The organism is Prevotella intermedia ATCC 25611 = DSM 20706 (genome assembly GCF_001953955.1).
Lineage (GTDB): Bacteria > Bacteroidota > Bacteroidia > Bacteroidales > Bacteroidaceae > Prevotella > Prevotella intermedia.
On sequence record NZ_CP019300.1, the window covers coordinates 1,903,158 to 1,960,828 of the forward strand.

The following is a 57,671-nucleotide window of genomic DNA, read 5'->3' on the forward strand; positions in this document are numbered from 1 at the left end:
ACTGCCAACCTAAAAAACCTACGTGAGCAACGAAACTAACTTTCTTGCTGAGGTTTACTGAGACACCTGGCTTCAATCCTGCTGCCCATTCATCATATGAAGGAGTGTTACGTGGAGTATGAGCATTGTTAAAGTGAGCATAACCAACACCACCATCAATGAAAGCATCTACATACTTAGAGTGAACGAAAGTGTAACGAACATAAGGTTGGAAAGTAACATAGTTACGGCTTTCACTTTCTATTTTAACAGGAGTACCCTTACCCCAACCAACAATAGCACCAATTGCCCAATCTCTGTTAATTTTATAACCAATTTCTGGAAGAACCTGATAAGTTGTTACATCGTCGCCACCATCAATTTCAGAAGTAGCAACACCTACACTACCACCAAGATAAACCTGTGCATTAGCAGCAACTGCAATAAATGCTACTGCAAGCGTCATTAAAACTTTTTTCATCTTAAAAAATTAATTTGTTAATACTAAAATATAAATCTTCTAACCAAGCCCTTTACTGCTATGAAGCAGAGAAGATGTCATGGAATCGGATGCAAAGTAAATGCTTTTAGACCAAACCACCAAAAAAACTAAATAAGTTTTTCTAAACTGATTCAAACGTATGTTAATTCATTATCTGCATTATATACTGAACCCAGCGTATATTAAAACAAAAAAGCAGATACGTCCATAAGGACATATCTGCTTATAATATTATAAAGATAATATTTACAAAGTTTATTCAGCCTTTGCTTCTTCAGCAGCTGTTTCTGTTGCAGGTGCTTCACCTTCAACTTTCTTTGTAGAACGACGGCTACGACGTGTCTTCTTAGCTTCTGCCTTAGGAGTCTTAGCCATATTCTCGTTGTAATCAACCAACTCGATAAAAGCGATTGGAGCAGCGTCGCCCTTACGCAAACCAAGTTTGATAACACGAGTGTAACCACCTGGACGGTCGCCTACCTTTACTGAAATTTCCTTGAACAATTCGTTTACAGCTTCCTTATCCTGCAAATAACGGAAAACTACACGACGTGAGTTTGTTGTATCGTCCTTTGCACGTGTTATAAGAGGCTCAACGAACTTCTTCAAAGCCTTAGCCTTTGCGAGGGTCGTAGTGATTCTTTTGTGCTTAATCAAAGAGATTGCCATGTTAGAAAGCATAGCACTACGATGACTTGCAGTACGACCTAAATGGTTGAATTTTTTATTATGTCTCATTTTATTTTTCTTATTGTGAACTAAAATAGTTTTAATGATGTGAACTCGCTAACAGCAAGTTCACACATTAACTTATTCTCTGTCCAATTTATACTTTGTAATATCGGTTCCAAACGTTAGATTCAGACTCTCGAGCAAATCATCAAGCTCTGAAAGCGATTTCTTACCAAAGTTGCGGAACTTCAAGAGGTCGGTCTTGTTGTACTGCACAAGGTCACCAAGTGTTTCTACATCAGCTGCCTTCAAGCAATTGAGTGCACGAACACTGAGGTTGAGGGTTGAGTCAGTAAGCTTGGTCTTAAGCAACTGACGCATGTGCAATACCTCCTCATCGAACTCTTGGTTGCCTTCCTGGTCAGGATTTTCCAACATAATCTTTTCGTCAGAAAACAACATAAAGTGGTAGATAAGAATTTTCGCAGCCTCTTTAAGTGCGTCCTTTGGGTGAATAGAACCATCTGTTGCAACTTCAACAACAAGTTTGTCATAGTCGGTCTTCTGTTCAACTCGATATGGCTCAACTGAATATTTGACGTTGCGTATTGGGGTGTAGATTGAATCGATTGGGAGTACATTTACATCAGTGCAGAACTCACGATTCTCTTCAGCAGAAACGTAGCCACGTCCCTTGTTGATAGTCAAATCTATCTGCATTGAAGCTTTTGAGTCTAAATGACAAATCACCAAATCAGGATTTAACACTTCAAATCCAGTCAGATACTTACCAATATCACCTGCTTTGAATTCGGTTGAATTCTCTACGGTGATACTAACTTTCTCATTCTCGAATTCTTCTACTACTTGCTTGAATCGAACTTGCTTGAGATTCAAAATGATGTTGGTAACATCTTCCTTTACGCCAGGAACTGTAGAAAATTCATGCTCAACACCAGCTATACGGATAGTGTTGATAGCATAACCTTCTAATGACGAAAGAAGGATGCGTCGCAAAGAGTTACCAATGGTAATTCCAAAGCCAGGCTCAAGCGGACGAAATTCGAATTTTCCGAATTGGTCGTTGGCCTCCAGCATCACAACTTTATCAGGTTTTTGAAATGCTAATATCGCCATTAATTTAATGATTTTTATTGTTTAGAGTACAACTCAACGATTAACTGCTCTTTAATGTTCTCTGGAATATCCGCACGGTCTGGTTGGTGGAGGAACTTACCGCTCTTGCTGTTTTCGTCCCACTCTATCCAAGGATACTTGCTATGGTTGAAACCAGCCAAAGCTGCTTCAATTACTTCAAGAGACTTCGCTCTTTCGCGGACACCTACAATATCACCAGCCTTAACTGCGTAAGAAGCAATGTTTACAACATTACCATTTACAACAATGTGCTTGTGATTTACCAACTGACGAGCAGCTGCGCGGGTAGGCGCAAGACCAAGGCGATAAACTACGTTGTCGAGACGACTCTCAAGACTCTGCAAAAGCACCTCACCTGTAATACCACTTGCTTTAGCTGCGTGGTCGAACAGGTTACGGAACTGACGCTCCAAAACACCGTATGTATATTTAGCCTTTTGCTTTTCAGCCAACTGAGCACCATACTCAGAAACCTTACGACGACGATTATTACCGTGCTGACCTGGAGGGAAATTTCTCTTAGCTAACACTTTATCTGCGCCGAAGATTGGCTCACCAAAGCGGCGTGCGATTCTAGATTTTGGACCTATGTATCTTGCCATAATTAAATTTGATTCTTTAAATTGTTAAAAAGATGTGATTATACACGACGACGTTTTGGAGGACGGCAACCATTGTGTGGCAATGGAGTTACATCGATAATCTCTGTAACCTGAATACCAACAGTATTGACAGCACGAATTGCGCTCTCACGACCGTTACCTGGACCCTTAACATACGCCTTTACTTTACGCAAGCCGAGGTCAAAAGCCACTTTAGCACAATCCTCTGCCGCCATCTGTGCAGCATAAGGTGTGTTCTTCTTTGAACCACGGAATCCCATCTTACCAGCTGAAGACCATGAAATAACCTGACCTTCATTGTTTGCCAAAGATACAATAATATTATTAAATGAACTATGTACGTGAAGCTGACCAAGTGCATCAACTCTTACGTTTCTTTTCTTAGATGTTGCTGTTTTTTTTGCCATAATTTTCTTTTAGTCTAAAAGTTTTAAGTATTTAAGTTTATGAATCTATAACAGACTCGCAACTTTCAACTCTCAACTAAATTTTACTTAGTAGCCTTCTTCTTATTAGCAACAGTCTTCTTCTTTCCCTTACGGGTGCGAGCATTATTTTTAGTACTCTGACCGCGAACAGGAAGACCATTACGATGTCTAACTCCACGATAGCAACCTATATCCATGAGGCGCTTAATGTTCATTTGAATCTCCGAACGGAGATCACCTTCCACTTTGAATTCAGCGCCGATAATTTCACGGATTTTAGCAGCTTGATCATCAGACCACTCGCTAACCTTGAGGTCGCGGTCGATACCTGCCTTATCCAATATCTTTGCTGAACTACTTCGACCTATACCATAGATATAAGTCAATGCGATTTCGCCACGCTTTTCTTGGGGCAAATCTACTCCAACAATTCTTATTGCCATTGATTGTAATTAATTAAAAATTTTTGTTTGCGATAAACTTTGCAAAGTTACTCATTTATTATTAAGCAACATTAAGTTTACGCTTTTTTAACTTTTAACCCTGACGTAACTTGAACTTAGGGTTTTTCTTGTTAATAACGAACAGGCGACCTTTGCGACGAACAATCTTGCAGTCAGCTGTACGTTTCTTTAATGATGCTCTTGTCTTCATTTTTATATTTTTATTATTTGTATCTGAAAACTATTCTGCCTTTTGTCAAGTCGTATGGACTCATCTCAACTTTCACTTTATCTCCAGGAAGAATCTTAATGTAGTGCATTCTCATCTTACCAGAAATATGTGCTGTAATATCAACACCGTTTTCCAACTCTACACGGAACATTGCATTAGAAAGTGCTTCTAAAATTGTTCCATCTTGCTCAATAGCGGTTTGTTTTGCCATATCTTAAATGCTTGTCTTGTTAAATGTTATACTTCTTCAAATGAAGATAAAATATTTATCATCTTTGAGATTTGCAGGTAAATGCAAAATTGGGTGGTCAACCTTTAGCAGGATTACCCAACACTGAGATTGACCAACCACATTTGTATTTCATCTTCTTTCTAAAGAAATATCTTCCACTTTCTAAGAAAAAGATTTAATATGCTGCGACAGTACCATTGCCTCTTGTATGACCAGAGTTCAAAAGACCGTCATAGTGGCGCATCATCAGATGAGACTCTATTTGCTGGAGAGAATCAATAACCACACCAACAAGAATCAATAATGAAGTTCCACCAAAGAACTGACCAAATGAGTCTTGTACATTCAGTAAGCCTGCCAATGCCGGCATAACTGCAATGAAAGCAATGAAAACAGAACCAGGACCTGTCAATCGAGTCATCACAGAATCGATATATTCTGCAGTATTCTTGCCAGGCTTAACCCCAGGAATGAAACCATTGTTACGTTTCATATCCTCAGCCATCTGAGTAGGATTAAGAGTAATAGCCGTATAGAAGTAAGTAAATGCAACAATTAAGGCTACATATATTGCATTATACAACAAACTCTTTGTGTCCATCAAAGACTGAAGTACTGGACTTGCGCTATCAGTAGAGTACTGAACGATAGCCAATGGAATAAACATCAAAGCCTGAGCAAAGATGATAGGCATAACGTTGGCAGCAAACAACTTCAAAGGTATATACTGACGCGCACCACCATATTGCTTATTCCCAACAACTTTCTTAGCATACTGTACAGGAATCTTGCGAGTTCCCTGCGTAAGAAGAATAGCTGCACACACAACCAAGTAAAGAATGATAATCTCAGCGATAAACATCACAAGACCGCCACTAGTAATTGCCGTAAAACGACTGCTAACTTCTTGGAAGAAAGCCTGTGGAAGACGTGCAATGATACCCACCATAATGATGATTGAGACTCCATTTCCTACACCTTTATCAGTAATGCGTTCACCGAGCCATAAGATAAACATAGACCCAGCAGCCAAGATTATTGAGGCAGATATCATAAAGACTGTCCAGTTCACACCTGTTGCCAAAGCACCAGCTGCCTGTGTCTTCAAGTTAATCAAATACGCAGGAGCCTGGAACAATAAAATAAATATTGTCAGCACACGTGTGTACCAATTAATCTTCTTATGTCCACTCTCACCTTCACGCTGCATTTTTTGGAAATAAGGCACCGCTACAGCCAAAAGCTGCATTACGATAGAAGCTGAGATATAAGGCATAATTCCTAAAGCGAAAATAGATGCTTTAGAGAATGCACCACCAGAGAACATGTCCAACAATGACATTAAACCGCCAGCTGTTTGTGACTGGAGTTTTTCCAACAATCCTGGGTTAATTCCAGGAAGTACTATAAAAGAGCCAAAACGGTAAATGGCTGTGAACAAGATGGTCACGAGGAGTCGCTTGCGCAAATCCTCGATTTTCCAACAGTTCTTCAGTGTCTCAATAAACTTTTTCATTTACTTAGATTATAGTTGTGTTACCACCTACTGCCTTGATAGCTTCTTCGGCAGTCTTTGAGAAGGCATTTGCTTCAACATCTACCTTCGCCTTTAATTCTCCGTTACCGAGAATCTTAACAAGTACCTTACCATTTGTCAAACCAGCTTCAACCAATTCAGCCAATCCAATCTTAGTAAGATTCTTCTTCTCAGCAAGTTCTTGAAGAGTAGACAAGTTCACAGCAAAGTATTCCTTATGGTTGATATTCTTGAAACCACCCTTTGGAACACGGCGCTGAAGTGGCATCTGACCACCTTCAAAACCAATCTTTCTCTTATAACCAGAACGTGACTTTGCACCCTTATGACCACGGGTAGACGTACCGCCAAGTCCAGAACCTGTACCACGACCAATACGACGACGAGAGTGGGTTGAGCCCGCTGCTGGTTTCAAATTATTTAATTTCATACCTTAGTTTTCTTTAAAGGATTTATTAATCAATTACTGATACCAAATGATGTACTTTTCGAATCATTCCACGAATACTTGGAGTATCTTCTACTTCTACTATCTGTGAAATCTTACGAAGTCCAAGAGCCATCAATGTGGCTTTTTGGTCTTTAGGAGCGTTAATACGGCTCTTTATCTGCTTAACCTTTATTGTTGCCATTATTTATACCTCCTGTAATTAACCGTTAAAAACTTTGTTCATACTAATACCACGTTCACCTGCAACAGTATAAGCATCACGCATTTGAGCAAGAGCAGCAATAGTTGCCTTTACAAGGTTATGAGGGTTTGATGAACCTTTAGATTTTGCAATCACATCGGTAATACCAGCACTTTCCAATACAGCACGCATAGCACCACCAGCTTTCAAACCTGTACCAGCTGCAGCTGGTTTAAGAAGTACTTGTGCACCACTATAACGTGTTTCTACTTCGTGAGGAACTGTACCTTTCAGAACTGAAACCTTTACAAGGTTCTTCTTAGCAGCATCCGTACCCTTCTGGATAGCAGCCGTTACTTCACCAGCCTTGCCAAGTCCCCAACCGATTACACCTTTACCATCACCTACAACGACGATGGCCGCAAATGTGAAAGTACGTCCACCCTTAGTTACCTTGGTCACGCGGTTGATAGCAACCAAACGGTCCTTTAGTTCTACGTCACTATTTACTTTTACTTTATTCATTGCCATAATCGTTTAGAATTTAAGTCCTCCTTCACGAGCGCCATCAGCCAAAGCTTGTACGCGTCCATGATAAAGATAACCATTACGGTCAAACACTACCTGTTGAACTCCAGCAGCTGTAGCCTTCTGCGCAACAAGTTCACCAACTTTCTTAGCTTGCTCTATCTTAGCCATTTTCTCAAGACCAGCAGAAGAAGCTGCAGCAAGTGTAGTACCTGTCAAATCATTAATAACCTGTGCATAAATTTGCTTATTACTGCGGAATACGCTCAAACGGGGGCGTTCTGCAGTTCCGCTCACACTCTTGCGAATGTGGAACTTTATCTTTAGTCTTCTTTGTTCTTTCTTTGTTGTCATAATCGTAATGAATTATTAAAGTTACTTAGCTGCAGCTGATTTACCAGACTTTCTGCGAATAACCTCTCCCTTGAACAAGATACCCTTACCTTTATACGGTTCAGGCTTACGGAAAGAACGAATCTTAGCACAAATAAGACCTAACAGTTGCTTATCAGCTGTTTCAAGAGTAATAATTGGATTTTGGTTACGCTCACTCTTTGTTTCCACCTTAACTTCTTTTGGAAGTTGTAAGAAAATAGGGTGTGTATAACCAAGTGTAAATTCAACCAAGTTACCCTGATTAGATACACGATAACCAACACCTACCAACTCAAGTGTCTTTGTATAGCCTTCGCTAACTCCGACTACCATATTGTTCACAAGTGAACGATAAAGTCCATGGTAAGCTTGCTTCTGCTTGTAGTTTTCGATGTGCTGCTCATCAACTTCAAAAGTGATTTGAGCATCTTCGATATTTACCTTAATAGAAGGATGAACATACTGAGACAATTCGCCCTTTGGACCTTTTACTGTAACAACATCATCCTTTTGTGAGATTGTAACTCCAGCAGGAATACTAATTGGTAATTTTCCAATTCTTGACATTTCAAATCCTCCAATTAATAAATGTAGCAAAGAACCTCACCACCAATTTTCTCAGCAGCAGCTTCCTTGTTAGTCATTACACCTTTAGACGTAGAAATAATTGCAATTCCAAGTCCATTAATAACTCTCGGCATGTCTTTGTAGCCAGTATACTGGCGAAGACCTGGTGATGAAACGCGTTTCAAACTCTTGATAGCGTTCTGCTTTGTAACTGGGTCGTATTTTAATGCGACCTTAATAGTTCCTTGTGGTCCATCTTCTATGAACTTATAGTTCAAGATGTAACCCTTCTCGAAGAGAATCTTAGTAATAGACTTCTTCAAGTTAGACGCAGGAACTTCAACAACACGGTGATGAGCCATGATTGCGTTTCTGAGTCTTGTCAGATAATCTGCTATTGGATCTGTCATAAATATAAATGTTTAATTAATCGGGACTTCCCCGACAATATTAAAAAATCCTTAAATAATTCTATGTTATGAGCAATCTTATATGCTCATAACATAAACTGTGGTTTTACCAGCTAGCCTTCTTTACTCCTGGTATCAATCCTTGAGATGCCATCTCACGGAACTGAATACGAGAAATACCGAAGTGACGAATATATCCCTTTGGACGACCTGTTATCTTGCAACGGTTATGCAAGCGAATTGGATTTGCGTTCTTAGGAATAGCTTGCAACTTACGAGCTGCCTCATATGCTTCAGCAGGGTCTTCAGTTGTAGCGATAATCTTCTTCAAAGCTGCACGCTTCTCTGCATAACGAGCTACTAACTTCGCACGCTTAACTTCGCGAGCTTTCATTGATTCTTTTGCCATATCTCTTAATCGTTTTTAGCGTTCTTAAATGGAAGTCCGAATGCTTTAAGGATTGCGTAACCTTCCTCATCAGTCTGTGCTGATGTAACGAAAGTAATATTCAAACCTTGAATGCGGTCCACTTGATCAATGTTTATCTCTGGGAAGATAATCTGTTCGGTAATACCCAATGTGTAGTTACCGCGACCATCAAACTTACTCTCAATACCTTTGAAGTCACGGATACGAGGTAATGACACACGTACAAGCTTCTCTAAAAACTCATACATACGTTCACGACGCAATGTTACCATAACACCAATAGGCATCTTCTTACGAAGTTTAAAGTTAGCTATATCTTTCCTTGAATAGGTTGCTACTGCCTTCTGACCAGTGATAGCTGTAATCTCATTGATTGCAACTTCAATAATCTTCTTGTCCTGAGTTGCATCACCCAAACCTTGGTTGATAACAATCTTCTTCAAGACTGGGATCTGCATTGCAGAAGTGTAATTGAATTGCTTTTGTAGAGCTGGAGCTATTTGCTCTTTATACTCTTTCTTTAATTTTGCTGTATTCATTACTTAATTACCTCCCCTGACTTTTTAGCGATACGCTTCACAGTCTTTCCCTCACGCTCAATTTTGATACGTGTTGGTTTACCGCTTTTCGGATCGATAAGACTAACATTTGAGATGTGAATAGGTGCTTCTTGCTTCACAATACCACCTTGTGGATTTGCTGCAGACGGCTTTGTACTCTTTGAAACCATATTGATTCCTTCAACCAGTACGCGTTCTTTGTCAACGAGAACTTTGAGCACTTTACCACTTCTGCCCTTGTCAGAGCCAGCAAGTACGATAACTTGATCGTCTTTCTTAATATGGAATTTTGCCATTTTACTTTTCGTTTTAATCATTAAAGAACCTCAGGTGCCAAAGAAACGACTTTCATATTTACTGCACGAAGCTCACGAGCCACAGGGCCAAAAATACGGCTACCACGAAGTTCGCCAGCGTTGTTCAGCAATACACAAGCATTATCATCGAAACGAATGTATGAACCATCAGCACGACGGATTTCTTTCTTTGTGCGTACTATCAAAGCTTTTGACACTGCACCTTTTTTAATATCACTTGATGGGATGACGTTCTGCACTGCAACTACGATAACGTCACCAACACTTGCATAACGACGGCGTGTACCACCAAGTACACGAATACATTTTGCCTCACGTGCACCGCTGTTATCACATACTGTAAGTTTTGATTCTGACTGTATCATAATTACTTAGCTTTTTCTACTATTTGAACTAATCTCCATCTTTTTGTTCTACTCAAAGGACGAGTTTCCATTATCATTACTGTATCACCGATATTGGCCTCATTCTTTTCATCGTGAACATGGTATTTCTTTGTCTTTTGGACAAACTTACCATATATAGGGTGCTTCTCTTTAAATTTAGCAGCAATAACAATGGTTTTATCCATTTTATTACTCGTTACGACACCCTGTCTTACTTTTCTTAAATTTCTTGTTTCCATCTGAACCATTATTATTTATTAAGTTCTCTTTGACGAAGTTCAGTTTTCATACGTGCTATATCACGACGAGCAGCCTTAATCTGTGATGGATTCTCAAGAGGAGTGATCTGATGGTTCAGCTTCATTTTATCAAGAGCTGTTTCAGCATTCTCTATCTTTTCTACCAATTCCTTGGTATCAAGTTGTTTAACTTCTTTAATCTTCATCTTCTTTAAGCGTTTTTATCGTAATCACGTCTAACAATAAACTTAGTCTTTACAGGTAGCTTCTGTGCTGCAAGGCGAAGTGCCTCTTTAGCGATGTCAAAGCTTACACCTTCTACTTCAAAGAGGATACGACCTGGGGTAACTGGTGCCACCCAACCTGCAGGGTCACCTTTACCCTTACCCATACGCACGTCAGCAGGTTTGCGAGTGATAGGTTTATCAGGGAATATTCTAATCCAGACTTGACCTTGACGGTTCATATAGCGGTTTACGGCTATACGAGCAGCCTCAATCTGTCGGCTGTCAATCCACTTTGGCTCAAGAGTCTTGATACCAAAGGAACCAAAAGCTAACTGTGTACCTCTGTGAGCGTTTCCTTTATTACCACGCCCATCTTGAGGTCTTCTATATTTTACTCTTTTTGGCTGTAACATGATAGCTTTTACTTTTAACGGTTATTGTTTCTTCTACGATTACCACGTCCAGAGCGAGCACCACTATTATTCGAGCGTCCATTGCTCTTTTCCTGGGTAAAGTTTGGTGTCAAGTCTACCTTGTTGTACACTTCACCACGGCAAATCCATACCTTGATACCCAAGAGACCTACTTTTGTAAGAGCCTCTGTTTGACAATAATCGATGTCTGCACGGAATGTATGAAGAGGGGTACGACCTTCCTTAAACATTTCCTTACGTGCCATTTCGGCACCATTCAGACGACCTGTAATTTGAACTTTAATACCTTCTGCACCTGCACGCATTGTGTTAGCAACAGCCATCTTAATAGCACGACGATATGCTATCTTGCCTTCTACTTGGCGCGCAATATTAGTACCTACGATATTTGCATCGAGTTCAGGTTTCTTCACTTCGAAGATATTGATTTGAATTTCTTTCTTGAAAAGATTCTTCAATTCTTCTTTAAGCTTATCAACATCCTGACCACCTTTACCAATGACAATACCCGGACGGGCTGTACAAATAGTAATGGTAACGAGTTTCAATGTACGCTCGATGACGATGCGTGAAACGCTTGCCTTTTCGAGACGCTTGTTCAAGTATGTACGAATCTTCTTATCCTCCAAGAGGTTGTCTCCGAAGTCCTTACCACCGAACCAATTTGATTCCCAACCGCGGATAATACCTAAACGATTGCTTATTGGATTAACTTTCTGTCCCATTCTACTATTTATTTATCATTGTTAGCGTCAGCCTTTGAATCTACGAAAAGGGTGACGTGGTTAGAACGTTTACGAATTCTGTAGCCGCGACCCTGTGGTGCAGGGCGCATACGCTTCATTGTAACACCTTCATCAACGAAGATTCTAGAGATATAAAGTTCACCGTCTTCAGCTTTGCGGTCATTCTTTGTTTCCCAGTTAGCAATAGCTGAGCGCAAAAGTTTCTCAACATTCTGAGCAGCTGCCTTCTTTGAGAACCTTAGTACGCCTAAGGCGCGATTTACTTCCATCCCACGTACCATATCCACAACATAGCGCATTTTACGTGGAGAAGAAGGGCAGTCCTTGAGCTTTGCAAAATACTGGCTTTTGAGGGCTTGTTTACGTTCCTCAGCCTTTATATGTTTTCTTGCTCCCATTATATTTATCTTTTCTAAGGGTTATGACCTGTTACTTTCTATTACCAGAGTGTCCACCAAAACGGCGTGTAGGGCTGAACTCTCCGAGCTTGTGACCTACCATATTCTCAGTAATGTAAACAGGGATAAATTTATTTCCGTTATGAACTGCAACAGTGTGACCCACAAATTCTGGGGAAATCATTGATGCTCTGGCCCATGTTTTTACAACATTCTTCTTACCACTCTCATTCATAGCTAGAATTTTCTTCTCGAGCGATACGTTGATGTATGGACCTTTTTTTAATGAACGACTCATAATTTACTCTTAATTACTTTGTTTACTTCTTGTTAGCTCTCTCAATAATATACTTGTTTGAAAGCTTCTTAGGTGCACGAGTCTTAAGACCCTTAGCATACAAGCCCTTACGTGAACGTGGGTGTCCTCCAGACTGACGTCCTTCACCACCACCCATTGGGTGATCAACAGGGTTCATAACAACACCACGGTTGTGAGGACGACGTCCCAACCAACGTGAACGTCCAGCTTTACCAGACTGTTCGAGTGCGTGGTCAGAATTACCTACACTACCGATAGTAGCTTTACAAGCTGAAAGGATCTGGCGTGTTTCGCCAGAAGGGAGCTTAATAACACAATAACTGCCTTCACGAGAAGTAAGCTGAGCAAAGTTACCAGCCGAACGAACGAGCAATGCACCCTGCCCTGGACGTAATTCAATGTTGTGAATTACAGTACCTACAGGAATATTTGCAAGTGGTAGTGTATTACCTACTTCAGGCGCAGCCTCTGCACCTGACATCAGTTGTGCACCAACCTGCAGTCCGTTAGGAGCAATAATGTAACGTTTTTCACCATCAGCATAGTACAACAAGGCAATACGAGCCGATCTGTTTGGATCGTACTCAATTGTCTTTACTACAGCTGGAACACCATCTTTCTCTCGTTTGAAGTCGATAAAACGAAGCTTTCTTTTATGACCGCCGCCCATATAGCGAACTGTCATCTTACCAGTGTTGTTTCGACCACCAGTAGAACGCTTACCGTAAACGAGAGACTTCTCTGGCACGGATGCAGTAATATCCTCGAACGTGCCAATAACCTTGTGTCTTTGTCCCGGTGTAACCGGTTTTAATTTACGTACTGCCATTTTTTATTTAAATATTGCTGTAAAAATCAATTTCTTCGCCTGCCTTAATTGTTACGATTGCTTTCTTGAATGCATTCTTCTGGCCTTTCACAAGTCCAGCCTTGGTATAGCGTGATTGACGCTTTCCAGCATAGCGAATAGTGTTCACATCAAGAACAGTAACATTATACAAGCTTTCAATTTCTTTCTTAATCTCAAGCTTATTAGCCTCTGGCTTTACAATGAAGCCATATTTTGGCTGCGCAGGCTTAACATAAGAATAAACTGTCTTTTCCTTCTTTAAGCCTTCAGGATGACGTTTATTCTTAACGACATAGCTACGAGTTTCAGCTGTTGCGTTGTGTGCCTTAGCTGACTTCTCATTTGCTGCTTTAATTGTCTTGTCAACAGAAGATTTTTCTGTAACAGCGTTCATCTTTTCAGTGACCACTGGTTTAATGATAAATCCCATAATTCTTACCGTCTCCTACTTTTTACTTGGTTAAGATTTCGTCGATCGTCTTCAAAGAATTCTCTGTTACAACAAGTACGTCTGCATGCAAAATACCATAAGTATTTACCTGCGCTGCTGTTGTAACTTGAGTCTTCTGCAAATTACGAGCTGACAAATATACATTATTTTGAGCTTCTGGCAAAACCAAAAGAACTTTCTTGCCATCAACTTTGAGATTTTTAGCAATCTTTATAATTTCTTTTGTCTTTGGAGCGTCAAAATCGAAGTCTTCAACAACAATAATAGCAGATTCCTTTGCTTTGTAAGCCAATGCTGATTTACGTGCAAGAACCTTAACTTTCTTGTTAAGTTTGAAGCTATAGTCACGTGGAGTAGGACCGAATACACGACCACCACCTACGAGGACTGGTGAGTTAATATCACCACGGCGTGCACCGCCACCACCTTTTTGGCGACCTAATTTACGTGTTGAACCTGCGTGTTCACTTCTTTCCTTTGTTTTTGCAGTTCCTTGACGTTGGTCTGCAAGATATTGCTTTACATCAAGGTAAAGTACGTGATCGTTTGGCTCAATTCCGAAGATATTCTCGTTAAGAATAACCTTACGGCCAGTCTCTTGACCTTTAATATCTAATACGTTAATATCCATTACTTATTAATTATAAGGGTTGAACCATTGCATCCAGCTACACTACCTTTTACAAGAAGTATATTGTGTTCTGGAATTACCTTTAATACTTGGAGGTTTTGAGTTGTGACTCTGTCACCACCCATCTGTCCGCCCATTCGCATACCCTTGAATACTTTTGCTGGGTATGAACAAGCACCAATAGCTCCTGGTTTGCGAGCGCGGTCGTCCTGTCCGTGAGTAGTCTGACCTACACCACCGAATCCGTGACGCTTAACAACGCCTTGAAAACCTTTACCTTTTGATGTACCAACAACATCTACAAACTTAGTGTCGTTGAACAATTCAACCGTAATGGTATCACCGAGGTTGTATTCCTCATCAAACTTGAACTCGGCCAAGTGCTTCTTTGGTGTTGTGCCTGCTTTCTTGAAGTGTCCCTGCTGTGGCTTAGAAGTTCTTTTCTCCTTAGCTTCGCCGAAACCTAACTGAACAGCCTTGTAACCATCTTTTTCAATTGTCTTTACTTGGGTTACGACACAAGGACCAGCTTCGATAACAGTGCATGGTACATTTTTACCATCGGCACTGAAAACGGAAGTCATTCCGATTTTCTTTCCTAATAATCCTGGCATTTCAATTAAATTTTAAATAATTAAATTCTTTGTTTTTTCGTAACTTGTAATTACACCTTGATTTCCACTTCAACTCCTGAAGGCAACTCAAGCTTCATCAATGCATCAACAGTCTTTGGTGTTGAGCTATAAATGTCGATGAGACGCTTGAAATCTGAGAGCTGGAACTGCTCACGTGATTTCTTATTAACGAAAGTAGAGCGGTTTACGGTGTAAATACGCTTATGTGTTGGCAATGGAATAGGGCCGCTAACGATAGCACCTGTAGCCTTTACAGCCTTCACAATTTTCTCTGCAGACTTATCAACCAACTGGTGGTCGTAAGACTTTAGCTTAATACGAATTTTCTGACTCATATTTGTTTTGAATTTATTAATTTATTATTAAACTCAGGGTACACTCTCATAAGAGTCATTCGCTATGAGAGTATTTCCTAAGTATTCTTCTTATTTAAGTAGATCTGCGTTTCCGTTCAGCTCTTCAAGGATTTCCTTTGCGAGGCTGTTAGAAACTGGTGAGTGGTGATCGTACTCCATTGATGAAGTTGCACGACCTGAAGTAATAGTACGCAAAGCTGTTACATAACCGAACATTTCTGACAATGGTACCATAGCTTTAACAACACGTGCACCGCTACGAGCTTCTTCCATACCTTGAACAAGACCACGACGCTTATTCAAGTCGCCGATTACATCACCCATGTTTTCTTCCGGAGTAACAACTTCTACTCTCATAATAGGCTCCATCAATACAGGGCCTGCCTGTGGACAAAGCTTTTTGAAAGCCTGATGTGCTACAAGCTCGAATGACAACTGGTCAGAGTCTACTGGGTGGAAAGATCCATCGGTCAAAGTAACCTTCAAACCTGTAATTGGGAATCCACCAAGAACGCCGTTACCTAAGCAGTCTTTGAAGCCTTTTTCTACTGAAGGAATAAATTCCTTAGGCACATTACCACCTTTCACAACATTGATGAACTGCAAATCGCCTTCCTTGTAATCTTCGTCTTTTGGCTCGATTGTAACATCGATACAAGCAAACTTACCACGACCACCAGACTGCTTCTTATATGTCTCACGACTTTGAGCTGCCTTTGTGATTGCTTCCTTATAGTTCACCTGTGGCTTACCTTGGTTACATTCTACCTTAAACTCACGCTTCAAACGGTCGATAATAATATCAAGGTGAAGCTCGCCCATACCAGAGATAATGGTCTGACCGCTCTGCTCGTCTGTGCGTACAGTAAATGTTGGGTCTTCTTCCGCCAATTTCTGCAAACCAGTATCAAGCTTAGCAATATCAGCCTGGCTCTTAGGTTCAACTGCAATAGAAATCACAGTATCAGGGAATGTCATTGACTCAAGTACGATTGGGTGTGCTTCGTCGCAAAGAGTATCACCAGTGCGAATATCCTTGAAACCAACACCTGCGCCAATATCGCCTGCATCGATTGACTCCATTGCAATTTCCTTGTTAGAGTTCATCTGGAACAAGCGGCTGATACGTTCTTTCTTACCAGAACGTGGGTTGTAAACATACGAACCTGCTATAACCTTACCAGAGTAAACGCGGAAGAACACCAAACGTCCCATAAATGGGTCGGTAGCAATCTTAAATGCGAGTGCTGCAGTAGGTTCATTAACACCAGCCTTACGCTCTTCCTCAGCTTCTGTGTCTGGGTTTGTACCAACAGTAACGACAGTATCGAGTGGTGAAGGCAAGAATGCACAAACATAGTCGAGCAATGTCTGAACACCCTTATTCTTATATGAAGAACCGCACAACATTGGGCAGCAGTCCATAGAAATACAGCCTTTGCGAATTGCAGCCATAAGTTTATCTTCAGGTATATCTTGTCCTTCAAGATAAAGCTCCATAACATCATCGTCATAGTTAGCAGCACCTTCGATAAGCTTTTCACGCCATTCGTTAGCCTCATCTACCAACTCAGCAGGAATTTCCTCAATGTCGTATTGTGCACCCATTGTTTCATCGTTCCAAAGAATAGCCTTCATCTTAATAAGGTCTACTACACCTTTGAAGTTTTCTTCTGCACCGATTGGAATTTGGATAGCAATTGGGTTTGCGCCCAAAATATCTTTCATCTGACGTACTGTCTCGAAGAAGTCTGCACCAGAACGGTCCATCTTATTAACGTAACCAACACGTGGCACGTTGTACTTGTCAGCCTGACGCCATACAGTTTCAGACTGTGGCTGAACACCGTCGGCAGCAGAATAAGTTGCAACAGCACCATCAAGAACACGAAGCGAACGCTCTACTTCCGCAGTAAAGTCCACGTGTCCCGGAGTATCAATCAAGTTAATCTTGTATGATTTGCCATCGTAGTTCCAGTTACAAGTTGTAGCAGCTGAAGTAATGGTAATACCACGCTCCTGCTCCTGTGCCATCCAGTCCATTGTTGCAGCACCATCGTGCACTTCACCAATTTTGTGGGTTTTACCTGTATAGAACAAAATACGTTCTGATGTTGTTGTTTTACCGGCATCAATGTGAGCCATAATACCGATATTGCGTGTCAAATGTAAATCGTGACTTGCCATTTTTCTTTAATATCCTTATTAGTTATCGTTTAGAATCTGAAGTGAGCAAATGCACGGTTAGCTTCTGCCATGCGGTGCATGTCTTCCTTACGCTTGAAAGCACCACCCTGATTATTGAATGCGTCCATAATTTCAGCAGCAAGCTTATCTGCCATACTCTTGCCACCGCGCTTGCGAGCGAATGCAATCATATTCTTCATAGATACGCTTTCCTTACGGTCTGGGCGAATTTCTGTTGGAACCTGGAATGTTGCACCACCGATACGACGGCTCTTCACCTCTACCTGTGGAGTAATGTTATCAAGAGCTTGCTTCCAAACTTCCAATGCTGACTTTTCCTGGTCGCTGTTCTTCTCGTTTACGATATCGAGAGCTGCGTAGAAAATTTCGTATGATGTATTCTTCTTTCCATCATACATAAGGTGGTTTACAAACTTTGAGACCTTTTGGTCGTTAAACTTTGGATCTGGCAAGATCACACGTTTCTTTGGTTTTGCTTTTCTCATTTTTATTTAAAAATTTAGTAATTCTGCGGAGGCTGTCGTTTTCTCGTTCTTCAACGTCCACTCTTGAACATTTACTCAACCTGTTATTAACAAATCTCCAGCAAAACTTTTATTTCCTTTTTCTTTTGAGTCTTTTATTTATTTACCAACCATCACCGACTGTTAAACTAAAAGACTTTACCTTGCGAAGTTTCTTTCCCCTTATATCAGAGGAAAAGAAACCCGAAAGTTTTTACTTCTTAGCTGCCTTTGGACGCTTAGCACCGTACTTAGAGCGACGCTGTGTGCGGTTTGCTACACCAGCAGTATCAAGTGTACCACGAACGATGTGGTAGCGAACACCTGGTAAGTCCTTTACACGACCACCACGAACAAGTACGATACTGTGTTCCTGTAAGTTGTGTCCTTCTCCAGGGATATACGAGTTAACTTCCTTTTGATTCGTCAAACGAACACGGGCAACTTTACGCATTGCCGAATTAGGCTTCTTAGGTGTTGTTGTGTAGACACGTACGCAAACTCCACGACGCTGTGGACAGTTGTCCAAAGCAGGAGATTTACTTTTTTCTACAATCACCTTTCTGCCCTTTTTTACTAATTGTGAAATAGTAGGCATAATTGTACTTTTTTATTTTATATTTATTTTGTTTATTATCAATGTCTTAGACCTCTCACTGCCTATATAATAATGTATAAAGGGCACATAAAGGTATTTCGAGGTGCAAAGGTACAAACTTTCTAGAAATAATCACTCATATATATAGAAGTAATAAACCTTAAGATTTTTAATTTAACAAAATATAACTACTATAACGCTATATTAACTTAACAAAGCTCTCTACTTCTTTAAAAACAAGACCTAAGGAGATAATAAAACGGACAATATATAAAATATGCGATGCACCAAAGAAATTGATGCATCGCATATTTTTCAGTTATAAGCATTGACTACTTTGAGATTTCGATAAAACAATTTCCATTTGCTTTCAGGTAGATATGTGCCCTTACACCTGCTGCTTTATTCTCATAGACTGCACCAGGAGCATTAGACTTTTTCTGCTTTTTAACAAAAGTATATCCGTTGGCTGCAAACCACAGACTTATCTCTTTGCGGTCTAAATCTTCTACCTTTTTCACTGCAGGACAGCTGAGTGCAATAAACGAGATAACCTTTTCGCTTGCTTCATAGAAATACATACAAGCATTCAAGTTTGAGTAATTCTCATACCCTGGTTTCGTACGGAACTCCGCCTTGCCTTCATCGCTTCCTTCTTCATCGTAATAGCGAAGCCCCAAAGTGTTTTCCATTTCGATAAGCTGCTGTTTAGGCAGACTTTCATACTCTTCGTTCAACACTTTCACATCAGGAAAATCAGTAACGTCTGTAAGAATAACCGTTTCCTCAGGTTCACCACCTTGATTTGTCTGTGGCTCATTCTCATCGACTTTAAACTCTACAACCGCACGTATCGACTTTAGTTCCTTATGCTTGGCATCGTAAACAATTGCCTTTATCTTCAGCTTTCCATTCCAGTAAATACGACAAGGGGCAACATTGCCATTACCATCGGAAATAACAGTCGTACCATAATCAGCAAAACCTGCATCGGTCATCATCTTTGTAAACTCGGCATCAATCTTTACAACTGGTATTTCCAACATACCATATATTACATCAGCAGTGTACTTAACGCCTTTAAAGTATTTAGGAGTATCTCCCCAATATACTTCGCCTAACTTCGTGAAAGTTTGCTTTTGACGCTGCGCCAATTTCTTTTCAAATCCATCGGCACCTTTTGTATCGCCATGCTTCAAGTAAGGCAGTTCACCAAATGCATAAGCTTTATCAAATTCAAAGGTTTCAACAGGTTTTTCTTCTTCCTTGTTTGACTCGTCCTCTTTCTCCTCTGTCTTCTTCGAATCATTGCCATCATCTTTACTACACGAAGTTACCAACCCCAACATGGCTAAACACATTAGCACATAAAAGAAATTAAAAGCTTTTGTTTTCATAATTCAATTATTTAAAGTAATACAATATAAATGCTTCTCCAGGCTAACCATCAAGCTGCATTTTCATACTATTATAAACAAATATGTATGGACTTGCTCGTTATCTATCCATTTATTAGGTTATAACTGCAAATTTATATTATTTTTTCAGAATATGAAAATATCGTATAAATAAAATATCGCAATTACTCATACGAATATGAATAATTGCGATACTGAAACTGTATAATTTCTGCTTTCCTTCTTATGCGTCGTTCTTTATCGGACCAAAGGGTGTTGCTGTTTTTGGCTGTTGGTTAGGCATCTGAATTTTCCCAAACTCTTGTTCGTAACGAACAATATTCTCTTGCAAAGCTGCCAAAAGGCGTTTTGCGTGTTCGGGTGCAAGCACTACCCTACTTGCCACTGTCGGTTTTGGTACACCTGGCAGCATACTGATGAAATCGAGCACAAACTCTGAACTTGAGTGTGAGATGATTTGGAAGTTTGTATAAATTCCTTTTGCAATTTCAGGATTCAAGTCTATCTGAAGCTGCTGTCCTTGTTGATTTTGATTGTTGTCCATTTCGTATATTTGTTTTTAATATTCTCTGAGCGATATGCAAAGATAACACATTTCGGACAATTCACCAAGAAACGCACTTACTTTATCTTTCCACTACAAAACGTTGTGTTTCACCATTCACATTCAAGAAATAAACGCCAGCAGTGAAGTTCGCAACATCAACTTGGTTTTCAGCTGTATGCAAAACCACCGTGCGAAGCAACGCACCATTAGCTCCAAAAATACGAGCTGTTGCAGTTGCCATACCTAAAGGCAACTTCACAGCAAGCACATTGTTGTTTGCCACTGTGCTAACCTTTATCTTTGCTGCTGGCACACCCTCAATACCGTTTGGCATCTTCTCGCCTTCGTATAAGTTGCGACCATCATTTAATCCCTGCTGATAGTCGTAGGCTGTCCAATTCTTGGCATTAATAAGTTCGGTTACATCTACTTCGTAGCAAACATTCTTCTCGCCCTCATCTTTCGTATCTACAACCACTAATTCACCTTTATTATCGGCATTCGCCATATCGGGTAAGTCTGCCAACATTCGTTTCATGGCAGGGTTAGCTATTTGGTTGCTGTAACAAGATATGAAACCTAACTTTTGGTTGGCTGCAATATCAAGTTCGGCAAGTTGGTTATTATCACATTGCAAATCTGTAAGGTTTACCAACTTTCTTATATCAAGTGCTTTCAATTTGTTACCACTTACTGTCAGAGCTGTAAGTTCGATATTGTCGCCAATGGTTATGTTCGTCAACTTATTATTATAACAATGGAACTCCGCTAAAGCAGAATTTTTGCTAATGTCTACCGTCTCTATTTCGTTGTCGAACAAATATACCTTTTGCAATAACGGACTTTTAGATATATCTATCGTTTTTATCTTGTTATTGTTGCATGCTAACAGGGTCAACTGTGTATTCTTTGTTATATCGAGTTGTGTAAGATTGTTTTCGCCACAATAAAATTCTTGCAGCTTAGGCATCACACTTGGGTCTAACTCATTCAGGCTATTTCTAAAGCAATAGAATTCTACTACTTCCGATGTAGCAGGCAGTTTCAGTTCACTTAATTTATTGCTGTGGCAATACAGTTTCTGTAAGTTTGTATTCTTGCTAACGTCCAACTTCTCTATTTGGTTTTCCTCACAGTATAGCGAACCCAAGTCAGGACATTTCGATACATCAATAGATACCAATTCGTTCAGATTGCAACTAAAGAAAGTCATATCACCATATATAGTTATTGTGGGTTGTGTTCGCTTAAAGCGGGTTATGCCATACTTCTTTATACTTTCCTCACCAGCATCATATTTGCCGTTGTTGTTTCTGTCAATCCAAGGCTTTGTTTTGCTTTTGCCATTAAATAGCGCAGTGAGTTGCCATTGTTTCTTCAAATTGGTTGTGGTAATGGTAACAGAGGGTTGGTCAGTAGTGTATTCTTCTGCGTCTTTCTGCGCATTAGCACCAACACAAAACCCTAAAAGAACTGATAATAAAAATAGCTTTTTACTCATAACGTAACTGTTTAGATGTCGGAGAAACTATTAAAAAGCCCACCGAGAATTAGTAATTTAGTTTATTTTAAACATCAATTTATGATATAAAACATTTCCACCTTTACTTAGAGCAACCAATTCAATGTTTATTTTCCAGTCTACTTGTTTACATTGTAAATATAGTTTTTATTCTGAAATTTGCAAGAGAATAAAATAGAAAACACCAAATGACTGCCAAATGATGCTCTTTATGTACGACATAAACGTATCAAGACTTAATAGTACAATAATTAATGAAGACTAAAACTATATTAAGTTAGCCTTTATAAGAATAGCATAAGCTGGAGATTGAACACCATTAACATAAGGTTTTAACGTTTTCGTATCGACAACATCTAATTCTATGTATGCATTATATAAATTTTCAATATTAATTTTGAAAGACTTTGAGGTACTTTGTCTTACTCCTATAATAAATTTTCCATCTACTTTAATATCATCATAATGCCTACCCTTGATACTCTCTGCCGTTGTCACTTGACTTATCATAGAAATAAATTTATCTCTCTTCATATTTAAAATAATAAATATTAGTTAGTATTTCTTTTACTTAAAATAGATTTTAAAACTGAACTCTTTTATAATGCGCATCTACACATACCAATATCAGAGCTTCATTTACAAAGATAGATAAAAATTTTCTTATTAAATATTTTTCTTGCAGAAAGTTGATTTGATAAAATGTTTTCTATCTTAATCTAAACAAATTATTAGTGCTTATAGTTTATTTCTCTTATTTTTATTACTAACAATTGAAAATATTATTTCTTGAAGATTTATAAAGAGACTAAAAATGATAGGTTATTTTAAGACAGAATAGGAGTGGAAGAGATTCTGTGAAATGTCAATACGTTATTGATTGCCAAATGTTAATGTCAGAAAATTCTCCTCATCTTTGTAAATATATTTTCTATCAAAAAGTGGTAATTGCAATTTGGTTTTGCGAAAGCGGCTCTTTTGCGATGCAAAACCTACGCTTTTACCGTGCAAAACAGCTGCTTTTACAATGCAAAAACATAGGTTTTGCATTACACTGATTATCAATTGTTTAAACAAGAAATACATTTAAGAAAAATATTTACAAACCCTTTCCATTTCTTCCACCTTTTAATAAGAGATATTGCCGTTATTCTAAATTGTGCCAATAATAAATACAATGCAAACAAAAAGGGCTCGCAAGCGATGCTTGCGAGCCCTTTTAAGTTGTATAAAGTTCATTTGTTTTAAGCCTCTGCATTTTCTTTGTCAGCAAAGTCGATAATGCTCTTCTTGTTAGCTTCTAAGCGATTGTGCTCTTCTTTAGAACCTACTATGAGCTTCTGCCATTGACGAAGACCAGTACCTGCTGGGATAAGGTGTCCGCAGATTACGTTTTCCTTCATTCCTTCAAGGTCGTCGCTCTTGCCACGGATAGCAGCCTCGTTGAGCACCTTGGTTGTTTCCTGGAAGGAAGCAGCCGACATAAAGCTCTTTGTGCCGAGGGCAGCACGTGTAATACCTTGGAGCATCTGGGTAGCAGTAGCCTGAACGGCATCGCGTACCTGAACGAGCTTGAGGTCGCGGCGTTTGAGGTTTGAATTCTCGTCGCGCAGCTTGCGTACAGAAAGTATCTGTCCCTTGTAGCAATTCTCTGAATCGCCTGGGTCGGTAACAACTTTCTTGCCCCAAATACGGTCGTTTTCTTCCAAGAAGTCGAGTTTATCAACAAGTTCCTGCTCGAGGAATGCGGTATCGCCAGACTCTTCAATACGAACCTTACGCATCATTTGGCGAACGATAATCTCGAAGTGTTTGTCGTTAATCTTCACACCTTGGAGGCGATAAACGTCTTGTACTTCGTTCACGATATACTCTTGTACTGCCGTAGGACCCTTAATAGAAAGAATATCGGCAGGAGTTATGATACCATCAGAAAGTGGAGTACCCGCACGCACAGCATCGTGTTCCTGAACAAGGATTTGCTTTGACAAGCTAACAAGATACTTACGTTGGTCGCCTGTCTTCGATGTAACGATGATTTCGCGGTTACCACGCTTCACCTTACCCATTGTTACCTCACCATCGATTTCAGAAACCACAGCAGGGTTAGAAGGGTTACGAGCTTCAAACAGCTCGGTTACACGTGGGAGACCACCCGTAATATCACCCGCACCACCTACGGAACGTGGAATCTTAACGAGGGTTGTACCTGTCTTTATTTCCGCACCGTCTTGGACAATTTGCTCCAAGTGACCACCCACAGGGAGGTTGTAAGTTCCGAACACATCTTCTGCTGCATACTGTCCGTCGGCACCCTTCTTGGCACCTGGGCGTACAACATCGACTGTTGGAATGCGTGATTTGTCGCGCGACTCGGTAATAATACGCTCAGTAAGACCAGTAGCATCGTCGGTTTCAGCCTTGTAGGTAACACCTTCTACTACATCGTGCAGACGGAGCACACCTGCGTATTCGCTGACGATAACAGCGTTGAATGGGTCCCAACGACAAATGAGGTCGTCCTTTTTCACCTTATCGCCATTCTTGAAATAGAGCACGCTACCATAAGGAACGCCCTCGGTCAGGAGGACAATACCTGTATTGATGTCGATGAAGCGAATTTCTGCCAAACGGCTGACAACCTTCTGACACTCGCGGTCTTCGTCGTCAATAAATGGAACGGTACGGAGTTCGTCGAACTCTATCTTGCAATCGTTCTTGGCAACGATAGAGGCATTGGCTGCAGCGTTAGAAGCAATACCACCGGCGTGGAAAGTACGAAGGGTAAGCTGCGTACCAGGTTCACCAATAGCCTGTGCAGCAATGACACCTACTGCCTCGCCCATCTGTACCATACGAGCGGTGGCAAGGTTGCGGCCATAGCACTTCTTACATACACCGCGCTTGCTTTCGCACGTGAGCACAGAACGTATCTCCACCATTTCAAGTGGCGATTCGTCAATGATTTTAGCCTTTCCCTCTGTGATTTCTTCGCCTGCGGCTACTATGAGCTCGCCTGTAGAAGGATTGATGACATCGTGTACAGATACACGACCGAGAATGCGCTCGTAGAGAGAAGCAATGACTTCGTCGCCATTCTTCAACGCACGACATTCAAGACCACGGAGAGAGCCACAGTCCTCTTCGGTAATGATAACGTCGTGAGAAACGTCTACCAAACGACGAGTGAGGTATCCTGCATCGGCAGTCTTCATAGCAGTATCGGCAAGACCCTTACGGGCACCGTGTGAAGAAATAAAGTATTCGAGCACCGACATACCTTCCTTAAAGTTAGAAAGGATAGGATTCTCAATAATCTGTGCACCTTCAGCACCTGCCTTCTGAGGCTTAGCCATCAAACCACGCATACCTGCAAGCTGTGCAATCTGGTCGGCAGAACCACGGGCACCTGAATCGAGCATCATATAAACGGCGTTGAAACCTTGGTCGTCCTCAATCATATGTTTCATCACGCTTGCCTTCAAGTTGTTGTTTACGTGTGTCCACGCGTCAATTACTTGGTTGTAGCGTTCCTTATCGGTGATGAAACCCATTTCGTAGTTAGCCTTTACTTGGTCTACTTCCGCTTGACCCTTGCTCACAATATCGACTTTCTCTTCTGGTACGATAATATCGCCCAAGTTAAATGAAAGACCTGCGGTGTAAGCCATACGGTAACCCAAGTTCTTGATACCATCAAGGAAAGCACAAGCACGTGCCATACCTACGCATTTGATAACATCGGCAATGAGTCCGCGTAGCGATTTCTTAGAAATGATGCCATTGAAGAAGCCTACTTCGGTTGGGATAATCTGATTGACGATAACACGACCAACAGATGTTTCAACCATACGCTTCTGGAGTTTACCATCAACAAGGTCGTCAACGATAACCTTCACTTGTGCGTGGAGGTCGCAACGTCCTTCGTTGTGTGCAATAATGGCTTCTTCCGAACCGTAGAAGCATAAGCCTTCACCCTTAGCACCTGGACGGATTTTAGTTATATAGTAGAGACCCAACACCATATCCTGAGAAGGAACGGTAATAGGTGCACCGTTAGCTGGATTCAAGATGTTGTGGCTTTGGAGCATCAACACCTGTGCTTCGAGGATAGCCTCATTGCTCAATGGGAGGTGGACAGCCATCTGGTCGCCATCGAAGTCGGCGTTGAACGCTGTACAAGCCAATGGGTGAAGCTGGATTGCCTTACCTTCGATAAGCTTAGGTTGGAAAGCCTGTATACCAAGGCGGTGGAGCGTAGGAGCACGGTTGAGGAGCACAGGGTGTCCCTTCATTACGTTCTCCAAGATGTCCCAAATAACTGGTTCGCGACGGTCTACAATCTTCTTGGCACTCTTCACGGTCTTCACAATACCACGCTCGATGAGCTTACGAATAATGAATGGCTTGTAAAGTTCGGCTGCCATAAGCTTAGGAAGACCGCATTCGCCCATCTTCAATTCAGGACCTACAACGATAACAGAACGTGCTGAATAGTCTACACGCTTACCGAGAAGGTTCTGACGGAAACGACCTTGCTTACCTTTGAGTGAATCTGACAACGACTTCAAAGGACGGTTGCTTTCGCTCTTGACAGCTGATGACTTGCGGCTGTTGTCGAATAACGAGTCTACAGCCTCTTGCAACATACGCTTCTCGTTACGGAGAATAACGTCTGGTGCCTTGATTTCGATAAGTCGCTTCAAACGATTGTTACGAATGATTACGCGACGATAAAGGTCGTTCAAGTCGGAAGTAGCAAAGCGACCACCATCGAGCGGTACCAACGGACGAAGTTCTGGTGGCGTAACAGGCACTATCTTCATAATCATCCATTCAGGACGGTTGATGCCTTCCGACTGGCGGAATGCTTCTACCACCTGTAAACGCTTCAAGGATTCGGCTTTACGTTGCTGACTTGAATCAGTTGTGGCACGGTCGCGGAGTTCGCCTGCCAAACGGTCAAGGTCTATATTGGTAAGCAAATCGTAGATAGCCTCTGCACCCATCTTTGCAATGAACTTCTTTGGGTCAGAGTTTTCCAACTTCTCGTTGCCTTCTGGCAAGCGATTGTCGAGAATATCCAAGTATTCATCTTCAGAGAGAAGGTCTAACTTGTGAGAACCATTCAGGTCTTCACCCGTATCGGGGTGCTTCATACCTTCTACAACACCAGGCTGTACGACAACATACTTCTCGTAATATACAACGCTGTCGAGTTTCTTTGTTGGAAGTCCCAACAAATAACCAATCTTGTTTGGAAGACTGCGGAAATACCAAATATGTGCTACTGGTACAACGAGTTCGATATGTCCAGCACGTTCACGGCGCACTTTCTTCTCTGTAACTTCTACACCACAACGGTCGCAGACGATGCCTTTATAACGAATACGCTTGTACTTTCCACAGGCACATTCATAATCTTTTGTAGGACCGAAGATGCGCTCACAGAACAAGCCGTCGCGTTCGGGCTTATAGGTACGATAGTTAATCGTTTCTGGCTTGGTTACTTCTCCAAATGAATTTTCGAGAATTTCCTCTGGGGAAGCAAGTCCAATGGTGAGCTTGTTAAAATTACTCTTAACTTTATTATCTTTTTTAAAAGCCATGTTTCTTTAATTTTGGGGTGTGCAAATTAATCAAGTTTGATGCTTAATCCAAGACCGCGAAGCTCGTGGAGCAACACGTTCAACGACTCAGGAATGCCTGGTGTTGGCATTGGTTCGCCCTTTACAATAGACTCGTATGCCTTAGAACGACCTACAACATCGTCAGACTTAATTGTCAAAATCTCTTGGAGTACGTGTGAAGCACCGAATGCCTCGATAGCCCAAACTTCCATTTCTCCAAATCGCTGTCCACCAAATTGTGCCTTACCACCAAGTGGCTGCTGCGTAATGAGTGAGTATGGACCAATGCTACGTGCGTGCATCTTGTCTTCAACCATGTGTCCTAATTTCAAGAAGTAAGTAATACCCACCGTTGCTGGCTGGTCGAAGCGTTCTCCAGTCTCACCATCATAGATATAAGTAGAACACATTGGAGGCAAGCCTGCCTTGTCGGTCCATTCCTTCAAGTCCTCAAGTTTAGCACCATCGAAAATCGGAGTAGCAAATTTAACACCCAAATTGCGACCTGCTACACCAAGGATAGCTTCGAAAATCTGACCAAGGTTCATACGAGAAGGCACACCCATAGGGTTTAATACCAAATCGACAGGGCGACCATCTTCGAGGAACGGCATATCTTCTGCACGTACAACCTTTGATACAATACCCTTGTTACCGTGGCGACCAGCAAGTTTATCACCTACTTGAATCTTACGCTTCTTCGCAATGTAAACCTTCGCCATCTGGAGAACACCTGATGGGAGTTCGTCTCCGATGGTAATAGCAAACTTCTTACGCTTAAGTTCAGCGTCCATCTGCTTGTACTTACGAATGAAGTTCATTATAAGTTTCTGAATCAAAAGGTTGGTATGCTCATCGTCGGTCCAGCCGTTTGACTGAATACCCTCGTAGTCAAGGTTCTTCAAAGCAGCCATAGTGAATTTTGTTCCCTTGGTAATAATCTCTGCATTTGAATAATCCTTAATGCCTTGCGATACCTTGTCTTCTGTCAATTCGAGAAGCTTGTCAACCAACAAGTCCTTCAAATCGTTGATTTTTACCTCTTGTTCTTCATCGAGACGTGCCAAAGTAACTTTATCGTGACGCTTGCTTTCGCGTGTCTTGATAGCACGTGCAAACAATTTCTTGTCAATAACAACACCACTCAAAGATGGGTTGGCTTTCAAAGAAGAGTCTTTAACATCACCTGCCTTGTCTCCGAAGATGGCACGGAGCAACTTTTCTTCTGGTGATGGGTCGCTTTCTCCCTTTGGAGAAATCTTACCAATCATTATATCGCCTGGCTCAACACGTGCACCGATACGGATAATACCGTTTTCATCGAGGTCCTTTGTTGCTTCTTCGCTAACGTTAGGAATATCGGCTGTAAACTCTTCAACACCACGCTTTGTTTCGCGAACTTCGAGAGAATACTCGTCTACATGCACAGATGTAAGTACATCTTCACGAACCATTCGCTCTGAAATAACAACAGCATCTTCGTAGTTGTAGCCCTTCCAAGGCATATAAGCTACAAGGAGGTTGCGTCCAAGTGCTAATTCACCATTCTCGGTTGCATAACCTTCAGTAAGTATATCGCCTTTCTTAACACGCTGTCCCTTATTACAAATAGGACGAAGGTCTACCACCATATTTTGGTTGGTGCGACGGAACTTAGAAATACGATACTCTTTTAACGCTGGCTCGAAACTTACAAACTCTTCATCGTCCGTACGGTCGTAGAGAATACGAATTGTAGTTGCGTCCACATATTCGATAACACCGTCGCCTTCAGCAGTTACCATCGTACGAGAATCTTCGCACACCTGCTTCTCCAAGCCTGTTCCTACAATAGGAGCATCGTTATGAAGCAATGGCACAGCTTGGCGCATCATGTTACAACCCATCAGTGCACGGTGACCGTCATCGTGCTCCAAGAATGGAATTAAGCCAGCAGAAACTGAAGCAATCTGCTGTGGAGCAACGTCCATCAAAGCTACTTGACTTGGTTCTACTACTGGATAATCGGCATCTTGGCGACACTTTACATAGTCACGAATGAATGTACCATCTGGGTTCAATGGTGCATTACCCTGTCCTACTGGGAGATCTTCTTCCTCTTCCGCAGTCATATAAACAACGTGTTCGTTGTCTAAGTCTACCTTTGACTCTGTAACCTTTCTATAAGGAGTAACAATAAAGCCAAGGTCGTTAATCTTTGCATAGAGACACAATGAAGAAATTAAACCAATGTTTGGACCTTCAGGAGACTCAATAGGACACAAGCGACCATAGTGTGTATAGTGGACGTCGCGAACTTCAAAACCTGCACGTTCACGAGAAAGACCACCAGGACCTAAGGCTGAAAGACGACGTTTGTGCGTAACTTCTGCCAATGGGTTGGTTTGGTCCATAAATTGACTCAATGGGTTGGTACCAAAGAAGGAGTTGATAACGCTTGAAATAGTTTTTGCATTAATCAAATCAGTTGGTTGGAACACTTCATTGTCGCGAACATTCATACGTTCACGGATAGTACGGCTCATACGAGCCAAACCGATTGAGAACTGATTTGCTAATTGTTCTCCAACAGTACGAACACGACGGTTTGACAAGTGGTCAATATCATCAACTGTTGCATTCGAATTTACGAGGTTAATCAAATACTTGATAATCTCAATAATATCATCTTTCGTTAAGACACGAACGTCCATATCGGTGTCAAGTCCTAACTTTCTATTAATTCTGTATCTACCTACTTCACCGAGATCGTAGCGTTTATCAGAGAAAAACAGGTTTTGGAATACTTCTCTTGCACTCGCATCGTCAGCAGCATCAGCATTACGCAACTGACGGTAAATATAGTTTACTGCCTCGATTTCAGAGTGGCTGGGGTCTTTTGCAAGCGTATTGAAGATTATAGAGTACTTGTTTGCTACATCTTCATCTTTATGCAAAAGCACAGAAGACACACCGCTTTCGAGAATAACATCAAGATTCTCATCAGTGATTTCTGTTTCACGTTCTACGACAACTTCATTACGCTCAATAGATACTACTTCACCTGTATCTTCATCAACAAAGTCCTCATTCCAGCTTTTCATAACATTACCAGCCAACTTGCGTCCCAAGGCAGCTTTCATGTTTTTCTTGTTTACCTTAACCTCTTCGCAAAGGTCAAAAATTTGAAGAATATCCTTATCGCTTTCAAAACCTATTGCGCGAAGCATCGTTGTAACAGGCAACTTCTTCTTACGGTCAATGTAAGCATACATTACATTATTAATGTCCGTGGCAAACTCAATCCAAGAGCCCTTGAATGGAATAATACGAGCACTGTAAAGCACTGTACCATTTGCATGAACACCTTGACCAAAGAACACACCTGGAGAACGGTGCAATTGAGATACAACCACACGTTCAGCACCATTGATAACAAATGTACCATTACTTGTCATATAAGGAATTGTACCAAGGAACACATCTTGAATAAATGTTCCAAAATCCTCATGGTCTGGGTCAGTACAGTAGAGCTTCATCTTAGCCTTCAAAGGCACACTATATGTCAAGCCACGCTCCAAGCATTCTGAAATAGAATAGCGAGGTGGATCGATATAATAATCCAAGAACTCAAGAACGAAATTATTGCGTGTATCGGTGATAGGGAAATTCTCTACGAAGACCTTATATAAACCGTCATTCTTGCGTTCCTCAGGCGGAGTATCAAGCTGTAAAAAGTCGCGGAACGACTTCAACTGTAAATCCAGGAAGTCCGGATATGGGTACGGACTTTGCACACTGGCGAAGTTTACTCTGGGTTTATTCTCTGTTGCCATAAAATATTTTTAATAATGTTCGTGGCTAAGATGCCACAAATGCGTAAGAAAAGTGTCGAAAGACACAAAAAGGTTAGGACTCACCTACTTGGTAAATCCTAACCATATTTTTATAAAATGTGATTTTATGCTATTATAAAAGCATCAACCACTTTAGAAGAGTTCTTACTTCAACTCTACCTTAGCACCTTCAGCTTCGATGAGCTTCTTCAAGTTTTCAGCCTCGTCTTTAGCAACACCTTCCTTGATAGTAGAAGGAGCACCATCAACAAGATCCTTAGCGTCCTTCAAGCCAAGACCGCAAGCTTCCTTAACAGCCTTAACTACCTTAAGCTTGTTTGCACCAGCTTCAGCGAGAACTACATCGAACTCTGTCTTTTCTTCAGCTGCAGCAGCTGCGCCACCACCAGCAACAGGACCAGCAACTGCTACGGCTGCAGCAGCAGGCTCAATTCCATACTCGTCCTTGAGGACAGTTGCTAACTCGTTTACTTCCTTAACAGTAAGATTTACTAATTCTTCTGCAATAGCTTTAATATCTGCCATTTTATTCTAAATATTTAATTTTGTTCTGTTATTAATGTAATTTTCGACTTTATTAAGTTTTATTCAGGACGCTCGCCTAAAGTCTTAAGCACACCATGAATAGTGTTTGCGCCAGATTGAAGAGCAGAAACCACGTTCTTTGTTGGAGACTGCAGCAATGCCACAACGTCAGCAATAAGTTCGTTCTTGCTCTTGAGAGCTACAAGTTCTTCGAGTTTATCAGCACCAACGAACATAGACTCTTCAGCGTAAGCCGCTTTCAAAGCAGGAATACCTTCCTTTGTATATTCTTTAAGGAGCTTTGCAGGAACATTAGCTACCTGTGTAAACATAATAGCTGTATTACCTTTCAAAGAACCATAGAGAGGTTCATAATCTAATTCTGAAGCCTCAAAAGCTTTGTGGAGAAGATTGTTCTTAACAACAACCATTTTAATCTCGCTTTTGAAGCACTTACGACGGAGAGAGCTTGTAGCCTCTGCATTCAACCCCGTAACGTCTACAAGGTAAAAGTGAGGATATTCCTTAAGTTTCTCACCGAGTTCAGTGATAATCGTATCTTTAACTTCTTTCTTCATTTTACAAAACTTTTAGAGTTATTCAGCTGATTTAGGATCAATCTTGATACCCTTACTCATTGTGCTTGAAATAAAGATACTCTTGATATATGTACCTTTAGCAGCAGCAGGCTTCAATTTAACAACGGTAGAAATAAATTCCTTTGCATTGCCAAAAATCTGTTCAGCAGACATACTGATTTTACCAATAGAGGTATGGATAATACCAGCCTTATCAACCTTAAAGTCGATCTTACCTGACTTAACATCCTTAACTGCCTTCGCAACATCCATAGTTACAGTACCACTCTTAGGGTTTGGCATCAATCCACGAGGACCGAGTACACGACCTAAAGGACCAACCTTACCCATGCAAGATGGCATAGTAATGATTACATCAATATCTGTCCATCCACCGTTAATCTTTTGAATATATTCATCAAGACCAACGTAATCAGCTCCAGCTTCCTTAGCGGCAGCTTCCTGATCAGGAGTACAGAGACACAGCACACGTGTCTGTTTTCCTGTTCCGTTTGGCAATGTTACCACGCCACGAACCATTTGGTTTGCCTTACGTGGGTCTACACCCAAACGAATATCAACATCAACAGATGCATCGAATTTTGTTGTGGTAATTTCCTTAACAAGTTCAGATGCCTCTGCTAAAGTGTATGCCTTCCCTAATTCAACCTTCTCAGCTACTGATTTCTGATTTTTTGTCAGTTTACTCATTTTTACTTTTGAAGTTTAATATTATTTACCAGGGAAGTCCCCTTTTACAGTGATTCCCATACTACGTGCAGTACCAGCGATAAGTTTCATAGCACTCTCAACTGTAAAGCAGTTGAGGTCTGGCATCTTATCTTCTGCAATAGCTCTAACCTGTTCCCAAGTTACAGAAGCAACTTTTTTACGGTTTGGCTCGCCTGAACCGCCTTTTACCTTGGCAGCCTCGAGCAACTGGATAGCAGCAGGAGGTGTCTTGATAACAAAGCTGAAAGACTTATCGTTGTAGTATGTAATAACAACTGGAAGAACTTTTCCAGCCTTATCCTGGGTGCGGGCATTGAATTCCTTGCAGAAACCCATAATATTAATACCCTTAGAACCCAATGCAGGGCCTACGGGAGGGGAAGGATTCGCTGCGCCACCTTTAATCTGTAATTTGATTAATCCAGCAACTTCTTTAGCCATTTCTTTGTTAATATTTAAAATTGATTTATATAAAAGAGGTATGCTCGTAACAGCTTATTCCTCTTTTGCTACTTGCATAAAACTTAGCTCCAACGGGTTCTGTCGTCCGAAAATCATTACCATTACCTTCAGCTTGTGCTTCTCGGTATTCACCTCTTCGATGATACCATGGAAACCGCTGAATGGACCATCGGTAACTTTCACAGACTCTCCAACTGTATAAGGAATATCTTGTACTTCTTCAAGTACAGAGTCCTCTACATTTCCGAGTAAACGGTTCACCTCTGCCTGACGAACAGGTGTCGGTTCTGCCATTCCACCAAGGAAACCTAATACATTAGGCATAAAACGGAGTGTTGATGCAATCTCCGAATTCATATTGGCTTGTACAAGCACATAACCAGGAAGACTTAACTTCTCGGTAACAACACGCTTGCCATTACGCAAAGATGCGTGACTTTCGGTAGGTAACAAAACCTCGAAAACACGCTCTGCCAACTTCGCATTCTGTCGTAATTCTGCATCGATGTATTCTTTCACCTTTGCTTCCTTACCACTGATGGCACGAAGTACATACCATTTCTTTTCAGTATCAGCCATTCTTTCCTAATGCTTTAGCCTGGATAAACAAACTCCATCACATGCTGTGATATAAAATCAAAAGCAAACACAATAAGCGCAATGATTAGGGAAGCAGATAATACTACCATTGCACTGTGTGTAAGTTCGGCACGTGTAGGCCATGTCGTCTTATGCGCAAGTTCGTTATAACAATCCTTGCAGTATTCTAAGAATTTTGTAAATATTCTTTTCAACATATTATCTTCTTTTAGCACGGGTTGAAGGGCTCGAACCCTCGACACCTGGTTTTGGAGACCAGTGCTCTACCAACTGAGCTAAACCCGTAGATAGATTCCCGCTATACGGGAATCTATTTATTTTGGTATATCGAATTAATCTTCGTAAACCTCTGTAATCTGACCAGAACCTACTGTACGACCACCCTCACGGATAGCGAAACGTAGACCTGCGTTCAAAGCAACAGCGTAGATAAGTTCAACCTTGATTTCTACGTTATCACCAGGCATTACCATTTCAATTCCTTCTGGCAATGTGATTTCACCTGTACAGTCCATTGTACGGAGGTAGAACTGTGGACGATACTTGTTACCGAATGGAGTATGACGACCACCTTCTTCCTTCTTCAAGATATATACAGTAGCCTTGAAGTTCTTGTAAGGCTTAATCTGGCCTGGGTGGCAAAGTACCATACCACGCTTGATTTCATTCTTATCGATACCACGGAGAAGCAAACCTACGTTATCACCAGCTTGACCTTCATCGAGAAGCTTGCGGAACATTTCCACACCAGTTACAGTAGACTTCTTGTCTTCACCAAGACCGAGCAATTCAACTTCGTCACCTACGTGGATAACACCAGTCTCGATACGACCAGTAGCAACAGTACCACGACCTGTGATTGAGAATACGTCTTCGATAGGCATCAAGAATGGCTTATCTGTAGCACGAGGAGGCTCTTGTATCCACTCATCAACAGTGTCCATAAGCTCCATAACCTTGTCGGTCCACTTTTCAACACCGTTCAAAGCACCGAGTGCAGAACCGCGGATAATTGGAGTATCTTCCTCATATTCGTATTGTGTAAGAATTTCGCCGAGCTCCATTTCTACGAGTTCGAGCATTTCCTCATCTTCAACCATATCACACTTGTTCAAGAATACAACCAAGCGAGGTACGTTTACCTGACGAGCGAGCAATACGTGCTCACGTGTCTGAGGCATAGGACCGTCTGTAGCGGCACAAACCAAGATAGCACCGTCCATCTGAGCAGCACCAGTAACCATGTTCTTTACATAGTCGGCGTGACCAGGACAGTCTACGTGTGCGTAGTGACGCTTTGCGGTTTCATACTCAATGTGTGAAGAGTTGATGGTAATACCACGTTCTTTTTCTTCTGGAGCGTTGTCAATCTGATCAAAAGACTTAGCTTCCTCGCCGCCAAAGCCCTTATCATGGAGGGTTTTAGAAATGGCAGCTGTCAATGTAGTCTTACCGTGGTCTACGTGACCAATTGTACCAATGTTTACGTGCGGCTTGGTACGCTGAAATGTCTCTTTAGCCATAGCTTATTGTTTAATTTATAAATGAATAATCTTTGTTTTTCTTTCTTACTCTGTAATAAAAGAGAAAAGTAGAGCTGTAACTGAGAGTTGAACTCAGGACCTCTTCCTTACCAAGGAAGTGCTCTACCACTGAGCTATTACAGCAAGAGTGAGCGGAAAACGGGGCTCAAACCCGCGACCCCCAGCTTGGAAGGCTAGTGCTCTATCAACTGAGCTATTTCCGCATTTTTCCGTTTAGTCTCTGTTCTGAATTGAAAGTCGCCCAAAACGGCAAGTACCTCTCTACTTGTTGTGGGTAGTGATGGATTCGAACCACCGAAGCTAGAAGCAGCAGATTTACAGTCTGCCCCATTTGGCCACTCTGGAAACTACCCAAAGTTTTCCTTTTCAGGAGAGCCTCTTGTCGGATTCGAACCAACGACCCCGAGATTACAAATCACGTGCTCTGGCCAACTGAGCTAAAGAGGCGAATTGCAGCCGTTTGGCTACTCGTGTTTACAATTAGTCGTAAAACGGCTGCAAAGATACTGCTTTATTTTTTATCCTCCAAGAAATCGAGGATATTTTTTCTTATTTTCTTTGTTTTTCCTTTGCCTTGATGAGCTGAACCTTCATTGCGTCCAAGCATAAATCTACCCCTTCTTCGAAGGTGTCGCAGGTTTTCTCTGCGAACAGTTTGTTCCCTGGTATTGAGACCGTCAAACTTGTAGTCTTATTCATAGCCGCAGCAGGTTTCTCAACCTTTAATTGCACCTCAACTTTCTGAATGTCTTCGTAAGTTTTTTCAAGTTTTTCGACTTTCTTATTGATGAAAGCCTCTAATTTCTCGGTAGTGTCAAAGTGAATTGCTTGAATTTTAATGTCCATAATTACCTCCTTTTTTTATTTAAGGTTATGCCCGTGGGTGGGCTTCGTTATACGCTTTTTTCAATTGCTCGAAAGTTACGTGTGTGTATATTTCTGTCGTTGCGATATTCTCGTGTCCGAGCAGTTTCTTCACACTTCCCAATCCAGCTTTGTTGTTAAGCATTGCTGTCGCAAACGTATGCCGTAGCACGTGTGGCGATTTCTTCTTCAATGTCGAGACTTTTGCAAGGTTTGCTTTCACCATCGTCCTTACCTGACTTGCCGTTACACGCTCACCTTTTTCGGTTACGAACAGAGCATCATACACTCCTACTTCCGAATCTCGCTTCTGCAAATATGCTGTCAGCGTTGTTTCGAGTTCTTCACCAAAAGGGATAATACGTTGTTTATCGCGCTTTCCCGTTACCTTAAGCTCGTGGGTTACGAAGTTTACATCTTTCATATCCAACCCAACGAGTTCGGAAACTCTGACGCCTGTTGAATAGAACGTTATTATTATGGTACGCGCGAGTACATCTTTATATGTATCTGTCCACATCTTCGGGTCAATCAGCTTGTCCATTTCCGTTTCTTTCAGAAACTGTGGCAACACTTTCTTTCTTTTAGGCCCTTGAATGTTGTAAGTAGGGTCGGTTTCAACGACTCCTCTTTTCAGTGCGTAACGATAATAGGAACGTAGGGCACTCAGCCTTCGATTTACCGAGGCGGGAGCATTTCCCTTGTCCATCATTTGCTCTATCCAATCTCGGATAATGTCTGCATCAACATCTTTCCAAGACAAGTCGGCTTCCAACTTTCTGAAAAACAGTTCAAACTGTTCTAAGTCCGCTCTGTAATTGTCTATTGTTTTTTGCGAATAGTTCCGCTCCAAACGCAAGAATTTCAAAAAGTCTTCTATGCTCAACATCGTTGCAAATACTTAACTCTTGGCAACGAAGTTACGGAATTTTCTTTGAACTACCAAATTTTCACGCAAGAATTTTACTCCTCTGCGTTGCGAAGTCGCTGTACGTAAATGGCACGTTCCATCTTCAAGCGCTTCTTAACAGAAGGTTTGTCAAACTGTTGACGAGAACGAAGTTCTTTTACAACGCCTGTTTTTTCAAACTTTCTCTTAAATTTCTTGAGTGCTCTTTCGATGTTCTCACCATCCTTAACTGGTACAATAATCATGCTTGTTTGTTTTATTTATTAATTATGTGAAACATTTGCCAAGCGGCATTACACCACTTTAGCGGGTGCAAAATTACGGCTTATTTTCCTATCTACCAAATAATTGGCTGTTTTTTCTGCGTTTTAGGCATTTCGGAGGTGCTAAAATTCATTTTCTGCACCCTTTCCCTACCACCTAACAATTCACCACTTAACACCTTTCTTTGCAAGCAAATCTACTACATCTCGCACAAGCACATCGTATTGGCACCGTTTGTTTTCGCCTAAGCGCACGGCAACAACATTGTATTTGGGATAAACGAAGATGGTTTGACCGAAAAGTCCTATAGCACAAATGGCTTTACTCTTAGAGAAATTATACCAACCTAACGAGTATTTGTCTTTGTCTTCTTTCATTGCAGGCACGTACATCTGTGCTATCCAAGCAGAATCGACTATCTGCTTTCCGTTCCAATTGCCTTGATTCAGCACCAACCTGCCTATCTTTGCCAAGTCGCGAACATTGGTATTTATGCCTCCATAGCTTTTTGCATTGCGGTGTTTCTTGCTGTCGAGTGTTACGGTTGCCTGCGTCTCCATACCGAGTGGCTTCCAAAGCTTTTCGCTCAGATAATCTGCGTATTTCACACCTGTTGCACGTTCCAGCACATAGCTCAATATGGCAGTCGTCATACTGTTGTACTCGTATTTCGTTCCCGGCTCACATTTAAACTTCAATTTCTTTATCTGTTTAAAGGCATTATGCCCAAAATACAGCAATGCCATTGAACAAAACGGATTAGAATAGTTTTCGCTATACTTCAACCCAGCCTGCATATTCAGCAGATGGCGTATCGTCAGCCGCTGAAAATGCTCGTCAGCATTGCGCAGCTCCGGAACATAATCGGTAACACAGTCGTCTATGCTCCGTATTTTCCCCTCCTTCACAGCAACGCCACACATCAGCGCAGTTACCGATTTAGACACAGAAAAGATATTCGAATGACCCAATTTCTTCAACCAACCATTGTAATGTTCGTACTTTATCGTGTCGTTCTGAATGATGATAAACGCCGATGCCCCACCGTCCATACAGGTATATTCGGCAAAAGTCTTATCCTTTACAGGCTTCTTGTAATTAGCAAACGTAAGTTTCAAAGTATCTAACACACGCTGATGCAATGGCATTTCCGCAAAATGGAACACATTCTTGGCATTGTTGGCAATGGTATCGTGTGCAAACAACCGACCATCACGAATACTGGGTGCGTGCTTCACCAATGCGCGCATTTCACGAAAGACGATACACGATGTCAGCATCGCCATCAATACAAAACAAACCGCAAGCGTTAAATATCTCTTCATAAACTTGTTTTTAGTTCATTACGTTACATCAATTCAAAAGCAAAGATAGAAAAATAGGTTTTAACAACAAAATCCAACAACCCCTATTAGCCTTTTCATTTTGTTAATTATATATAAACAAAAATCGAATTTGTTAAAAATAAAGTGTGAAACAATGGCAAGAAGGTGGGTTTTACGAACTACAAAAATATTATTCGCAAATAAGCGCAAGATTGGTGTGCAAACGTAACCTTTTAGCAGTGAAACTTTTGCGCTCATTTATGGGATATTTGTGCAACGAAACACGTATAAAATGTTCGCAAAATAAACAATAAAGGTAACATATAGAACTAAGATAGCGTTGCAAAAGCTATTGTTTTGCAATGCGAAAGCGGCTCTTTTGCAATGCAAAAGCATAGGTTTGACCTGACGAAAGCGTAGGTTTTGGAAAACGGAAACGATTTTCTTGGAAAACAACAGCATTTTTATTGTTTCACGATTCTATTTCAACGATTCTGCCCAAGTTTCTGCATTAAACATTTATACACAGTTTTTAAGACTTTGAGAAAGAAAATACGAAGTTCACGAAACCAAACAAAGCCAAATCAAGGGATAAAATACGTGATAACCAAAACTTTAGAGGTTTATTCTTTTGCGTTTCTGTTATTTTTCTTAACTTTGTGGCACGTGTCGGAAAACGGCACACAGAACCTTTAAAAAATAAACGTTTTATGGCACGTTGTGTGGGCAAGGACTGCAGGAAAACAGCAGTTGTCCGACACGAAGACGCTACGAAATCGGAACAAAAACAACAAATTTATGGAGAACAAAATACAACAACGCTTGCAGAAATTGCGCAAGCTAATGAAGAAGAACAATCTTTCGGCATTCATTTTTCCAAGCACCGACCCGCATCAAGGCGAATACATACCCGACCATTGGAAAGGTCGCGAGTGGATTTCGGGCTTCGACGGTTCGGCAGGAACGGCAGTCGTAACCCTGAAAAGTGCTGCCCTTTGGACAGACTCACGCTACTTCATTGCTGCGGAAGAACAACTGAAAGGCACCGACTATGTGCTGATGAAGGAGCGTGTAGAGGGTACACCTACGGTTTCGGAGTGGCTTTCGAGCGAGTTTAAAGGCTGCGAAGACATTCATGTAGGCATTGATGGTTGGCTTTTCTCGGAAATTTATACTACCGAACTTATTTGGGACTTACGCGAAAGGGGCGATTTCTATGTTCATACCGACTTCGACCCATTGGAAGAGATATGGAACGACCGCCCTTCCATACCGAAAAACAAGATAGAAGTACAACCCTTGCAGTATGCAGGCGAAACAACCGAATCGAAACTGGCACGCATTCGCAAGGCGTTGGCAGAACAGCAAGCCGACGGCATATTGGTTTCGGCACTCGATGAAATAGCCTGGATACTTAATTTGCGCGGCAACGATGTGCATTGCAACCCTGTTTTCGTGTCTTACCTACTTATCGAGCCAACGAAAGCGACCCTCTTAATCGACCACGACAAGCTGACAACAGAAGTACAAAGCTATCTCGAAAAAGAGCAGATAGGAACAAGAGAGTACGACGAAATGCTATCGGCATTGCAAGAATACAACGGCAAAGCATTGCTTGTAAACAGCGACGAAATGACCCACAAGGTGTATAACGCACTCAATTGCCGCCGTGCCGTAGCTGGAACATCGCCCATTCCTGCGATGAAAGCCGTGAAGAACGAAACCGAAATAGAAGGTTTCAAGCATGCTATGCTGCGCGACGGCATAGCAATGGTGAAGTTCCTGAAGTGGCTGAAACCCGCCGTTGAAGCGGGAGGACAGACCGAAATATCGCTCGAAAAGAAACTAACATCGCTCCGTGCCGAACAAGATTTGTTCAGAGGCATATCGTTCGACACCATTGTGGGTTACGAGGCACACGGTGCTATCGTACATTACGAAGCCACACCGCAGACCGATATACCCGTAGAACCACGTGGTTTGGTGCTCATCGACAGCGGTGCACAATATCAAGACGGCACCACCGACATTACACGTACCATAGCATTGGGCGACATAACCGACGAACAACGCCGCATTTACACCCTTGTATTGAAAGGGCACATACAGCTCGACCTCTGCAAATTCCCAGACGGAGCGTGCGGTTCGCAAATAGACGCCTTTGCCCGACAAGCTATGTGGCGCGAAGGCTACAACTTTATGCACGGAACAGGGCACGGTGTGGGCAGCTATCTGAACGTGCACGAGGGGCCGCACCAAATTCGTATGGAATGGCGACCTGCACCGTTGCATGCTGGAATGACCGTTACCGACGAGCCGGGCATCTATCTTGCAGGCAAATTCGGGGTGCGCATAGAGAACACCTTATATATAAAGCCTTACAAGAAAACCGACTTTGGAACATTCCTTCAGTTTGAATCGCTCACGCTTGCACCCATCGACACTGCGCCTATCGACTTCGACTTGCTCACCGCAGAGGAAATCGAATGGCTCAACTGCTATCACGCAAGGGTGTACGAAACGCTCTCTCCACATCTGAACGAAGAAGAAAGAGCGTGGCTTGCTGAAAATACGGCAGCCGTAAAACTGTAAATCACAACCAAAATAATAATAACAAACAATACCAACGTAATGAAGAAAATTCTGACTGCGGCACTGTTGGGTCTTTCGCTCAACAGCTTTGCCGACGACGCTCCGTTGTGGTTGCGCTTCAGTGCCATTTCGCCCGACGGACAAACCATCGCTTTTTCGTATAAAGGCGACATCTTTTCGGTTCCTGTAAACGGTGGAACAGCAAAGCAACTGACCACCAATTCTGCCTACGATGCCTACCCGGTGTGGAGTCCTGACGGGCAGAAGATAGCCTTTGCCTCTACACGCGAAGGCAGTATGGACGTCTACTTGATGGACAAGAACGGTGGTGTGCCCAAACGGCTGACTACCAACAGCGGCAACGAAACGCCAATGGCATTCACCGACAACAGCCACGTGCTGTTTACATCAGCAGGTATGCCGACGGCAAAGTCAATCTTCTTTGCTTCGGGAACATTCCCACAGACCTACGAAGTGGGTATCGACGCAAGTCGTCCACGCCTTTATTCGCCTATGACAATGTACGATGTCAGCATCAGAAGCAATGGCGACATTCTCTATCACGATGCAAAAGGCTACGAAGACAACTTCCGTAAACACCACCGTTCGCCCGTAACACGCGACATTTGGCTTTACAGCAAGGGCAACTATACCAAGCTGACCGACTTCAACGGCGAAGACCGAACACCCGTATGGGCAGGCAACGACAATGCCTACTACTATCTGAGCGAGGAAGACGGTACGTTCAATGTCTACAAGCGCAATATCGACGGCAGTAGCAAAAAGCAACTTACGTTCCACAAGAAGAATCCTGTCCGCTTCCTTACAGTGGCAAACAACGGCACATTGTGCTACGGCTACGATGGCGAAATCTACACGCTTAAAGAGGGCGAGCAGCCAAAGAAGGTGAACATAAACGTTGTTACCGACCAGATAGACAAAGACCTTGTGCGCCAAATACGCACAACGGGGGCAACCGAAATAAAACTTTCGCCAAAGGGAAAGGAAATTGCATTCGTGCTGCACGGCGATGTTTACGTTACTTCGTTAGACTACCGTACAACCAAGCAAGTAACAAACACGGCGGAACAAGAGCGCGACATCGACTTTGCACCCGACGGTAGAGGCATTGTCTACGGTTCTGAACGCAACGGAATTTGGCAGATTTACGAAACAAAGATTAAGAACAAGGCAGAAAAGAACTTCACCTATGCAACGGAATTGGTTGAAGAACGCCTGACCAACACCAACCAAACGTCGCAGATGCCGCAATACAGTCCTGACGGAAAGAAGGTGGCTTTCTTTGAAAACCGTGCATCGCTGAAGGTTTTAGACCTCAAGTCGAAAGACGTTATAACAGCGACCGACGGCAAAGACCTTTACTCTTACAGCGACGGTGATATATGGTTCTCTTGGAGTCCCGACAGTCGTTGGCTCTTAACTCCTTATATGGGCAATGCAGGTTGGAACAACCCAGACATCTCGCTCGTAGATGCTTCGGGCAAGAAAGCGCCTTTCAACCTTACACAAAGCGGCTACAACGACAACGGTGCCAAATGGGTGCTGAAAGGAAAGGCTATGTTGTTCTTCAGCGACCGTGCAGGTTATCGCAGCCACGGAAGTTGGGATGCAGAGTCTGACGCCTACTTAATGTTCTTCGACCTCGATGCTTACGACCGTTTCCGTATGTCAAAAGAAGAACGGGAAATGCTGAACGAAGCTGAAAAGGACAAGAAGAAGGAAGATAAGGACACGAAAGACGACGAGAAGAAAAAGGAAAACATCAAACCTTTACAATTCGATTTGGAAAACTGTCGCGACCGTGTTGTGCGCATAACGGTGAACTCTTCTCAGTTAGGCGATGCCGTTTTAAACCCAGAAGGCGATGTATTGTACTACCAAGCTGCCTTTGAAGGAGGTTACGACCTTTGGAAACACGATTTGAAAGAGGGCAAGACGCAAATCGTAATGAAAGAAGTGGGTGGCGGTTCGCTGGAAGCCGACAAGGATTTCAAGAACCTTTACCTTTGTGTTCGCAATGGTATCAAGAAGGTAGACCTTGCCAAGCAGTCAAGCTCAAACATCAGCTTTGAAGCTCGTTTCGACTACAAGCCTTACCAAGAACGAGAATACATCTTCAACCACGTATGGCAACAGGTGAAGGATAAGTTCTACGTGGAAGACCTTCACGGTGTAGACTGGGAAGGCTATCGCAAGATTTACCAACGCTTTCTACCTTATATTAATAATGAATACGACTTCCGCGACATGCTTGGCGAGTTGCTCGGCGAGTTGAACGCATCGCATACGGGCGCACGATACTATGGCGAAAGTCCTTCGCTATATACGGCGACACTGGGTCTTTTCTTCGATAACACTTACGACGGCGACGGTTTGAAAGTGGAAGAAGTGATTAAACGTGGACCATTTGCAGTGCGCAAGACTGGTGTAACAGCAGGCTGCATCATCGAAAAGATTGACGGCGAGCCTATCCTTAAAGGCAAAGACTACAACCACATGCTTGATGGCAAAGCTGGAAAGCGTGTCATAGTATCGGTTTACAACCCTGATAGCAAAAAGCGTTTCGATGTTACCGTGAAGGCAATAAGCAAAGGACAGCAAGACGAACTGCTTTACAAGCGTTGGGTAGACCGTAACCGTGCTTTCGTTGATAGCATTTCAGGAGGTCGCATAGCCTACGTTCACGTCAAGGGTATGAACAGTCCAAGCTTCCGTACCGTGTACAGCGAATTGCTAAGTGCTGAAAATCGTGTGAAAGATGCCGTAATCGTGGACGAACGCCACAACGGTGGCGGGTGGTTGCACGACGACCTTTGCACCCTTCTCAGCGGTAAAGAATATCAGAAATTCATACCACACGGAAAGCATATCGGTAACGACCCGTTCAACAAATGGAACAAGCCATCGTGCGTTCTGATTTGCGAAGACGATTACAGCAATGGTATGGGATTCCCACAAATCTACAAATACCTCGGCATTGGCAAACTCATTGGTGCGCCAATTGCAGGAACAATGACTGCCGTTTGGTGGGAAACGCTCATCAATGGTATGGTATTCGGTATTCCGCAAGTAGGTTGCCAAGATATGAGTGGCAGATTTGCAGAGAACTTACAGCTTAATCCAGACATCGAAGTGTACAACACGCCAGCCGATTACATTAATGGTTACGACCGACAATTGGAAAGAGCAGTACGCGAAATGATGAAAAAATAAATAAGATAATCAACAATAAAAGGTTTTGGAAACTTCTCCAAAACCTTTTATTATTTCACCTTATAAAGAATATAAACCGTATAAACATACCGAAATGTTAAAATTTAAAATATTTAAAAGGGTTAAGTAAGAATAAAGCTACTATTAGTTAATTATTGTATAATAAAAATCTAATAATACCCTCTTCTGTTATTTAATGATAAAAACGCACTCTTACCTTTTTAAAAACACACTCGAATTTATAAAAAAGCCGTAACTTTACACCAAACGCTATAAACCAAAACCTACCTAAGAGCAGTTACATATGAAAAAAAAGTTACTTATTGTATTGTCAATTCTATTTGGCATAAACACCCTTTGTTATGCACAACCTTTTAAAACAGGCATTCACAAAAACAGAATACCTATATACAACGTGCCTGACGGAGAAGCAGAAATCTGTGGCTATCTGCGCTATGATATGAAATACCGCACCCACGGACTAACCAGTTTCAGAACAGACTTTCCCAGCAAATACACTTTGATAAAAGATTATGGCAATGTGTATGGAAAAACGCCTATCTTTACAGCTGGAACATACGTTGGGAATCAATATCTTGCTTATGAAACCACATTGTATTCGAATGTGCTTATGCCAAGAGGAATAAGTGTCATAAACCCTACAACAGGTGAATACGAAAGAAAAACTACTTTCCCAGAAAACACACCAATACTGATTTTGGACGAAATGACCTACGACCCAAAGACCGAAAGGATTTTTGGAATGCACTATGATACTGATAAATTTACCACAGACTTGTATGAAATCAACAACAAAACCTTCGCATTGGCTAAGGTTGCAACCATCAACAAGCCTTTCTTCACCCTCTCTGCAAACAACGGTTTCCTATATGCCGTAACCACGGACAGAGATATTAAGAAATCTTTCCTCGTAAAAATCAAACAAAGCTCCATAGATGCAGGAAAACAAACCTGCACAGTAGAAACTATAAGTCCTACAACAGGCACAGGTATCAACATTGGCAACTACAGCCAGTCTATGGAATTTGACAAGACTACACACCGTTTATGGTGGGTTGCTCAAGCGGCTGACGACCAGGCATACTTGGTAGAATTAAATCATGAAACAGGAACTTCAATAAGTCAAAAACTCATAAAAGATGGGTTGCAATTGCTTTCAATGGCTATTCCATACCAGTATGTGGCAGACGAAGCACCGTCGTATGTGAGAGGTCTTGCCATAAAAGCAGGAGAACAAGGAGCAAACAACGCCACCTTGTCTTGGACAACTCCGACTTTGAATTATCGCAATAAGAGTTTATCAACCATTGACGGAATAAAGATTTATCGTAACAACGAACTCGTCAAAACTTTAAATACGACAGCTAAAGGCGAGAATATGACTTGGAAAGACACCGAACTTTCTGAAGGCTACTATATATATAAGGTGGTACCTTACAATACAAATGGAGATGGCGTTTATAAGGAAACAGCTGCATTTGTCGGCGAAGACGTCCCAGGTGCACCCTTAAATGTCAAGCTCGTAGCAAACGGAACGGAAGGTACTATTACTTGGAACGAACCGACAACAGGTGCACATAATGGGTATTTTGATAATTCAACCCTTACCTACGACGTGATGCGCTTGCCTGATAACGTAAAGATAGTAACAGGAACTGCCGAACGTTCAGTAAAAGACAACGTAAAAAGCCATGCTGGCTACAGCTATGTGGTTACAGCTTACAACAAGAAAGGGAAAGGACTTTCTGCTACTTCCAACATCGTTGCTTATGGTTCGATAGAGTCTATTCCTTTTATCTCTGGTCTTGAAACCAAGAACGAGTTTGACAAATGGACTATCATTGACAACAATCAAGATGGTATGTCTTGGAGTTTCAACGAAAACACTTCACGCACATTGTATGACCGCAGTGAAAAGAGTGCTGACGATTGGTTGGTATCTCCACCTTTGACATTCTCTAAAGACAAGAAGTACCAATTGAGATATACTTACTCTACTGCAAACTGGGTAGACCCTTCAACGCACAAACCCGTAATGGAGAAGATGAAGGTATTCTATGGTACACAGCCAACACCCGATAAACTATCAACACTGATTAAGGATTTGGGAGAGTTCCACACTTCTTCAGAACATTATTACTATGGCAAAGATGTTTTCACCCCTAACGAAACTTCCAACGGTTACATAGCTTTCCAAGCATGTTCGGAAGCTCTTAAAGGACAAATATACCTGAAAGATGTTTCTTTGCGCGAATATAGTGAGAAGGATTTAAGCGTAAAAGAGCTAAAAGGTTCGGTTACGGCTAATTGCAATATAGAGCAATCTTTCATTGTTACCGTAGGCAACGAAGGTTCAGCAGCTGCCAATGATTATACAGTAGAATTGTTCAATACCGATAATCAAGAAGTTTTGGGAACTGCAAAAGGAATTTCCATTAATCCCGATGCTACAACTACAATTACAGTAACTTGGGTTCCAAAGGCTGAAGGCGAAGTGAACGTTTCTGCACGTGTCGTTCTTGCAGGTGATACTTATCCAGCAGACAATGCTCTGGCTACTCCTTTGAAGATAAAAGTTGCTTCCGCTGATGCTGAGAAATGGATTACGCTGAACGCTATCGATAATTATGGTTGGGTAATGCCGTTCTACTTGACTTCACCATACGCGCAATCTCAGTGCTTGTATCTTGAGAACGAAATTCGGAAAAAGAACATTGACTTAATTGCCATACAAGTCAAATACAACGGAAGGAATGATTCGCCTTATACGTTCCCAACCAGAATCTCTATGAAAATGACAGAACGCACCAATATGAAAGCCCCAGACTCTGGCTATCTTGGGTTCTTTGACCAAACGGATTGGACGAAAGTGTATGATGGAAACATCACTATTCAAGGAAAAGGCGACAACAAGGAGTTGAAAGTAACATTCGACAAACCGTTTAAATACACAGGAGGAAATATCATTTTCAAGTTCGAAACGCTTCCAGGTGATAACACCTTAGAAGGTTCACAACACCCTGAATGGCTTTTTGATATGCCTAAGGGCGATGCTCGTTCAGCAAAATATGATGGTGAAACAGAAACCATAGACGAGAGTAAGACTTTCATTTCTGAATACATTCCTTTCTTAATGCTGGAGTATAAGGACAATAATTCAAGTGGTATCCTCGCAGTTGGCAACGATCCATTTAGAGTTATCCAAAGCGATAACATACTATCTGCATCTTCTGTATGCGAGCATTTGGAAATAATGAACATCTTAGGTGCTACCATCATCGCTGATAAGAATACTGACAAACTCAACTTGGAGATGATTCCGTCTGGTATCTATTTAGTGAAAGCGATTAAAGACGGAGTTACACACACGTCGAAAATCTTAAAGAAATAAAGATATTATTATTAAATAAAAAACAATTTTTACTTTAAATCATTTTAAACATGAAACATTTTATTTATGCATCAGGCCTTCTGCTCGCAAGTTTGGCAGCCACGCCAGCTTTCGGACAGATGACAGCCAAGAGTTTCCCGAAATTCGGAGAAAAGCATTTTTCACCGGCTATGATGGCTCCCCGTCAGACACCACAGGCGATTGACGACAAAGCAAAAGGAATTACCATGTATGCTGGACAGTTGGTAAGTCAGAACAAAAAGCGTGGTTGGATTAAGTTCCGCACAGCCAAAGCATCAGAGTATGAAACTTTAAAGAACTTCACACCTGAAACTGACCAGCACCAAGCTCATGGAGTATATTGCTCTGCATACGACGGAACAGACTGTTACACAATCTTCTGCCAGTCTTATACTTATGGTGTACAGCCTTTATACTTCGCAAAGCTGAACGTAGCTACAGGCGATACCACAACTATCTACACGTTTAATGAAACTGAGAAGAATAAATGGTATACTGGCTACGATGTCTACGCAATGAGTTATAATCCTGCTACAAAAGAGATTTACGGTCTTGGCAAAGATTATGAAACTCAAATTGTTAATGGAGAAGAACAAATCGTAAAAGCTTTTTCAACTGTTTATACCATTGATAAAGCAACTGGTAAATTCGAAAAAGTTAAAAGTTTAGACCGTATCTACTATAACTTCACCTTCAATTATGACGGTAGCTGCTATATGTTGCGTCCAAAAGCAAGAAGCAAAGAAGATGAAACAGTCGTAGGAACTGAACTTGTTAAGTTCGATAAGGATTTAAATGAACTCAATACTGTTGAATGTAAGAGCCAATGGGGTGAAACTTATATCCAAAGATACTTTGGTACTATGAGCTTCGACTTTACTACCGGAAGCCTTTGGTGGATACCAGTCGGAGACCATGGAGCAACTACACTTTATACCATCAACACAGAAACAGGACTTTATGAAGGCAAATCATGGTTCAGTGTTGGTAACTCTTTTGTAGGTCTTACTATTCCATACATGACCGCTGATAGCCGTACTGCACCTGCACAGGTATCAAATATTGACGCGCAAGCTGATGTTAACGGCGCAATGGTTGATACCATCAAATGGGTAAACCCAACCAAAGCTTGGAACAATACCGACCTTACAGAACTCAAGGAAGTATTAGTTTATCGTAAAAAGCAGAATGTAGCAACAACCGAACTTACACCAACAGAAACTCTGCTCTCTGCTACCAATGCTGAACTCATAGGCACTGTACCTGCTAATAATATGATGGGTAAGTCTATGAAGTTCATTGACAACAAACCACATTCAGGTATTAACACTTACTATGTTGTTGCTTCACGCGTAACAGGTGAGAAGGGTGTGCCTGACAGCGTACGTTGCTACATGGGCATTGATGTTCCTGGAGCTGTTCAGAACATTCAATTAAAGAAGAAAGGAACAGGCATTGAAATATCTTGGGAGGCTCCTACTAAGGGCTTGAACAATGGTTATATCAAAGAAGCAGAGCTTACTTATACTTTGACACGTATGCCAGACAACGTTGTTGTAGCAAAAGACTTATCTGGAACAACATACGAAGATAAAACTTTGGGCGAACAACAAAAGTATTCTTATAAGATTATGGCAAAGAGCAATGCTGGCGAAGGAGCTGTCGCAGAATCTGATGGCATTATGGCTGGTAGCGCATTAGCAACTCCTATCAACTTGAAATTTGAAACTCAAGATGATGCCAACCGCTGGAATTGTCCAAGCAATCAATCTATTTACTTCTACTATTGCGGCGGATACGACGAAGATTCTAAATGCTTGATTGGTTACAGCAACAACCAAGAAGCTCAAGGATATGTAACTTCACCTCCTCTCAAGCTCGAAGGCGGCAAGACTTACCGTATCACAACTGATTTCTACGCACACCAAAAAGAGGCTCCATTCGATTTGAAGCTGACAATGGGTACAGACGGAGAAGACCTTTCTGGAGCAAAAGTTATCAGAGAAGCTAAGGATTTCTCTTATGACAATATGTACACTCGCGAGAAATTCGAGGATATGTTCACAGCACCAGCTGATGGAACCTATTACTTTGGAATGTCTATTGCCACACACAACCAGTACAATAGCTTCAGATTGTTTGGTCTCAATGTAGACTATGTTGCAGAAAATGACTTGAAGGCATTCTCTATCGATGGCATTTTGGAAGCAGTTGTTGGCTACGATAACAAGTGCACCGTTAAGGTTCGCAATGTCGGTTCTAAGACTCAGAGCAAGTATGGCATCAAGATATACTGCGACGACGAAGGCACCAAGACACTTGTTGGCGAAACTAAGAACGTTCCCGAATTAAAGGCTGGCGAAATGGCAAATGTTCCTGTAACATTCAATCCAACCAAAGACGGTATGTTCAAATTCTACGCTGTGGTAGAACTCGAAGGTGACCATGACCCAAGCAACAACACTACTTCAACTATAAACATCAAGGTTACACCTGCTGGCACAACTCCTTGGACCAACATCGTTACAAGCGGTCAGGACGAGGGAGAAGATACACACGGTCCTTCTATGAACAGCGAAAGATACGAGAAGACACAATCTGTTTACCTTGCTTCAGAAATCAAGGCAGACAAAGATGGAGAAATCAAGCGTTTAGGATACATCTACAACTCTAACGATAACCTGAAGGACAGAACAGACCCATTCAATGTGAAGATTTATCTTGCACATACAGACAAGGAAAGCTTCACTTCTCGTTCACAATGGATGTCAGAGAACGAACTCACTCTCGTTTATGATGGTCAGTTCACACTTGAACCAGGACGCAACAACATCTTGGCATTCGACCTTCAAACTCCATTCAAATACGACAAGACAAAGAACCTTATGGTAGTATTCGATAAAGATGGTGCAGTAGCATCTGACCTTATGTTCTGTGCAGTGTATAAGGTGTTCAATGCAACATCTTCTAACATCTATCGTATGTTGGAGTATTCAGAGCCAGCACCATTCGATATGTCTAAGTCGCATGCTTACAATTCAGCTCCAGTTCTCTACCTTGGTTTCGACGTTGCCAATAATATCGGTAATGCACACGTAGCAGGCGAAACATTCTTCTACGATGCCAACAGCCATATGATGACTTTCGGAAAGAATATCAAGGCAGCAAACTTCTACTCAGTAGATGGTAAGCTCGTCAAGACTGTTAATGTTGCAGGCAACGAACAGATAAGACTCAACTTGCCTACTGGTCTGTACATTGTTCGCACAATTGACAATAATGGCGCTGCTACAAGTGTTAAACTTAATGTAAAATAAACATGAACTCTATCAGAAAGTATATTTTTCTGTTATCGCTTGCAAGTCTCCCCTTTACGGGGGGAGGCTTGTTTGCTCAAACAGCAAACGAAAATCAGTTTAAATTAGGTCCGCTTACTTCTTCAAACCAGAGTCTTACAGCACCGACCTCTAACAATGAAATGCGTATAGGCTACTGCACCACAGATTGGAGCAGTGGACTTATTGCAAAAATAACGGGCTCACATACTTATCATGCAGCAGTCTATTTCCCCTCAGAACTGCTCGACAAATATGTTGGCGACAAGATTGAGTACATCGAATTTGCCATTAAACCTAAACGTGGAACCAGAGTAGAATACTTTGTTTGTACGGATTTGAAGGATATGACGGGCAGCACATTAACCCAAGGATTCTCTACTACTTACGTAGAGGGTTGGAATAAGTTGAAATTCAGCAAGCCTGTTACCATTAAGAAAGATATGAACCTCTATATTGGCTATATCCTCTATCTTAATGATGGTGAAGACTACGACTGCCTCATGTTCGACAAGAGTCCTTATTCTTTAGTTGGAAAGAACTGGTATGGTTATGATGGAAGCTGGTTCAGCAACACAGCTGCCATTGGAAAGAACATCTGTATCCGTGCCATTCTATCGGGCAACAATGCTCCTAACAATGATATTTCTTTGATGAAGCTTACAGCCGAAGATGGCAGCGAATATGTTGAGCAGAACACCCCCAACACCTATATGGCTTATATTCAGAACAACGGTGTAACCCCTATAAAGTCGCTCACACTCACTGTTTCTGCAAAGGGCGTTCAAGGTCAAGAGATTACACTCGACGGCTTCAATGTACCCAACAACATTCCGCAGTTGGTAAAACTTGAAAATATCCCAATTCCCGTAGAAGGAAACTACACAGCGACATTTACAGTAACAAAAGTAAATGGAGTAGCTGACCCAGATACAAAGGACAATTCAGCAGAAAGCAAAGGTTTCTCTTTCAAGAAAGGAACAAGCCCTGTTGAACGCACAGTGCTTTTTGAAGAATTTACTTCTGAAGGCTACAACGAATGTGCCGTTGCAGACGGTATTTACAACAACGTTTTAGATACTCATAAAAATGTTATCCGTGTAAAGCATCATTTGGATTACAAGCAACATAAAGACCAATTCAAAATTGCTGAAGACACAGATTACGAACAGCTATACGGCAAATCTAAGACTTTCGTTCCTGCAATCGCCGTTGACCGCATTATCGTAGCAGGTCTTGAAGACCCAGGACCAGCTTACTTCATTGCAAGCGAGGAGGAAGTAGTTAAGTTCGTTGAGTTAGCTAAAGCTCAATTCTCTTTCGTTACATTGCATGTAGACCCTAAGACCGATGCGAATGGTAAGCAGATTGATGTGAAAGTTACTGGCCATGCCGGAACAAACGAAATGCCGCTGCAAACCGACTTGCGATTGACAACTTGGCTTGTAGAAGATAGCATAAAGAGTACACAGCAGCAAGGCAAGGAGGTATTTGTGCAGAATGGTGTAATACGTGCCGTGCTCAGCAACAACGCATGGGGCGACGCCTTGGACATTTCGGGCTACGACTTCGAAAAGACCTATTCTGTAACAATAAAGCCAGAATGGAATGTAAACAATATGCGTGTTGTTTCGTTTGTAAACAACTATAACGAGAATGTTGCAAAACGTAACATTTACAATACTGCACAAGCATTCTGCTCTAACCCATCGGGAATAACTTCACGTACTTACGATGCCAACGGCAAGGCTTTCAGCGTTGTAAATGGCAACATACTTATGTTGCAAGGCTATCATCTTGTAGGTATTTACGATATATCGGGCAGAAACGTTGGCACAAGCCAATTAGGAAACGGCCTTTATATCGTGAAGGCAACCAATGGTAAAAACGTGATTACACAGAAAATCAATATAAACCGTTAAAAGTAATTGTATGAAAAAATATTATTTCTTTTCTCATTGCTTCTCTGTCTCATCTCTATCGAGACGAAAGCAACCCCAACCCATTGCTACTGGGGATACTGCAACGGCAAGGTAATAGGCGAATTTGGCTCTAAAACAAAAGCCAAAGGTGCAATCTACATACCGGCCGAAGTTGCCGAACTTTACAAAGGAAAGACCATTTCTGTAATCAAAGTAGGACTGGCAGCTATGTCGGAAAACATTAAGGTCTTCATTACAAAAAACCTTAACGGCGAAAGTGCTACCACCAAGACAGTAGGAAAGCTGTACAATGGTTGGAATGAGGTCAAGCTAAGTTCTACTTATACAATAGACGGAGAGGGTTTCTACATCGGTTATAGCTACGAAGGAAATAATAAGTCTATGGGGCATTCAGCGATGTATTCGCCAAACGGCTGCTGGGCTGACTTAGGCGACGGTTGGAAAAACTATGCTACCGACAGCAAGTACAATGCGCTCGCCCTTACCCTTCAGGCACAGATTGCTGGCGAAGATATGCCAAAAGACTTGTGGCTCTACACAAAACGAAACGTTATCGTAAAGAAGAACGCGTCTTGCAAGTTCAATTTTGGCGTAATAAACTTGAGTCCACGCATTGCAAGAACCTTGCAAGTGGGCTACACGATAGACGATGCTGAAGAAAAGGTAGCAGAGTTCAAGACAACGATGGGCTCTAACGTTGAGAAAGAGTTTTCTATCGACTATTCTGGATTCAGCAAGAATGGTGTCCATACCGTTAAGTTCAGACTAATCAGTGTTGATGGCGAAGCTGACGCTTATACTGGCAACAACACCGATTATACGAACGTAAAAGTGATGGACGCTATTCCTCAGCAGCGATTTGTTGTAGAAGAAGGAACAGGTACATGGTGTGGCAACTGTCCAAGAGGTATTGTAGCCTTCAGACATATGTCTGAAAAATATCCAGAAACCTTCATCGGCATTGCCGTTCATAAAGGAGATGGTTTGGAAACAAACTCTTATCACAAACTCAAATTTTCAAGCTATCCAACTTGTTATATCAACCGCAACCTGAAAAATCCTACTTCTCCAGAAGCAGGAACCTTGGAAGTGATGCACAACAAGTATATAGCTACCCCACCGCATATAGGAGTAGAAATCGAGGCAAACTTTACTGACGACACCAAGAAGAAAATCAACGCAAAGGCTCTTACCACATTCTTCGCTGACGAACAAAACGTAAACTATAAGGTTTCTTTCGTTCTTATAGAGAATGGCATCAAGGGGTACAAGCAAGCCAACTATTATGCAGGTGGCAAATTGGGTGAAATGGGAGGCTTTGAAAACCTTCCAGGTGCAGCCGCTGTCGATATGGACCACGTAGCACGTATGAACTACAGCTTCTACGGTGTAGACAGCAGTATCCCTACCAGCGTAAAAGCAGATGAAACTGTAGAGTATGCAGCTCAGCTCGATGTACCTAAGAACATTCAGAATGCCGACAATCTGTACCTCGTCGCACTGCTGATTAACGGCAAAGGCGAAATAGAGAATGCGGCTGAAACAAAGGTAGAGCCCGACCCATCTATGTCTATCACCGACAACCGTACACTTCTTGTACCCGAATTTACTTTCGCTAATGGTACACTGAATGTAAATGGTTTCTCAGGAAAGGTTTTCATCTACAACGTATATGGTGTTGAAGTACCTAACCAGTCTATTCCAAGCGGCATCTACATCATCAAGTGTGTAGACGGTAACAAGTCTTTTGTAAAGAAGATTATATTGAAATAAAACGAGAAACTTCTGCAGAAGTTTGCTCTTAAAAGTATTATAATTTAAGCGGGTGTGCCGAATAGAACTTCTGGCACACCCGCTTTTCGTTTTCAACATACTTCAATGTGCCTAACTTTCACGCTCCCAGACCTCACCCGCATACAGGTTTCGGAGTGCTTTTCGCCCCATTCCCCTGCTTCTACCGATGCCCTGCATTCGTTTAAAAAGCAAGCCTGCCAAATTATTTACGTGTAAATAAATATTTTTCTACACGTAAGTAAGAATTTACTTACACGTAAATAAATATTTCTTTACGTGTAAGTAAATTGTCGAACAAGGCTACAAACACGCATAAGTAACTTTATATCAGACAAGAAGAATAGAATAACAGGTTGTAAAGTAACGAAGTTGTACAGCTGAACGATGCTACAAGGCTGCGAAAAGACTTGCTTACATATTTTTAAAGCGTATTTTTAGCTTCTAATTTCAACAGGTATTCCTTTCGCCAAATGCCGCCTGCATAGCCCGTCAGTGTTCCGTCGGCACCAACAACGCGGTGGCACGGAACGATGATTGATATAGGATTGTGCCCCACTGCCCCACCAATGGCTTGTGCCGACATCTTGCTTTTGCCCAAACGATGCGCCATTTGCTGAGCCAACGCACCGTAAGTTGTGGTTTCGCCATAGGGAATGAGCAGTAAGTCGTTCCATACTTGTTGGCGAAAATCTGTACCTACGAGGTGCAACGGTGGCGTAAAGTCTGGCTCTCGCCCGTCGAAATAGAGGTCAAACCAACGCCTTGTTTCATCAAAAACTGGCAGATTGCACGTTTCGTATGGCGATTGCAAGAGTTGTTCCAAAAGTTCTTGCTTATCGTACCACACGCCCAACAGAGCTGTTCCGTCGCTTACGAAAGTCAATTGACCCAAAGGCGACTCGTATGTTTGTATATGTTGCATTATGTGAAAATAATTTATTTATAACGCAAAGATACTAAATAAAGTATTGCTGAAAGAAAAAAACACTACCTTTGCAGCAGTTTCTATCTATTATTCAACCTTTAAAAATATGGAAATACGGGAATACAGACAACTCATTTTGGACGAGCTTTTGGCACGAAAAAATGCTAAAGGAGAACCTGTTATCGACGAGAAAACGGCAAAAGACTTGTTGAACGAACTTACCGATGAGGAATTGGAAGAGGGAATGCTTTTCAACGAGCCAACAGATGTGGCAGATATAATTATTCAATCAAAATAACTATGCAAACAAGAAAAAGATACAACACAAAGAAGAATTGGCGAAACGTACTCTCAGGAGGCGTATTTGCAACAGTAGTGGTGTTTGCTGCATCGTGTGCAAGCAGCAGAATCAGCAGCGAAGGAGAAACCTTTAGAGACAACAATGTAAAGATGCAGAGTGCTTACCACTTCAAAGACCTACATGGCGAACAGCTGTATGCCGCACAGAAATATGGAGTTACGCCCATTGACACAAGGGAGAAGTTGGAAGATAACCATAGAAGATTGAAGAAGATAGAGTCTAACGAATATTATCTGATAGACCCATTGACACACTCTGCACCTTATCTTACAAATGGTGCCAAAAGCGTTTTAAAGGAGATTGCCCAAAAGTTTCAGGAGGAATTGGAACGTGCAGGCTATCGTGAGCATCGCATCATCATAACTTCGATATTCCGAACCCGCGAAGACGTAAAGGCACTTCGAGAAACCAACAGTGCCGCAAGCAAAAACTCTGCACACATGTATGGCACTACCTTCGACATCAGCTTTACCCGCTTCAACCGCACAAGTATGAATGGCGAAGCTGTAAGCAACGAGGTTATGTGCAACATCTTGGGCAAAATAGTTTACGACTTGCGCGAAAAGGGCGAATGTTGGGCTATTTTTGAGCCTAACCAACATTGCATTCACATTACAGCAAGAAAGATTTAAAGTAGACTTTTAAATCAATCATTCCAACTGCAGCGTGGCATCGTTGGTAAACAATGCTG

Annotated in this window: 59 protein-coding genes, 5 tRNA genes and 1 pseudogene (2 of these 65 cut by a window edge); 8 read left to right on the forward strand and 57 right to left on the reverse strand. The window is 41.8% G+C overall.

The window, feature by feature from the left end; all coding sequences use genetic code 11:
• From BWX39_RS08220 to BWX39_RS08495, 55 genes and pseudogenes are all read right to left on the reverse strand, one after another.
• A protein-coding gene (locus BWX39_RS08220; RefSeq protein ID WP_028905394.1) for an outer membrane beta-barrel protein crosses the window boundary here: on the reverse strand, positions 1–460 show its 5' portion. 95 nt of this gene lie to the left of the window's left edge; only the first 460 of its 555 coding nucleotides appear in the window; its start codon is at positions 458–460; the stop codon falls past the left edge of the window.
• A 276-nt stretch (positions 461–736) separates the two neighbouring features.
• A complete protein-coding gene (gene rplQ / locus BWX39_RS08225) occupies positions 737–1,219 on the reverse strand; it encodes a 50S ribosomal protein L17 (protein WP_014709559.1) in 483 nt (160 codons plus the stop codon).
• 72 nt (positions 1,220–1,291) lie between these two features.
• Positions 1,292–2,290, reverse strand: a complete 999-nt coding sequence (locus tag BWX39_RS08230; RefSeq protein ID WP_028905393.1) for a DNA-directed RNA polymerase subunit alpha — start codon at positions 2,288–2,290, stop codon at positions 1,292–1,294.
• 14 nt (positions 2,291–2,304) lie between these two features.
• Complete coding sequence (rpsD, locus tag BWX39_RS08235; RefSeq protein ID WP_028905392.1) at positions 2,305–2,913, reverse strand: 30S ribosomal protein S4; 609 nt, start codon at positions 2,911–2,913, stop codon at positions 2,305–2,307.
• Between the two features lie 38 nt (positions 2,914–2,951).
• Positions 2,952–3,341, reverse strand: a complete 390-nt coding sequence (gene rpsK, locus BWX39_RS08240) for a 30S ribosomal protein S11 (protein WP_014709556.1) — start codon at positions 3,339–3,341, stop codon at positions 2,952–2,954.
• An 83-nt stretch (positions 3,342–3,424) separates the two neighbouring features.
• Positions 3,425–3,805, reverse strand: coding sequence for a 30S ribosomal protein S13 (rpsM, locus tag BWX39_RS08245; RefSeq protein ID WP_014709555.1), 381 nt, complete (start codon positions 3,803–3,805; stop codon positions 3,425–3,427).
• A gap of 94 nt (positions 3,806–3,899) precedes the next feature.
• On the reverse strand, positions 3,900–4,016 hold the full coding sequence (gene rpmJ, locus BWX39_RS08250; RefSeq protein ID WP_004335771.1) for a 50S ribosomal protein L36: 117 nt from the start codon (positions 4,014–4,016) through the stop codon (positions 3,900–3,902).
• 13 nt (positions 4,017–4,029) lie between these two features.
• Positions 4,030–4,248, reverse strand: coding sequence for a translation initiation factor IF-1 (infA, locus tag BWX39_RS08255; RefSeq protein ID WP_004352768.1), 219 nt, complete (start codon positions 4,246–4,248; stop codon positions 4,030–4,032).
• Positions 4,249–4,444: 196 nt separating this feature from the next.
• The gene (gene secY, locus BWX39_RS08260; RefSeq protein WP_028905391.1) at positions 4,445–5,785 is read right to left on the reverse strand and encodes a preprotein translocase subunit SecY; all 1,341 of its coding nucleotides are present in this window, start codon (positions 5,783–5,785) and stop codon (positions 4,445–4,447) included.
• Between the two features lie 4 nt (positions 5,786–5,789).
• Complete coding sequence (rplO, locus tag BWX39_RS08265) at positions 5,790–6,236, reverse strand: 50S ribosomal protein L15 (protein WP_028905390.1); 447 nt, start codon at positions 6,234–6,236, stop codon at positions 5,790–5,792.
• 25 nt (positions 6,237–6,261) lie between these two features.
• On the reverse strand, positions 6,262–6,438 hold the full coding sequence (gene rpmD, locus BWX39_RS08270) for a 50S ribosomal protein L30 (protein WP_014709552.1): 177 nt from the start codon (positions 6,436–6,438) through the stop codon (positions 6,262–6,264).
• Between the two features lie 18 nt (positions 6,439–6,456).
• Positions 6,457–6,969, reverse strand: coding sequence for a 30S ribosomal protein S5 (rpsE, locus tag BWX39_RS08275; protein WP_024998531.1), 513 nt, complete (start codon positions 6,967–6,969; stop codon positions 6,457–6,459).
• A 6-nt stretch (positions 6,970–6,975) separates the two neighbouring features.
• Entirely contained in the window at positions 6,976–7,320 is a 345-nt protein-coding gene (rplR, locus tag BWX39_RS08280; RefSeq protein WP_028905389.1) for a 50S ribosomal protein L18, read from the reverse strand.
• Between the two features lie 21 nt (positions 7,321–7,341).
• Positions 7,342–7,908: a 50S ribosomal protein L6 gene (gene rplF, locus BWX39_RS08285; protein ID WP_028905388.1), complete on the reverse strand. Its 567-nt coding sequence runs from the start codon at positions 7,906–7,908 to the stop codon at positions 7,342–7,344.
• Between the two features lie 14 nt (positions 7,909–7,922).
• Positions 7,923–8,318, reverse strand: coding sequence for a 30S ribosomal protein S8 (rpsH, locus tag BWX39_RS08290; RefSeq protein ID WP_025000452.1), 396 nt, complete (start codon positions 8,316–8,318; stop codon positions 7,923–7,925).
• A gap of 106 nt (positions 8,319–8,424) precedes the next feature.
• Positions 8,425–8,727 carry a 30S ribosomal protein S14 gene (rpsN, locus tag BWX39_RS08295; protein WP_014709547.1) on the reverse strand — a complete coding sequence of 101 codons (303 nt, stop codon included), beginning with the start codon at positions 8,725–8,727 and terminating at the stop codon, positions 8,425–8,427.
• A gap of 5 nt (positions 8,728–8,732) precedes the next feature.
• Entirely contained in the window at positions 8,733–9,287 is a 555-nt protein-coding gene (gene rplE, locus BWX39_RS08300; protein ID WP_028905387.1) for a 50S ribosomal protein L5, read from the reverse strand.
• Positions 9,287–9,604 carry a 50S ribosomal protein L24 gene (gene rplX / locus BWX39_RS08305; RefSeq protein WP_014709545.1) on the reverse strand — a complete coding sequence of 106 codons (318 nt, stop codon included), beginning with the start codon at positions 9,602–9,604 and terminating at the stop codon, positions 9,287–9,289. Before rplX ends, rplE begins: the two co-directional genes overlap by 1 nt.
• Positions 9,605–9,624: 20 nt before the next feature.
• Positions 9,625–9,990 carry a 50S ribosomal protein L14 gene (gene rplN, locus BWX39_RS08310; RefSeq protein ID WP_014709544.1) on the reverse strand — a complete coding sequence of 122 codons (366 nt, stop codon included), beginning with the start codon at positions 9,988–9,990 and terminating at the stop codon, positions 9,625–9,627.
• A gap of 2 nt (positions 9,991–9,992) precedes the next feature.
• Positions 9,993–10,259: a 30S ribosomal protein S17 gene (gene rpsQ, locus BWX39_RS08315; protein ID WP_014709543.1), complete on the reverse strand. Its 267-nt coding sequence runs from the start codon at positions 10,257–10,259 to the stop codon at positions 9,993–9,995.
• A gap of 2 nt (positions 10,260–10,261) precedes the next feature.
• Positions 10,262–10,456 carry a 50S ribosomal protein L29 gene (gene rpmC, locus BWX39_RS08320; protein WP_028905386.1) on the reverse strand — a complete coding sequence of 65 codons (195 nt, stop codon included), beginning with the start codon at positions 10,454–10,456 and terminating at the stop codon, positions 10,262–10,264.
• A gap of 5 nt (positions 10,457–10,461) precedes the next feature.
• A complete protein-coding gene (rplP, locus tag BWX39_RS08325) occupies positions 10,462–10,890 on the reverse strand; it encodes a 50S ribosomal protein L16 (RefSeq protein ID WP_014709541.1) in 429 nt (142 codons plus the stop codon).
• Between the two features lie 14 nt (positions 10,891–10,904).
• A complete protein-coding gene (rpsC, locus tag BWX39_RS08330; RefSeq protein ID WP_028905385.1) occupies positions 10,905–11,636 on the reverse strand; it encodes a 30S ribosomal protein S3 in 732 nt (243 codons plus the stop codon).
• Between the two features lie 8 nt (positions 11,637–11,644).
• Positions 11,645–12,055, reverse strand: coding sequence for a 50S ribosomal protein L22 (gene rplV / locus BWX39_RS08335; protein WP_014709539.1), 411 nt, complete (start codon positions 12,053–12,055; stop codon positions 11,645–11,647).
• Positions 12,056–12,086: 31 nt separating this feature from the next.
• The gene (gene rpsS / locus BWX39_RS08340) at positions 12,087–12,353 is read right to left on the reverse strand and encodes a 30S ribosomal protein S19 (protein ID WP_004362533.1); all 267 of its coding nucleotides are present in this window, start codon (positions 12,351–12,353) and stop codon (positions 12,087–12,089) included.
• Between the two features lie 22 nt (positions 12,354–12,375).
• Positions 12,376–13,203 (reverse strand): 50S ribosomal protein L2, encoded by an 828-nt coding sequence (gene rplB, locus BWX39_RS08345; protein ID WP_028905384.1) that lies wholly within the window; start codon positions 13,201–13,203, stop codon positions 12,376–12,378.
• A gap of 7 nt (positions 13,204–13,210) precedes the next feature.
• Positions 13,211–13,654 (reverse strand): 50S ribosomal protein L23, encoded by a 444-nt coding sequence (rplW, locus tag BWX39_RS08350; protein ID WP_028905383.1) that lies wholly within the window; start codon positions 13,652–13,654, stop codon positions 13,211–13,213.
• Positions 13,655–13,676: 22 nt separating this feature from the next.
• Positions 13,677–14,306, reverse strand: a complete 630-nt coding sequence (rplD, locus tag BWX39_RS08355) for a 50S ribosomal protein L4 (protein WP_028905382.1) — start codon at positions 14,304–14,306, stop codon at positions 13,677–13,679.
• Positions 14,306–14,920, reverse strand: coding sequence for a 50S ribosomal protein L3 (rplC, locus tag BWX39_RS08360; protein ID WP_028905381.1), 615 nt, complete (start codon positions 14,918–14,920; stop codon positions 14,306–14,308). Before rplC ends, rplD begins: the two co-directional genes overlap by 1 nt.
• A 50-nt stretch (positions 14,921–14,970) precedes the next feature.
• Entirely contained in the window at positions 14,971–15,276 is a 306-nt protein-coding gene (gene rpsJ / locus BWX39_RS08365; protein ID WP_004357736.1) for a 30S ribosomal protein S10, read from the reverse strand.
• 90 nt (positions 15,277–15,366) lie between these two features.
• Positions 15,367–17,484 carry an elongation factor G gene (gene fusA / locus BWX39_RS08370; protein WP_028905380.1) on the reverse strand — a complete coding sequence of 706 codons (2,118 nt, stop codon included), beginning with the start codon at positions 17,482–17,484 and terminating at the stop codon, positions 15,367–15,369.
• A gap of 29 nt (positions 17,485–17,513) precedes the next feature.
• A pseudogene (gene rpsG, locus BWX39_RS08375) lies at positions 17,514–18,044 on the reverse strand (30S ribosomal protein S7).
• A 178-nt stretch (positions 18,045–18,222) separates the two neighbouring features.
• Positions 18,223–18,606, reverse strand: a complete 384-nt coding sequence (gene rpsL, locus BWX39_RS08380; protein ID WP_024998515.1) for a 30S ribosomal protein S12 — start codon at positions 18,604–18,606, stop codon at positions 18,223–18,225.
• Positions 18,607–18,938: 332 nt separating this feature from the next.
• Positions 18,939–20,003 (reverse strand): hypothetical protein, encoded by a 1,065-nt coding sequence (locus BWX39_RS08385; RefSeq protein WP_244271472.1) that lies wholly within the window; start codon positions 20,001–20,003, stop codon positions 18,939–18,941.
• 244 nt (positions 20,004–20,247) lie between these two features.
• The gene (locus BWX39_RS08390) at positions 20,248–20,568 is read right to left on the reverse strand and encodes a DUF3467 domain-containing protein (protein WP_028905377.1); all 321 of its coding nucleotides are present in this window, start codon (positions 20,566–20,568) and stop codon (positions 20,248–20,250) included.
• Between the two features lie 82 nt (positions 20,569–20,650).
• Complete coding sequence (locus tag BWX39_RS08395; RefSeq protein WP_028905376.1) at positions 20,651–22,072, reverse strand: T9SS type A sorting domain-containing protein; 1,422 nt, start codon at positions 22,070–22,072, stop codon at positions 20,651–20,653.
• Positions 22,073–22,360: 288 nt separating this feature from the next.
• A complete protein-coding gene (locus BWX39_RS08400) occupies positions 22,361–22,627 on the reverse strand; it encodes a hypothetical protein (RefSeq protein ID WP_231095202.1) in 267 nt (88 codons plus the stop codon).
• 710 nt (positions 22,628–23,337) lie between these two features.
• A complete protein-coding gene (gene rpoC, locus BWX39_RS08410) occupies positions 23,338–27,702 on the reverse strand; it encodes a DNA-directed RNA polymerase subunit beta' (RefSeq protein ID WP_028905373.1) in 4,365 nt (1,454 codons plus the stop codon).
• 26 nt (positions 27,703–27,728) lie between these two features.
• Positions 27,729–31,538, reverse strand: coding sequence for a DNA-directed RNA polymerase subunit beta (gene rpoB, locus BWX39_RS08415; RefSeq protein ID WP_028905372.1), 3,810 nt, complete (start codon positions 31,536–31,538; stop codon positions 27,729–27,731).
• A 165-nt stretch (positions 31,539–31,703) separates the two neighbouring features.
• Positions 31,704–32,084, reverse strand: a complete 381-nt coding sequence (rplL, locus tag BWX39_RS08420) for a 50S ribosomal protein L7/L12 (protein ID WP_028905371.1) — start codon at positions 32,082–32,084, stop codon at positions 31,704–31,706.
• Positions 32,085–32,143: 59 nt separating this feature from the next.
• The gene (gene rplJ, locus BWX39_RS08425) at positions 32,144–32,662 is read right to left on the reverse strand and encodes a 50S ribosomal protein L10 (RefSeq protein ID WP_014709521.1); all 519 of its coding nucleotides are present in this window, start codon (positions 32,660–32,662) and stop codon (positions 32,144–32,146) included.
• Between the two features lie 18 nt (positions 32,663–32,680).
• Positions 32,681–33,373 (reverse strand): 50S ribosomal protein L1, encoded by a 693-nt coding sequence (rplA, locus tag BWX39_RS08430; RefSeq protein ID WP_014709520.1) that lies wholly within the window; start codon positions 33,371–33,373, stop codon positions 32,681–32,683.
• Between the two features lie 21 nt (positions 33,374–33,394).
• Positions 33,395–33,835, reverse strand: a complete 441-nt coding sequence (rplK, locus tag BWX39_RS08435; RefSeq protein WP_014709519.1) for a 50S ribosomal protein L11 — start codon at positions 33,833–33,835, stop codon at positions 33,395–33,397.
• 54 nt (positions 33,836–33,889) lie between these two features.
• Entirely contained in the window at positions 33,890–34,435 is a 546-nt protein-coding gene (nusG, locus tag BWX39_RS08440) for a transcription termination/antitermination protein NusG (protein WP_014709518.1), read from the reverse strand.
• Positions 34,436–34,449: 14 nt separating this feature from the next.
• Entirely contained in the window at positions 34,450–34,653 is a 204-nt protein-coding gene (gene secE / locus BWX39_RS08445; protein ID WP_014709517.1) for a preprotein translocase subunit SecE, read from the reverse strand.
• Positions 34,654–34,668: 15 nt separating this feature from the next.
• Positions 34,669–34,741 (reverse strand) — tRNA-Trp (locus tag BWX39_RS08450).
• 47 nt (positions 34,742–34,788) lie between these two features.
• Positions 34,789–35,979, reverse strand: a complete 1,191-nt coding sequence (tuf, locus tag BWX39_RS08455; protein ID WP_028905370.1) for an elongation factor Tu — start codon at positions 35,977–35,979, stop codon at positions 34,789–34,791.
• A gap of 72 nt (positions 35,980–36,051) precedes the next feature.
• A tRNA-Thr gene (locus BWX39_RS08460) sits at positions 36,052–36,123 on the reverse strand.
• 7 nt (positions 36,124–36,130) lie between these two features.
• Positions 36,131–36,203: transfer RNA gene (locus BWX39_RS08465), tRNA-Gly, on the reverse strand.
• Between the two features lie 68 nt (positions 36,204–36,271).
• Positions 36,272–36,353, reverse strand: a tRNA-Tyr gene (locus tag BWX39_RS08470).
• Positions 36,354–36,373: 20 nt separating this feature from the next.
• Positions 36,374–36,447, reverse strand: a tRNA-Thr gene (locus tag BWX39_RS08475).
• A 102-nt stretch (positions 36,448–36,549) separates the two neighbouring features.
• Positions 36,550–36,846 (reverse strand): ribosome hibernation-promoting factor, HPF/YfiA family, encoded by a 297-nt coding sequence (hpf, locus tag BWX39_RS08480; protein ID WP_014709515.1) that lies wholly within the window; start codon positions 36,844–36,846, stop codon positions 36,550–36,552.
• A gap of 25 nt (positions 36,847–36,871) precedes the next feature.
• Positions 36,872–37,753 carry a tyrosine recombinase XerC gene (gene xerC / locus BWX39_RS08485; protein WP_028905369.1) on the reverse strand — a complete coding sequence of 294 codons (882 nt, stop codon included), beginning with the start codon at positions 37,751–37,753 and terminating at the stop codon, positions 36,872–36,874.
• A gap of 74 nt (positions 37,754–37,827) precedes the next feature.
• The gene (rpsU, locus tag BWX39_RS08490; protein ID WP_004362489.1) at positions 37,828–38,019 is read right to left on the reverse strand and encodes a 30S ribosomal protein S21; all 192 of its coding nucleotides are present in this window, start codon (positions 38,017–38,019) and stop codon (positions 37,828–37,830) included.
• Positions 38,020–38,202: 183 nt separating this feature from the next.
• Positions 38,203–39,363 (reverse strand): serine hydrolase domain-containing protein, encoded by a 1,161-nt coding sequence (locus BWX39_RS08495; RefSeq protein WP_028905368.1) that lies wholly within the window; start codon positions 39,361–39,363, stop codon positions 38,203–38,205.
• Between the two features lie 798 nt (positions 39,364–40,161).
• Here BWX39_RS08495 and BWX39_RS08500 point away from each other — a divergent pair.
• The 6 genes from BWX39_RS08500 to BWX39_RS08525 all read left to right on the forward strand — a co-directional run bounded on the left by BWX39_RS08500 (position 40,162) and on the right by BWX39_RS08525 (position 55,673).
• Positions 40,162–41,955 (forward strand): aminopeptidase P family protein, encoded by a 1,794-nt coding sequence (locus tag BWX39_RS08500; protein ID WP_028905367.1) that lies wholly within the window; start codon positions 40,162–40,164, stop codon positions 41,953–41,955.
• A 39-nt stretch (positions 41,956–41,994) separates the two neighbouring features.
• Complete coding sequence (locus BWX39_RS08505; RefSeq protein ID WP_028905366.1) at positions 41,995–45,189, forward strand: S41 family peptidase; 3,195 nt, start codon at positions 41,995–41,997, stop codon at positions 45,187–45,189.
• 304 nt (positions 45,190–45,493) lie between these two features.
• On the forward strand, positions 45,494–48,601 hold the full coding sequence (locus BWX39_RS08510) for a T9SS-dependent choice-of-anchor J family protein (protein ID WP_028905365.1): 3,108 nt from the start codon (positions 45,494–45,496) through the stop codon (positions 48,599–48,601).
• 50 nt (positions 48,602–48,651) lie between these two features.
• The gene (locus BWX39_RS08515; RefSeq protein ID WP_028905364.1) at positions 48,652–51,939 is read left to right on the forward strand and encodes a CARDB domain-containing protein; all 3,288 of its coding nucleotides are present in this window, start codon (positions 48,652–48,654) and stop codon (positions 51,937–51,939) included.
• Between the two features lie 2 nt (positions 51,940–51,941).
• Complete coding sequence (locus tag BWX39_RS08520; RefSeq protein ID WP_028905363.1) at positions 51,942–53,879, forward strand: Omp28-related outer membrane protein; 1,938 nt, start codon at positions 51,942–51,944, stop codon at positions 53,877–53,879.
• A 6-nt stretch (positions 53,880–53,885) separates the two neighbouring features.
• Positions 53,886–55,673 carry an Omp28-related outer membrane protein gene (locus BWX39_RS08525; protein ID WP_076123327.1) on the forward strand — a complete coding sequence of 596 codons (1,788 nt, stop codon included), beginning with the start codon at positions 53,886–53,888 and terminating at the stop codon, positions 55,671–55,673.
• A gap of 442 nt (positions 55,674–56,115) precedes the next feature.
• Here BWX39_RS08525 and BWX39_RS08530 read toward each other — a convergent pair whose 3' ends face one another.
• The gene (locus BWX39_RS08530; protein ID WP_028905361.1) at positions 56,116–56,616 is read right to left on the reverse strand and encodes a methylated-DNA--[protein]-cysteine S-methyltransferase; all 501 of its coding nucleotides are present in this window, start codon (positions 56,614–56,616) and stop codon (positions 56,116–56,118) included.
• Between the two features lie 109 nt (positions 56,617–56,725).
• On the opposite strand from BWX39_RS08530, the gene BWX39_RS08535 reads away from it, so the two are divergent.
• Both BWX39_RS08535 and BWX39_RS08540 read left to right on the forward strand, forming a co-directional pair.
• Complete coding sequence (locus tag BWX39_RS08535; RefSeq protein WP_028905360.1) at positions 56,726–56,917, forward strand: hypothetical protein; 192 nt, start codon at positions 56,726–56,728, stop codon at positions 56,915–56,917.
• Positions 56,918–56,919: 2 nt separating this feature from the next.
• Positions 56,920–57,612 carry a DUF5715 family protein gene (locus tag BWX39_RS08540; protein WP_028905359.1) on the forward strand — a complete coding sequence of 231 codons (693 nt, stop codon included), beginning with the start codon at positions 56,920–56,922 and terminating at the stop codon, positions 57,610–57,612.
• A gap of 18 nt (positions 57,613–57,630) precedes the next feature.
• On the opposite strand, the gene BWX39_RS08545 is transcribed toward BWX39_RS08540, so the two are convergent.
• Positions 57,631–57,671: the 3' portion of a DUF2284 domain-containing protein gene (locus tag BWX39_RS08545; RefSeq protein WP_244271473.1), read on the reverse strand. The gene runs 472 nt beyond the window's last position; the window shows 41 of its 513 coding nt (coding positions 473–513); its start codon lies off the right edge, out of view — the gene reads right to left on this strand; the stop codon is at positions 57,631–57,633.

Coding starts and splice junctions, on each gene's coding strand:
- rpmJ (WP_004335771.1), bottom strand. CDS start 4,016: ATGAAGACAAGAGCATCATTAAAGAAACGTACAGCTGACTGCAAGATT.
- rplW (WP_028905383.1), bottom strand. CDS start 13,654: ATGGGATTTATCATTAAACCAGTGGTCACTGAAAAGATGAACGCTGTT.
- rpsQ (WP_014709543.1), bottom strand. CDS start 10,259: ATGGTTCAGATGGAAACAAGAAATTTAAGAAAAGTAAGACAGGGTGTC.
- rplL (WP_028905371.1), bottom strand. CDS start 32,084: ATGGCAGATATTAAAGCTATTGCAGAAGAATTAGTAAATCTTACTGTT.
- rpsL (WP_024998515.1), bottom strand. CDS start 18,606: ATGCCTACTATTTCACAATTAGTAAAAAAGGGCAGAAAGGTGATTGTA.
- rpsE (WP_024998531.1), bottom strand. CDS start 6,969: ATGGCAATGAATAAAGTAAAAGTAAATAGTGACGTAGAACTAAAGGAC.
- rplD (WP_028905382.1), bottom strand. CDS start 14,306: ATGGATATTAACGTATTAGATATTAAAGGTCAAGAGACTGGCCGTAAG.
- rpsM (WP_014709555.1), bottom strand. CDS start 3,805: ATGGCAATAAGAATTGTTGGAGTAGATTTGCCCCAAGAAAAGCGTGGC.
- rpsH (WP_025000452.1), bottom strand. CDS start 8,318: ATGACAGATCCAATAGCAGATTATCTGACAAGACTCAGAAACGCAATC.
- BWX39_RS08520 (WP_028905363.1), top strand. CDS start 51,942: ATGAACTCTATCAGAAAGTATATTTTTCTGTTATCGCTTGCAAGTCTC.
- rpsU (WP_004362489.1), bottom strand. CDS start 38,019: ATGATTATTGTACCAGTTAAGGATGGTGAGAACATCGAAAGAGCACTC.
- BWX39_RS08505 (WP_028905366.1), top strand. CDS start 41,995: ATGAAGAAAATTCTGACTGCGGCACTGTTGGGTCTTTCGCTCAACAGC.
- secE (WP_014709517.1), bottom strand. CDS start 34,653: ATGTTGAAAAGAATATTTACAAAATTCTTAGAATACTGCAAGGATTGT.
- rplV (WP_014709539.1), bottom strand. CDS start 12,055: ATGGGAGCAAGAAAACATATAAAGGCTGAGGAACGTAAACAAGCCCTC.
- secY (WP_028905391.1), bottom strand. CDS start 5,785: ATGAAAAAGTTTATTGAGACACTGAAGAACTGTTGGAAAATCGAGGAT.
- rpsS (WP_004362533.1), bottom strand. CDS start 12,353: ATGAGTCGTTCATTAAAAAAAGGTCCATACATCAACGTATCGCTCGAG.
- xerC (WP_028905369.1), bottom strand. CDS start 37,753: ATGTTGAGCATAGAAGACTTTTTGAAATTCTTGCGTTTGGAGCGGAAC.
- BWX39_RS08535 (WP_028905360.1), top strand. CDS start 56,726: ATGGAAATACGGGAATACAGACAACTCATTTTGGACGAGCTTTTGGCA.
- BWX39_RS08495 (WP_028905368.1), bottom strand. CDS start 39,363: ATGAAGAGATATTTAACGCTTGCGGTTTGTTTTGTATTGATGGCGATG.
- BWX39_RS08500 (WP_028905367.1), top strand. CDS start 40,162: ATGGAGAACAAAATACAACAACGCTTGCAGAAATTGCGCAAGCTAATG.
- rplC (WP_028905381.1), bottom strand. CDS start 14,920: ATGCCAGGATTATTAGGAAAGAAAATCGGAATGACTTCCGTTTTCAGT.
- BWX39_RS08530 (WP_028905361.1), bottom strand. CDS start 56,616: ATGCAACATATACAAACATACGAGTCGCCTTTGGGTCAATTGACTTTC.
- rpsK (WP_014709556.1), bottom strand. CDS start 3,341: ATGGCAAAAAAAACAGCAACATCTAAGAAAAGAAACGTAAGAGTTGAT.
- rpsC (WP_028905385.1), bottom strand. CDS start 11,636: ATGGGACAGAAAGTTAATCCAATAAGCAATCGTTTAGGTATTATCCGC.
- BWX39_RS08390 (WP_028905377.1), bottom strand. CDS start 20,568: ATGGACAACAATCAAAATCAACAAGGACAGCAGCTTCAGATAGACTTG.
- rpmC (WP_028905386.1), bottom strand. CDS start 10,456: ATGAAGATTAAAGAAGTTAAACAACTTGATACCAAGGAATTGGTAGAA.
- rplX (WP_014709545.1), bottom strand. CDS start 9,604: ATGGCAAAATTCCATATTAAGAAAGACGATCAAGTTATCGTACTTGCT.
- rplN (WP_014709544.1), bottom strand. CDS start 9,990: ATGATACAGTCAGAATCAAAACTTACAGTATGTGATAACAGCGGTGCA.
- BWX39_RS08400 (WP_231095202.1), bottom strand. CDS start 22,627: ATGAAGAGAGATAAATTTATTTCTATGATAAGTCAAGTGACAACGGCA.
- rpoC (WP_028905373.1), bottom strand. CDS start 27,702: ATGGCTTTTAAAAAAGATAATAAAGTTAAGAGTAATTTTAACAAGCTC.
- rplE (WP_028905387.1), bottom strand. CDS start 9,287: ATGAATACAGCAAAATTAAAGAAAGAGTATAAAGAGCAAATAGCTCCA.
- BWX39_RS08510 (WP_028905365.1), top strand. CDS start 45,494: ATGAAAAAAAAGTTACTTATTGTATTGTCAATTCTATTTGGCATAAAC.
- rpmD (WP_014709552.1), bottom strand. CDS start 6,438: ATGGCAACAATAAAGGTTAAGCAGATAAAGAGCCGTATTAACGCTCCT.
- rplJ (WP_014709521.1), bottom strand. CDS start 32,662: ATGAAGAAAGAAGTTAAAGATACGATTATCACTGAACTCGGTGAGAAA.
- nusG (WP_014709518.1), bottom strand. CDS start 34,435: ATGGCTGATACTGAAAAGAAATGGTATGTACTTCGTGCCATCAGTGGT.
- rplF (WP_028905388.1), bottom strand. CDS start 7,908: ATGTCAAGAATTGGAAAATTACCAATTAGTATTCCTGCTGGAGTTACA.
- rplQ (WP_014709559.1), bottom strand. CDS start 1,219: ATGAGACATAATAAAAAATTCAACCATTTAGGTCGTACTGCAAGTCAT.
- rpoB (WP_028905372.1), bottom strand. CDS start 31,538: ATGGCAACAGAGAATAAACCCAGAGTAAACTTCGCCAGTGTGCAAAGT.
- rplA (WP_014709520.1), bottom strand. CDS start 33,373: ATGAGTAAACTGACAAAAAATCAGAAATCAGTAGCTGAGAAGGTTGAA.
- BWX39_RS08540 (WP_028905359.1), top strand. CDS start 56,920: ATGCAAACAAGAAAAAGATACAACACAAAGAAGAATTGGCGAAACGTA.
- tuf (WP_028905370.1), bottom strand. CDS start 35,979: ATGGCTAAAGAGACATTTCAGCGTACCAAGCCGCACGTAAACATTGGT.
- rpsN (WP_014709547.1), bottom strand. CDS start 8,727: ATGGCAAAAGAATCAATGAAAGCTCGCGAAGTTAAGCGTGCGAAGTTA.
- rpsD (WP_028905392.1), bottom strand. CDS start 2,913: ATGGCAAGATACATAGGTCCAAAATCTAGAATCGCACGCCGCTTTGGT.
- rplR (WP_028905389.1), bottom strand. CDS start 7,320: ATGACAACAAAGAAAGAACAAAGAAGACTAAAGATAAAGTTCCACATT.
- hpf (WP_014709515.1), bottom strand. CDS start 36,846: ATGGACATTAAAATTCAAGCAATTCACTTTGACACTACCGAGAAATTA.
- rplK (WP_014709519.1), bottom strand. CDS start 33,835: ATGGCTAAAGAAGTTGCTGGATTAATCAAATTACAGATTAAAGGTGGC.
- rpsJ (WP_004357736.1), bottom strand. CDS start 15,276: ATGAGTCAGAAAATTCGTATTAAGCTAAAGTCTTACGACCACCAGTTG.
- fusA (WP_028905380.1), bottom strand. CDS start 17,484: ATGGCAAGTCACGATTTACATTTGACACGCAATATCGGTATTATGGCT.
- BWX39_RS08385 (WP_244271472.1), bottom strand. CDS start 20,003: ATGAAAACAAAAGCTTTTAATTTCTTTTATGTGCTAATGTGTTTAGCC.
- rplB (WP_028905384.1), bottom strand. CDS start 13,203: ATGGCAGTACGTAAATTAAAACCGGTTACACCGGGACAAAGACACAAG.
- rplP (WP_014709541.1), bottom strand. CDS start 10,890: ATGTTACAGCCAAAAAGAGTAAAATATAGAAGACCTCAAGATGGGCGT.
- BWX39_RS08395 (WP_028905376.1), bottom strand. CDS start 22,072: ATGAGTAAAAAGCTATTTTTATTATCAGTTCTTTTAGGGTTTTGTGTT.
- BWX39_RS08515 (WP_028905364.1), top strand. CDS start 48,652: ATGAAACATTTTATTTATGCATCAGGCCTTCTGCTCGCAAGTTTGGCA.
- rplO (WP_028905390.1), bottom strand. CDS start 6,236: ATGAAATTAAATAATTTGAAACCAGCAGCGGGCTCAACCCACTCTCGT.
- infA (WP_004352768.1), bottom strand. CDS start 4,248: ATGGCAAAACAAACCGCTATTGAGCAAGATGGAACAATTTTAGAAGCA.
- BWX39_RS08230 (WP_028905393.1), bottom strand. CDS start 2,290: ATGGCGATATTAGCATTTCAAAAACCTGATAAAGTTGTGATGCTGGAG.